Genomic DNA, 56,769 nt, shown 5'->3' with positions numbered 1-56,769 from the left:
CGAAAGCGGCCCCTGCGGACCCCGCCGGGCTTCCGGAGCAGGTACGGGCCCCGGTGTGCAGGGCGAGAGCCGTCCCCGCGGCGACCGTGGCGGTGAACTGCCCGCCCGAGCCGACCGTGACGGTCCGCCCGCTCTGCACGTCGCAGTAGTCGCCGCCGGGGAGGGAGGTCTGGAAGGTCCGGGTGAGGGCGGAACCCTCGTGGTTGATCGCGACGTACGCCTTGGTGCCGCGGCCGAAGGCGATCTGGTCGCCGCCGTTGTCCCACCAGTTCGTGACACCCTGACCGCGGGCCGCGTTCCGGAAGGCGACCATGGAGGAGATCTCCCGCCAGGCGTGCTGGCACTTCCAGCCGTCCGCGTAACAGGCGCTCACAGAGCCACCGTTGGGCGGTCCGGCGTCCTTGTCGGTCCACTCGTAGCCGGAGTGCACATCGGGCGACCCGTAGGGCCAGGCCAGCGCGAACACGTTGGCCAGCGTGTAGGCGGAACCGTCCTTGTAGCTGAGGGTGTCGCCGCCGCGCTCGGTGTCGTGGTTGTCGACGAAGACCCCGGCCTGCCCGCTCGCCATGTACCCCCAGGCCTCACCGAAGTTCTTCAGGTGGGCGAGGTTCTCGTTCTGGAAGACGCGCTTGAGGTCCCGGGCGTACCGGAACTCCTGCACGTCCCCGTTCCCGAGGTACTCGCCGGGCGAGACGGCCTCGCCGGCCCCGTATATCGCCTCCTGCTTCCAGTAGACGCCCGGGTTGGTCAGCCGGGACTTGATGTCGGCGAGGTCGGCGGAGGGCATGTGCTTGGCGGCGTCGATCCGGAATCCGTCCACGCCGAGCGACAGCAGGTCGTTCAGGTACCCGGCGATGCGCCCGCGCACGTAGTCCTCACCGGTGTCCAGGTCGGCGAGCTGCACGAGCTCGCAGTTCTGGATGTTGCCCCGGTCCTGGTAGTTGGAGATCGTCGCGCGGCAGTCGTCCATGTCGGCGCCCGAGTAGAGCCCGGGGTAGCCGTATTTCGTGTACGAAGACCCCCCGGTCCCGGTGAGGGTGGCGCCCGGGTCCGCGGGGCCGGCCATGTGGTTGATGACGGAGTCGACGACGACCTTCACACCGGCGGCGTGGCAGGTGTCGACCATGGCCTTGAAGGCGGCCCGGTCGCCGAGCCGACCGGCGATCCGGTAGCTGACGGGCTGGTACGAGGTCCACCACTGCCCGCCCTGGACGTGCTCCTGGGGAGGCGAGACCTGCACGTACCCGTACCCCGCGGGCCCCAGGGAATCGGTGCAGGCCTTGGCGACGGAATCGAAGCGCCACTCGAACAGGACGGCGGTGACGTCCTTCTCGCCGGGCGGCGCGGCGGCGGCCTGCGGCCCGACGGCGGTGAGCGCGGCGGCGGCGAGTGCGGTGGTGGCGCAAAAGGTTGCAGCTCTGACGGCTCTGGCAGGCATGCGGGGGGCCTCCTGGCGGAAGAGGTGGGGATTGGAGCGACCGTAGGGGCCAGGTAGGAGCCCTGCAAGAGTTTGCGCAAGAGATTGCAGAATTGTTTCCGAGGCGTGTCCTGCTGGACGGCGGACTCCCTCGACTCCGGCCCCGGCGCGCCGAGTTCACCTGCTCAGGACGCCGCCACGGCACCCTCGCCGGGCCGGGCACGGACCGCCCACCGGACGGACGGAGCCCGCGGCCGGCCTCACCCGCGGCCCGCGTCGCACCGGGCGGAGTGCGCCGGGGAAGGAAAGCATTCCGTCGCACCGCAGGAGATATTTTTGGACCGGCGACAATAACTCGATCTCAATTCCTGCCCGATTACGGCCGGGATCGGCTCAACGAGCCTTTCTCGAAAGGGATCGGCCGCTGCGACAACGCCCCGGAATCAGCGCGGTATGCCTTCAATGACACGCGCCGTCGACGGAAGGCTGGAGACGAATGGTCGGGCGAAGGAATTTCCTCATGGCCGGTGCCGCCGGGGGTGCGGCGATGCTCTCGGGCAACGGTGCCGGAGCACAGGCGCACGCGGATCCCGGTCCCGGCCGTCATCACGGCCACACGCCGGGGCCCGACGACGCCCCGGTGCCGAAGACGCCGAGTCCTACACGACCCTGGACCCGGACCGCGTCAAGCGCAACGAGGCCATCTGCGCGTACACCAACCACGAACGCGCGTCCATGCTCTGGTACCACGACCACGGCATGGGGATGACCAGCGTCAACGTCTACGCGGGTCTGGCCGGCCTGTACCTCATCCGCGACCCCGCCGACGAGCGGCTCGGGCTGCCGCAGGGCGAGTTCGAGGTCCCGCTCATCCTGCAGGACCGGACCTTCCACCCGGACGGCAGACTCGCCTACACCATGACCCAGCAGGAGGGCGAGGACACCCCGGTCGTCAACGGCAAGGCGTACCCCTTCCTGGCCGTGGAGCCGCGGCGCTACCGGCTGCGCATCCTCAACGCCTCGAACGAGCGTTTCTGGCGGCTGAGGTTCGACCCGCCCCGGGACGTGGTGCTCCAGCCCAATCTTCCGTTCTGGCTGATCGGCACCGACGGCGGATTCCGCGCTCCGCTGCAAATGCTGAATTTCCTGATCGGGCCGGCCGAACGGTACGACCTGATCGTCGACTTCAGTCGGCTGCCGATGGGATCGAAGGTGACGCTGACGAACTACCACGCGCCGGTGCATTACCCGGGCGTGCCCGGTCAGGGACCGGAAATCTCGGAAGTCATGCAGTTCCAGGTCACCAAACCGCTGTCCGGTGCGGACCGGACGACGCCGCCGCCGAAGCTGAAGCTGCCGGCGGTCGTGCCCAACGAACCGGAACCGCAGATCCACCGGCGGGAATGGGTCGTCTACCAGCACAAGCTCTTCAGCACCATGTCGTTCAACGCGGTGCCCTTCATGGAGCCGTCCCAGGACTTCATCAAGGCGGGCGCGAAGGAGATCTGGGAGTACGTCAACCCCAACCACGACGCCCACCCGATGCACGTCCACCTCGTCAACTTCCAGGTGCTGAACAGGCAGCCGATCGACGCGGCCGCCTACCAGGCGGATTACGAGAAGTGGATCGACGGCGGCCGCAAGGCGGCGGACAAGCCGGTGCTGGCGAACTACTTCACCGGTCCTCCGATCCCGCCGGACCCGGACGAGGCCCTGTCCTACAAGGACACGTTCAAGTCCTATCCGGAGACGGTGACCAGAATCATCACCGATCCGTGGAGCCCGCCGATGGAGCCGATCGCGTCGATCCCGAACAGCGGAACCGAGCTCCCGGCGACGTACGTCCACCACTGCCACCTGCTGGAACACGAGGACGACGACCTGATGCGCCCGTTCACCATCGTCGACCCCGACGCCCCCCTCCCCGCACCGGGCGACGACGGCGGCCACGGGGGCCACGGGGGCCACGGGGGCCACGGGGGCCACGGCCACTGAGGCATCGATCTGCCGCGGACACTCGGGTAGCCTGCACCCTCGGCAATTGAACTCGTTCAAACCAAGGGGTCACATGGGTGGGACACAACGCCGGCCGGACATCGCGCTGTGTTGGGCGCTCGGCATCGAGGCGGTGGGGCTGCTGGTGGGATTCGGGCTCGCCGAACCCACCAGCCTTCGACCCGACCACTCCAGCGGCCTGCTCGCCATGTGCGTACTGCTCATCGCCGGGTGCGGGTCGTTCATAGCCCTCGTGCTCGCACTGGCGCACCGGCGATCCGGTCCGGCCTGGTGGGCGGCCGCTTCCACGATTGCCCTGCTGGCGGTCCTGATGATGCTGATGGAGTCGGGGATGGGGGACTGGTTCACCGGGTGCGCCGTAGCACTGCTCGCGATTCCCGCAGGCGCCGTCGTGAGCCTCCGACGTGCGTCCCGGCACGCGCCGGAAGGTGGCGCCGGAGCAGGCGCCACGCCCGGCGGTGACATCGGGAAGGCCGCGACGGCCCTGGCCGCTGTCGCACTGGTGGCCTCGCTGTCCATGGGCGGGGGGATGGAGGACGTGGACTTCGCCGGAACCTGGACCGCCGATCGGCACGACCTCACCCTCACCCTGACCGACAGCCGGCTTGGAGACGGGCAGTACACCCTGCAGCGGGAAGGGTGCTCGGAGGAGGGCTCCTGGACTCTGGACAACCCGGCGGTGACGACCTCGGTCAAAGCCCGGCTGCACCAGGACACGGCGACCACCGCGTGCCTCCCCGGCACCAACAGCGTCATGCTCTACATAGCGGGCGGCACAGTGGCCGCCCCGATCCTCGACCTCAGGGGCCCGGACGGCACGAGGTGGACCCTCACGCGGGATTAGCGGAGGCCGGGGCGGCTGCGGCGGGCAGGAGCCGGGCGGGCCGGGCCGGGCAACGCCCGCTCGCGAGCGGGGTGCCGAGGGACCGGTCATCCCGCCCGCCGAAGCCTACGGCGCCTCCGCCGTCGAGCCGCGGACCACCAGTTCCGGCTGGAAGACGTACTCCGTGCGCTGGACCGGGGTGCCCGACACCGCCTCCAGGAGGGCACCCACCGCCGCCGTCGCCATCGCGCGTACCGGCTGGCGGACCGTCGTCAGCGGCGGGTCCGTGAACGCGATCAGCGGGGAGTCGTCGAAACCGACCACCGATACGTCCTGCGGCACCCGCAGCCCGCGCTCGCGCACCGCGCGGATGACACCGAGCGCCATCGGGTCGCTGCCGCACACGATGCCCGTGCAGCCGCGGTCCAGCAGGGCCATGCCGGCCGCGTGCCCGCCCTCCACCGTGAAGAGCGTGCGCTGGATCAGCCCGTCCTCCTCGGCCGCCGGCAGGGCGGTGAGGAAGCCCTGCTCCTTGCGGGCCGACGGCACGTACCGCGTCGGCCCGATCGCGAGTCCGATGCGGCGGTGCCCCAGGTCCTGCAGGTGCCGTACGGCCATGTCGGCCGCCGCCCGGTCGTCCGGGGAGATGAACGGGGCATTCACCTGCTCGTTGAAGCCGTTGATCAGAACGAACGGCACCCCGCGCGCCGCCAGTCTCTGGTAGCGCGCGGGGTCCGCGTGGGCGTCGGCGTGCAGGCCCGACAGGAAGACGATCCCGGTGACCCCGCGCTCCTCCAGCTGTTCCACCAGTTCGTCCTCGGTGGCCCCGCCCGGCGTCTGCGTGCACAGCACCGGCGTGTACCCGTGCCCGGCCAGCGCCTGCTCTATGACCTGCGCGAACGCCGGGAAGATCGGGTTGGTGAGCTCCGGGATGAGCAGCCCGACGAGCCCGTTGCTGCGGCGTTTGAGCCGTACGGGCCGCTCGTATCCGAGCAGGTCGAGCGCGGCCAGCACCTTGTGCCGGGTGCCGGCCGCCACGCCCGGTTTGCCGTTGAGCACACGGCTGACGGTCGCCTCGCTGACCTCGGCCTGCGCGGCGATGTCCGTCAGCCTGAGAGGGGAAGTCACCCCTGCCACCACACCGTGCAGTCCGCCGGAAGGACGTCGGGCTCGCCGAGTTCACCGCTGGCGAGCAGGACCGTGCCCGGTGCGGGCAGCCGTACCGGCTCGTCGGTGGTGTTCACGGTGCAGACGAAGTCGCCGCGCCGGAAGGCCAGTACGCCGGCCGGGGCGGGCAGCCACTCGACGGCGTCGCCCGGGCCCAGCGCCGGGTGCGCGCGCCGCACCCGCAGCGCGGAGCGGTAGAGCTCCAGCGTGGAGTCGGGGTCGCCGGTCTGCGCCTCCACGCTCAGCCCGGCCCATTCCGCGGGCTGCGGCAGCCAGCTGCCGCCCGTCCCGAAGCCGTACGGGGCCCGGTCGCCGCTCCACGGGATCGGTACGCGACAGCCGTCGCGGAGCCCGTCCTGGCCGTTCGCCTTGAAGAAGGAGGGGTCCTGGCGCACCTCGTCCGGGAGGTCCACCACCTCCGGGAGGCCGAGCTCCTCGCCCTGGTAGACGTACGCCGACCCGGGCAGGGCCAACATCAGCAGCGCGGCGGCGCGGGCCTTCTCCAGGCTGCCGAAGCGGGTGCGGTGGCGGACCACGTCGTGGTTGGAGAGCACCCACGTCGTCGGGGCGCCGACGGGCCGCATCGAGTCGAGCGACTCGTCGATGGTGGCGCGCAGCGCTTCGGCGTCCCAGCCGGTGTTCAGGTAGTGGAAGTTGAAGGCCTGGTGCAGCTCGTCGGGGCGCAGGTACAGGGCGGTGCGGTCGGCGCTGGGGGTCCAGGCCTCGGCGACGCCGATGCGGTCGCCCGCGTACTCGTCGAGGACCAGGCGCCAGGAGCGGTAGATCTCGTGGACGCCGTCCTGGTCGAAGAAGGGCAGCACCTGGTTGCCGAGCAGCTTGAGCTGCTCGTCGCGGCCGAGGTCGGGCAGGCCGGGGGCCTTGACCAGGCCGTGCGCGACGTCGATGCGGAAGCCGTCGGCGCCGAGGTCGAGCCAGAACCGCAGGATGGATCGGAACTCGTCCTGTACGGCGGGGTGTTCCCAGTTGAAGTCGGGCTGCTCGGGGGCGAAGAGGTGCAGGTACCACTCGCCGTCCGCGACCCGGGTCCAGGCCGGACCGCCGAAGATCGACTCCCAGTCGTTGGGCGGCAGCTCTCCGGAGGCCCCCTGCCCGGGGCGGAAGTGGAAGCGCTCGCGCAGCGGGGTGCCGGGGCCTTCGCGCAGTGCCTGCTTGAACCATTCGTGCTGGTCGGAGCAGTGGTTCGGGACGAGGTCCACGATGATGCGCAGGCCCAGTTCGTGGGCTTCGCGGATCACGGCGTCGGCGTCGTGCAGGGTGCCGAACATCGGGTCGATGGCCCGGTAGTCGGCGACGTCGTAGCCGGCGTCGGCCTGCGGGGAGGCGTAGAAGGGGCTGAGCCAGACGGCGTCGACGCCCAGCTCCTTGAGGTAGGGCAGGCGGCTGCGGATGCCTTCGAGGTCCCCCATGCCGTCCCCGTTGGAGTCGGCGAAGCTGCGCGGATAGACCTGGTAGATCACCGCTTCTCTCCACCAGCCGGGCTGCGTGCCGGTGGAGGTGGGGAGTGCGTCGGCGAGGTGCTGGGTCATGGTGTCCTTGGAGAGATCGGGCCGGGGGTGAGAAGGGGCAGGCTCGGGTGGTCAGCCCTTGGTGGCGCCTGCCGTCATCCCGGCGACGAGGTGACGCTGGGCGAAGACGAAGAAGATCGCCGCGGGGATCGCGATGAGGACCGAAGCGGCGCTCATGGCTCCCCAGTTGGAGGTGTACTGCGTGACGAAGGTCTGCAGGCCGCCGGCCAGGGTGAGGTTCTCCTCGCCGACCATGAAGGCGGAGGCGTACGCGACCTCGCCCCAGGCGGTGATGAAGGCGTAGAAGCCGGTGACGGCCAGGCCGGGCTTGGCGAGCGGCAGGATGAGGCGCCAGAAGGTGCCGAAGGGGTTGAGCCCGTCGACGCGGCCGGATTCGTCGATCTCCACCGGGATGGTGTCGAAGAAGCCCTTCATCATCCAGGCGCAGAACGGCACGGCGATGGTGAGGTAGGTGATGATCAGGCCGAGCGGCTGGTTGAGCAGGCCGAGGTCGCCCATCAGGTTGTACAGCGGCACGATGAGGATCGCCATCGGGAACATCTGCGTGATGAGCAGGGTCCACATCAGCGGCCGCATGCCGGGGAACTTGAAGCGGCTGACCGCGTATCCGGTGGTGGCGGCGATGAAGACACCGAGGACGGTGGTGACGCCGGCGACCAGGACGGAGTTGGCGAACCAGCTGAGGAAGTGGCTCTGCTCCAGCAGGTTCGTGTAGTTGCTGAAGCTCGGTTCCTTGACGAAGTCGGTGGTGACCGCGTGCTTGGCCGGCTTGAGCGAGGTCAGCACGATCCACAGCACCGGGAAGACGGCGATCACGGACGCCACGACGAGGGTGGCGTGCAGGCCGACGGAGGCGAGCGGGGAACGGCTGCCCCGGCCGCGGGCGGTGGTCGTACGGGCGTCGGTCGCGGTGGACATGGTCACCACACCTCTCCCTGCTTGCGCAGCGAGCGCCGGTAGACCAGCGCGAAGATCATGAGCAGGGCGAGGATCAGGACGCCCCACGTGGCCGAGCCGGCGAAGTCGCGCGGGCTCGACACGAACGCCTCGCGGAAGGCCTGGGTCACCAGGATCTCGGTGGAGTCGCCGGGTCCGCCCCGGGTGAGCAGGAAGATCACCGGGAACATGTTGAAGGTCCAGATGGTGGAGAGCAGGATCACCGTCATGCTCACCGCGCGCAGTCCGGGCAGGGTGATGTGCCGGAAGCGCTGCCAAGCGCTGGCGCCGTCCATCTCGGCCGCCTCGTAGAGCTCGCCGGGGATCGACTGCAGGCCGCCGAGCAGGGCGACCATCATGAAGGGGACGCCGAGCCAGACGTTGACGGCGACGACCGAGAACTTGGCCCAGGTGGGGTCGTCGAGCCACGGGATCGCGGCGATGCCGCCACCGTCGAGGATCTTGTTGAGGATGCCGTTGTCGCGGTTGAAGAGGAACCGCCAGGCGAAGACGGAGACGAAGCCGGGGACGGCCCAGGGCAGGATGAGCGCCATCCGGTAGGCGGCGCGGCCCCGGAAGTCCCGGTTGAGCATGTTGGCCAGGATCAGACCGAGCGTGAAGGTGATGGACACGCACGCGACGGTCCACATCACCGTCCACACCAGCCGCTGCAGGAACACCGGGTCGCCGAGCACGGCCACGTAGTTGTCGAGTCCGACGAACTCGTACGTGGCCTCGATGTGCCGGGCGCCGATGGTGCGCGAGACGTTGCGCTCGGTGGCGTCGGTCAGAGACAGGTAGACGCCCCGGACCAGCGGCCAGCCGATGATCACGCCGAGGACGAGCACCACCGGGGCGACCATGGCCCAGGCGTACCAGTGCGTGCCGACGGCGCGCCGGAGGCCGGACGCGCCTTTCCCACCGCGGGCACCGCCGCGGTTACCGCTGTCGCTGTCAGTCCTGCGGCTCCGGCCGCGGGCGGCGACGTCGTTCTCGACGTCGTCGCCCGCGGCCTTCGCCACCGACTGGCTGGTGTGAGCAGCCATGGTTTCGTTACTTCCAGCCCTTGAGGATCTTGCGGAACTCGACGCCGGCCGCCTTGGCCGCGTCCTCCGGGCTCGACGCCCCGGTGATCGCCTTGGTGTATTCGACCTTCAGCGGCTCGAAGAGGGAGCCGTTCTCCGGGATCCAGGCGCGCTCGACGGCCTTGTCCACGGCCGGCTTGAAGAACTGGACCATCTCGTTGCCCTTGACGTCCGGCTGCTCGTAGGCGGCGGTCCGGGTCGGGAGCAGGCTGAGCTCCTTGGTCGACTGCACCTGGACCTCCTGCGAGGTCATGTACTCGACGAAGGCGTGCGCGGCGGCGGTGTTCTTGGAGCCGGCGTAGACGCCGAGGTCGTGGCCGCCCTGCGGGGCACCGGCCTTGGCCGAGCCGGCCGGGACGGCGGCGATGCCGAGGTTGGCCTTGTCCTTGAACTGGTCGCCGGCGTAGGTGTCGGCGACGGCCCACGGGCCGTTGATCATCATGGCGGCCTCGCCGGTCTTGAAGGCCGTCTGCATGTTGGTGTAGCCGTCGGTTGCGTTGGTGATCGCCGCACCGGAGCTGACCAGGTCGCGGGCGGTCTTGAAGGCCTTGACGCCCGCCTCGTTGTCGACGGTGACCGTCTTGTTCTTCGCGTCGACGAGGTCGCCGCCCTCGCCGTAGATCAGCGGGAGGAACCAGTAGGAGTCGTCGCCGCGCAGGTAGAGAGCGGCCTTGCCGGTCTTCGCCTTGATGGCCTCGGCGGCGGTCTTCAGCTCCGCCAGCGTCTTGGGGGGCTGGACGCCGGCGTCGGCGAGCATCTTCTTGTTGTAGAAGAGGCCGAGGCTGTCGATGACCTGCGGGACGGCGTAGGTCTTGCCCTCGAACTTGCCGCTGGCCGCGGCCTGCGGGAGGAACTCGGCGTCGACCTTCTTCGCCGTCTCGGCCGGGACCTCGTCGAGGTAGCCCAGCGAGGCGAAGTCCGCGACCCAGCCGACGTCGGCGCGGATGACGTCAGGCGCGTCGGAGCCGCTGCTGAAGGCGTTCTTGACCTTGTTCTGCGCGTCGCCGTACGGGACGTTGACGTACTTGACGGTCACCTTCGGGTGCTTCGCCGTGAACCCCTCGGCGATCTTCTGGAAGCTGGCCTTCTCGGCGTCGTTCGAGGTGTCCCACCACGTGACCGTGCCGGAAAGCTCGCCGCCTGCCTTGGTGCCGTCGGCCGCGTCCTTGTCGTCCCCACCGCAAGCCGTTGCCGCGAGCGCCAGGGTCGCGACCAGCGCGGTGGCCGCTATGCCACGCCGCATATGAACTCCTTCGATGATCCCGGCCGCGCCTCGCGGTCCCGAGTTGCCAGGAACGTAACAAGACTGAAAGAGGACCGAAAGAGCTTGCGCAAACTTTCTGCAAGCGGAGGCGATCGTTACATCCGTGTGTCCGTACGGTTGCCGCAGCTTGCTGTTAGTTCGAGTCACCTTCGACTGCCCGGGCCCGCAACCAGGGGGCATGTACCCGCGTTGACCCCGATATGACCCACGACTCGACGGCCGTCCAGCTTGCAAGCTCTTCCAGCAACGCGACCGCGAGCGGTGGCGGCTGGTGGCGCGATGCCGTCATCTACCAGGTGTACGTACGATCCTTCGCCGACAGCGACGGAGACGGCATCGGCGACCTCCGCGGGGTCCGCTCCCGCCTCCCCCACCTCGCCCGGCTCGGGGTCGACGCCGTGTGGCTCACCCCCTTCTACGTCTCCCCGCAGGCGGACGGCGGCTACGACGTCGCCGACTACCGGGCCGTCGACCCCCTCTTCGGGGACCTCTCCGACGCCGACGAGCTGGTCCGCGCCGCGCACGCGCTCGGGCTGCGGGTCATCGTCGACGTGGTGCCGAACCACACCTCCGAGCAGCACCCGTGGTTCCGCGCCGCCCTCGCCGGGGAGCCGGGGGCCCGCGGGCGCTACCACTTCCGCCCGGGGCGGGGGGCTTCCGGGGAGCTGCCGCCCAACGACTGGGAGTCGATCTTCGGCGGCCCGGCCTGGACCCGGGTGCCGGACGGCGACTGGTACCTGCACCTCTTCGCCCCCGAGCAGCCGGACCTCGACTGGGACCACCCCGAGGTCGCCGCCGAATTCGCCTCCGTCCTGCGCTTCTGGCTCGACCTCGGCATCGACGGCTTCCGCATCGACGTCGCCCACGGCATGGTCAAGGCCCCGGGCCTGCCGGACATCGGCCGCGGCGCCCAGGCCACCCTGATCGGCACCGAGCCGCTCCCCTTCTTCGACCAGGACGGGGTCCACGAGATCCACCGCTCCTGGCGCCGCCTCCTGGACTCCTACGGGGACGGGCGGATCGGGGTGGCCGAGGCCTGGGCGCCGACCTCCGAACGGCTCGCCCTGTACGTGCGCCCCGACGAACTGCACCACGCCTTCAACTTCCGCTTCCTCAACTGCCCGTGGGACCCCACCGCGATGCGCACCGTCATCGACGAGTCGCTGGCCGCCACCACCGCCGTCGGCGCCCCGACCACCTGGGTGCTGTCCAACCACGACGTCGTGCGCCATGTGACCCGGTACGGCGGCGGGGCCCGCGGCCTGGCCCGGGCCCGGGCGGCCGCGCTGCTGATGCTGGCCCTGCCCGGGTCGGCGTACGTCTACCAGGGCGAGGAGCTCGGCCTGCCGGAGGTGGCGGACCTCCCGGACCGGCTCCGCCGGGACCCGGCCTTCCGCCGCGGGCGCCGTCAGCAGTGGGCCACGGCCGACCCGGCGGGGCCGGAGCGGGAGGCCGACGGGGCCGGCTCCCCTGCCCCCGACGCCTCCGGACCCCGGGCCACCACCCCCACCGGGCCGGGGTCCGGGGTCGCGTCCGGGCCCGCGGCCGGGCCCTCGGCCGCGTCCGGGCCCGCGGCCGCATCCGGGAGCGGGCGCGGGTCCGACCCCGATGGCACGACCCCGCCGGAGGCTCCCGGACAGGACGGGCTCCGCGACGGCTGCCGGGTGCCGCTGCCCTGGTCCGGCGACCGGGCCCCGTACGGCTTCGGGCCGGCCGGCAGCTGGCTCCCGCAGCCCGCCGGCTGGGGCGACCTCAGCGTCGCCGCCCAGACCGGCGACCCGCACTCCACGCTGGAGCTGTACCGGGCCGCGCTGGAGCTGCGCCGGGCGATGCCGGGGCTGGGCGCGCCCGAGGCGGGGACGGGGAGCGGGGAGGGGGCCGGGCCGGAGGGCGGGCCGGAGGCGGGGGCCGGCCCCGACGGGTCGGCCGAAGGCCCGTACCCGTGCGGGATGCGCTGGCAGTCCGCCCCCGAGGGGGTGCTCCTCTTCACCCGCCCCGGCTTCGCCTGCACCCTCAACAGCCGCCCCGACCCGGTGGAACTTCCCGCGCCCGGACGTCCCGTACTCTCCAGCGCCCCGGTGGAGACCGACGGGCGGACCGTCCGGCTTCCGCCGGAATCGTGCACCTGGTGGTCATGGTGAACGTCCGACCGGTACAGTCCAATCCCGTGACCGCACGGCTAGCCGACATCGCAGCCCAGGCGGGGGTCAGCGAAGCCACAGTCAGCCGCGTGCTCAACGGCAAGCCCGGTGTGGCCGCAGGCACCCGTGAATCCGTGCTGGCCGCCCTCGACGTACTCGGCTACGAGCGGCCCGTGAAGCTGCGCCAGCGCAGTGCGGGGCTCGTCGGTCTGATAACTCCGGAACTGGACAACCCGATCTTCCCGGCGCTCGCCCAGGTCATCGGCCAGGCCCTGACCCGGCAGGGGTACACGCCGGTGCTGGCCACGCAGACGCCCGGCGGGTCCACCGAGGACGAGCTGACCGAGATGCTGGTCGACCGCGGGGTCTCCGGGATCATCTTCGTCTCCGGCCTGCACGCCGACACCACGGCCGACATGGGCCGCTACGACCAACTCCGCGGACAGGGCGTCCCGTACGTCCTGATCAACGGGTTCTCCGACAAGGTGCAGGCCCCCTTCGTCTCCCCCGACGACCGGGCCGCGATGGTCCTCGCCGTCACCCACCTGACCGCGCTCGGGCACACCCGGATCGGGCTCGCGGTCGGGCCGAAGCGGTTCGTGCCGGTCCTCCGCAAGATCGAGGGCTTCCGGCTCGGCATGAAGGAGCGGCTCGGGCTCGGCGAGGCCGAGGTCGAGGAGCTGATCCAGCACTCCCTCTACTCGCTGGAGGGCGGCCAGGCCGCGGCGGCCGCGCTGATCTCGCGGGGCTGCACGGCGGTGGTGTGCGCGAGCGACATGATGGCGCTCGGTGCGATCCGTGCGGCCCGGCAGCAGGGGCTGCGGGTGCCGCAGGACGTGTCGGTGGTCGGCTTCGACGACTCCCCGCTCATAGCGTTCACCGACCCGCCGCTGACCACCATCCGCCAGCCCGTGCAGGCGATGGGGCAGGCGGCCGTCCGCACCCTGCTGGAGGAGATCGGCGGCACGCCGGCCCCGCACAGCGAGTTCGTCTTCCTACCCGAACTGGTGGTGCGCGGCTCCACGGCCTCGGGCCCGGGCCAGCGCCGCCGGGACTAGTACGTCTCTCCCGGTACGCCACCGGCGCGATGATCATCGCGCCGTTCTCCACGCCGATCATGGGCATCGCCCCCGGTGCTGTGCAGCGCCGCCGCTCCACGGCCGTCGCCTTCGTGGCGCTCGGCGGCCTCCTGGTGCTCCTGATCGGCGCGGCCGTCACCGGCGTCGGCGCGCAGTCCAGGACCTTCTACGTCCACGTGCGCAGCCCCGGTGGCCTCCCGCCGATCGAGGACCTCCTCGCGGACCTCGAGGGGCAGGTCCCCGACGGCCTGCCCATCGTCGTCGACGCCACCCGGGGGCAGCAGATCATCGCCGGGAAGGTGGGAGAGCAGCCGGGACCCGGGTTGTCTCCGGTCCCGTGTCGTACCCAAGGCGGACCAGAGGCGCCGAAGACCGTCCCGAGGGATGATCGGAGGCGAGAACGCATCTGGCAGACTCTCTCCCCATGGGTGAATCGAGCGTGAAGACACTGGAAACCCGGACGGATGTCTCACCACCCACCGTGGCCGAGACCGAGACCCGTCCGGGGTCCGAGCGCACCCTGTTCTCCCGGTTGCGTGCTCCTCGACGGCCGCGTATCTGGTTCGAGGTCCTGCTCATCGCGATCAGCTACTGGACGTACTCGCTGATCCGCAACGCGGTGCCCGAGCAGAAGGCGGCCGCCCTCGCCAACGCCGACTGGATCTGGGACGCGGAGCGGACGCTCGGCATCGCCGTCGAGCAGTCGGTCAACCACGCGGTGAACTCCGTGACGTGGCTGATCGTGGGCATGAACTACTACTACGCCACGCTCCACTTCGTCGTGACGATCGGCGTGCTGGTCTGGATCTACCGTTTCCATCCGGGGCGGTACGCCGCCACCCGCATGGTCCTCTTCGCCACCACGGGCGTGGCCCTCGTGGGCTACTACTGCTACCCGCTCGCACCGCCCCGGCTGATGAACGGGCAGAACTTCATCGACACCGTGCTGGTTCACCACACCTGGGGCTCGATGGCCTCCGGCAACCTCAAGCAGATGTCGAACCAGTACGCTGCGATGCCGTCCATGCACATAGGGTGGTCGCTCTGGTGCGGCCTGACGATCTTCGCGGTCGCCTCGGCCCCCTGGGCCCGGATCCTGGGCCTGCTCTACCCGACGGCGACCCTCGTCGTCATCGTGGCCACGGCCAACCACTTCTGGCTCGACGCCGTGGGCGGCATGATCTGCCTGGCCTTCGGGTACGCGGTCTCGCGTTCCTGGTACGGCTCCTTCGCCCACCGCCTGCCCCGCCACCCCGAACACACGGGTCCGCACCCGGCCGCGGATCTGCTGAACCGGGTCCGGGTCCGCACCCGCGCCTGAGGCTCCTGGGGCTACTGCTCCCCGAGGGCCATCCACTTCTCCGGCGTGGCCAGGGGCTCGAAGCCGGACCGGGCGTAGACGGCGTGCGCGTCGGCGGTGGCGAGCATGACCCGGCGCAGCCCGTACGGCTCCAGGTGCGCGCACACCGCATCGACGAGGGCCCCGCCGAGCCCCTTGCCGCGGGCGCCCGGATCGACGTAGACATCGCACAGCCAGGCGAAGGTGGCCCGGTCGGTGACGACCCGGGCGTACGCGAGCTGGGCCCCGGAGGCCTGGTCGTAGAGGCCGAAGTTCAGGGAGTGCGCGATGGCGTCCTCCTGCTTCTGCCGGCTGCGCCCGAGGGCCCAGTACGCGTCCTCGGACAGCCACCGGTGGACGAGCCCGACGTCCAGCCGGGCGGCGTCGGTGGAGATCTCGTAACCGTCGGGAAGGTGATCGCTCATCCCGACATCCAAGCAGCGCCCGCGCGCCCGGAGAAGTCCGGGGGCGCGGGCGCTGCCGGGTCAGCGGGTCAGGAGGACTGGTTCGTCAGGATCGCCGGGTCCGACAGGCCGGCCGCGCCGGTCTCGACCTTGCCGGCGAAGCGGCGGCGGAAGTCCGCGAACTCGGACGCGGTGACCGTCACGTCGTACCAGCGTCGGGTGTTCTTCAGGGAGACGCTGTGGGTGACGGTGGCGCCCTTGGCGACCGTGAGGCGCTTGGGGCCGCCGCCGTAGGCGTTGGTGACGGTGAGCGTCGCGGTCGACGCCCCGGCGTTGGTGAGGGTGAGGTCCAGGTTGCCCGTGGTGGCGTTGTGGCGGGCGGTGACCTCGGGGCCGGGGGTGGTGCCCGGGTTGCGGAAGCCGCGCAGGAAGCCGTTGGGGCCGTGGACGGTCAGGTCGGTGACGCCGGCGGAGTAGCGGGTGTTCCACGTGTCCGAGATCGACTTGCCGGCCTCGGTGGTGTAGGTCCAGGGTGCGTCGGTCCGGTTGCCCGCGGTGACGTAGAACTGGGCGCCCAGGTCCGGACCGCCGCTGAAGGTCAGCTTGAACCTGCCCTCGGCGGTGAGCGCGGCGCCGTCCACGTACGGGGCGTACTTCAGCGGACGGGTGTGGCACAGGCCCTTCTCCTGGCGCGGCATGCTCCCCACGGCCGGCGGGGTGGCCCGGAAATCGGGGTGGCGCTCGCGGTCCTGCGGCTCCCACGAACCGGTGTCGGGCAGCGACACCGTGGCCGTGTCCCGGCGGGCGAAGTCGAAGGCCGAGGTCAGGTCACCGCAGACGGCGCGGCGCCAGGGGGAGATGTTGGGCTCGTGCACACCGAAGCGCTTCTCCATGAAGCGGATCACGGAGGTGTGGTCGAAGGTCTCGGAGCAGGAGTAGCCGCCGGTGCTCCACGGCGAGACGACGAGCATCGGAACGCGCGGGCCCAGCCCGTACGGTCCGGCGACGTAGCCGGCCTTGCCGGGGAAGACGTCCAGGGCGGTCGGCGTGGTCGACAGGCCCTGGTCGGCATCGGCCGGGGCGTACGGCGGGACGACGTGGTCGAAGAAGCCGTCGTTCTCGTCGTAGGTGATGAACAGCGCGGTACGGGCCCACACGTCGGGGTTGGAGGTCAGCGCGTCCAGCACCTGCGCGATGTACCACGCACCGTAGTTGGAGGGCCAGTTGGAGTGTTCGCTGAACGCCTCGGGGGCCGCGATCCAGGAGACCTGGGGCAGGGTGCCGGCGGCGACGTCGGCGCGCAGCCGGTCGAAGTAGCCCTCGCCGGTCCTGGCGTCGGTGCCGGTGCGGGCCTTGTCGTGGAGCGGGTTGCCGGGCTGGGCGTTGCGGTAGTTGTTGAAGTAGAGGAGCGAGTTGTCGCCGTAGTTGCCGCGGTAGGCGTCGTCGATCCAGCCCCAGGACCCGGCGGCGTCGAGGCCGTTGCCGATGTCCTGGTAGACCTTCCAGGAGATGCCGGCCTGCTCCAGGCGCTCGGGGTAGGTGGTCCAGCCGTAGCCGGCCTCGGCGTTGTTGAGGACCGGGCCGCCGCCGGTGCCGTCGTTGCCGGTGTGGCCCGACCAGAGGTAGTAGCGGTTGGGGTCGGTCGAGCCGATGAAGGAGCAGTGGTAGGCGTCGCAGATGGTGAACGTGTCCGCGAGGGCGTAGTGGAACGGGATGTCGTCGCGCGTCAGGTACGCCATGGTGGCCGGCGTCTTGGCGGGCACCCAGTTGTCGTACTTGCCCTTGTTGAAGGCGCTCTGGCCGCCCGCCCAGTCGTGGTTGAGGCCCTGGAGGAACTCCATGCCGAGGTCGTCGGACGGCGGGCGGAAGGGCAGCGTCTCCTTGCCCGCGTTGTCGGCCTGGTGCCAGACGGACTTGCCGCCGGGCAGGGTCACCGGGCGCGGGTCGCCGAAGCCGCGGACACCGCGCAGCGCACCGTAGTAGTGGTCGAAGGAACGGTTCTCCTGCATCAGGACCACGATGTGCTCGACATCGGCGATGGTTCCGGTCGTCCCCTGCGCGGGGATGGCGGCGGCGCGCGCGATGCTCTCGTTGAGCAGGCTCAGGGCGGCGGCGCCACCGGTGAGCTGGAGGAAACGGCGGCGGTTGAGTTCTGCCATGGCGAGAGACCTCTGCTTTGTTCGAGGGTGCTTGAGCGCTCTCAAGAACAGCGTGCCCGGAGTACCGGAGAGGGAGCCCGGTATGACGGCGGCGGGTACGTCAGGCGAACGGCAGTCGGATTCTGCCGGAGTTCCGTGGCGTTCGGCAGAGTTCTGCGCAGTCGGCGGAGTTCGGAGGAGTTCGGCGCAGTGTCAGCAGCCGCGCTCGTACTCGACCTGGGTGAGCGGCTTCCCGTCGCCGAAGTCGTAGGGGCGTGCGGAGCCGGTCTCGGTGAAGCCGCACTTGGTGTAGAAGCGCCGGGACTGCGGGGTGTCGCGCAGGGTCCACAGGTGCGCCCGGGCGAATCCGGCGTCGCGCAGGTGGTGCAGCGTCTCGGTCATCAGCGCCGCGGCGACGCCGCTGCCCCAGCTGTCGGGGTGACTGTAGAAGGAGAGGATCTCGGCAAGGCCCGGCCGGGTCGGGGACGGGCCGAAGGCGGACAGTGCCAGAGCGCGACCGTCGCGTTCGGCCAGCAGCATCGTGGCGGACGTGGCGGCTCCCGGCGCGACCCTTGCGTGCCATCGCGTCAGTCTGCTCCGGACCCCGTCCGCGGCGAACTCCGGATCGAAGAAGGGGGCGTAGGCCGCCTCCCAGGCTGCGGCGTGGATCTCGCCGAGGCTGTCCCCGTCGTACCGGCCCGCGCGGCGAAAGGTGAACATCCGGTCAGCCTATCCGCGCCACGTCCCGGGACGCCGGAACGGTGTCGGCCGCTTCGGGAGCGATCCGTTCCAGCGCATCGGTGAGCGTGCGGACGTAGGCCTCGGTCTGCAGCAACCCGTGCAGATTGTGGTTCCCGTAGGCACCCAACTCAACCGCGTCGGATTCAAGCTTGGCCAGATCCCGAACCTTCTTCGGGTACCGCGCCCGCTCGATATCCACCTTCATCGCGGCGATTTTCCCGCCCGCCCCCAGAACCTCGTCCGCCTTGTCCAGGAACTCCGGACGCGGAATGCGGGCGCCGCGCTCGATCTTGTAGATCAGATTGGCGCCGTAGCCCATCCGTTCACCGAACTTGGAACGGTCAAGTCCACTCGCCTCTCGCCACATTTTCAACTGGCGTCCCACCGCGGCAATGACCGCCCCGGATTCGCCCTCCGGGTCGAGTTCCCAGCTCGACTCGTCGGCGCCGTCGGTGTTCATGCCACCTCCGTTGGACCGGGAGGACACCACGGGACCACCTTGGACAGCCGTCGTACACAGCGCCCTCAACTCTGTTCAGGTTACGCACGGATGGCCACGCTGAGTCACGTGAATCAGGAAACCTGCCTCGTCGCCACGCTCCCGTCCACCCCGCGCGGAGCACGCGCCGCCCGCGCCCTCACCGTCGCCCAACTCGCGGAGCAACGGCTTCCGTTCGAGGACGCCGCGCAGGTCGTCGCCGAACTCGCCGCGAACGCCGTGACCCACGGGCGGGTGCCGGGACGGAACTTCCGGCTCGCGTTGCGGATCACGGCCGGGCCTACGCTCCGTATCGAGGTGTCCGACACCAGGGGTGAGTTCACGCCGTCCGCAGTACCGGCGGCGGCACCAGGGGCCGAATCGGGGCGGGGGCTCGTACTGGTCACCGCGCTCGCCGCGCGCTGGGGGACCGATCACGGGCCCGCGCCGCTGAAAACCGTATGGGCGGAAATGGATTTGGGGAGTCCGATTTCACCGGATCGAGGTTTCCACGATCCGGTGGATCGACTACCGGTCGCGCACGACGCCTAAGGATTGGATAACCGGGGGGAAAGACCTCTCCATACCTCCCCCTCCCCTCTCACTCGGTCGGGTGAATCACCCCAACCGGGCTGGCGCATATGACAATTCGCCGGGCACTCTGGCTCCCGACAACCCCATAAAACGCGTACGGCCCTCGTACGGGACTGGCATCCCGAGCGAGGGCCTGACCACAGCGGAAGAGAGTCGCTTCCCCCATGGCTGACCAGCAGCTTAGCGCGCCTGCGCGCGCCTCGTCGGGCATCCGGCACATCAACCACGACCACCGTCGCGGATACGTCAAGATCGGCAACCATCTCGCCCAGCACCGCGAGCTGAGCATGACGGCGATCGGGCTGGCCACGCACATCCAGTCCCTTCCCACCGGCTGCAAGGTGACCATCAAGGCCCTGGCCGAACGCTTCCCGGAGGGCGAGGTGCGGATCGCCGCCGCCCTGCGCGAGCTGGAGGTGCACGGCTACCTCGCCCGCTTCCAGGAACGGCTCCCGTCCGGGCGTGTCGTGACCTGCACGGTCTCGTACAACAACCCGCCCGCCAGGTCGGCGGAGGCGGCCCGCGAGCCGCAGTCGTCCCCCGATCCGGAGCCCGACCCGGACCCGGGGCCGGACCCGGAAACCGACAACGCCCCCGAACCGGCACAGGCCCCGGCGGACGTTCCGGCGGACGTTCCCGAGGTCGAGCTCCAGGCACGGCAGTTGCTGGCCCGGCTGCGGCTGCGCGATCCCCGGCTGGTGCTCTCCGAGCGCGACACCGTGCGGCTCGCGCCCGCGGCGGCCGTCTGGCTGGAGCGCGGGCTCGTCCCGGGCGCCGTCACCGCCGCCCTGACGCGCGCGCTGCCGTCGGCCGCCATCCACTCCCCGGCGGCGCTGCTCGCCCACCGACTGCGGGCACAGCTGCCGCCCCGGATCCCGGACCCCCGGGCGGCGGCGCACCCCGTGCCCCCGGACCGCGAGGTCCATCCGCTCCGCTCGTGCGAAGAGTGCGACCGGGCCTTCCGCTCCCCCACCCCGGGCCGCTGCCGCAGCTGCAGCTGCAGCCCACCACCGGCCGCGGCGGCGACAGCCGCTTAGCACCGGCCACCCGACCACCCCGCACACCTTCGCCGATGGCGCACGCCGAGGCGCCCGGTCGTGGTGAGGTGCCACCGGTCGTACGGTGGAAGGAGGCGCGCGCCCCCGCAGCAGCCTGCGGTGGTGCCCGTCCTTCCACAGGCCGCGCAGCACCCCGTGGCCGCCCCAGGGCGGCCGCCCCCGACAGCCGGGGGTGCTGTGGGCGGCTCCCCACGACCCCCGACGAGGGGAAGACTCTGATGCGTACCAAGAACAGCCGGATCCGTCGCGTCTGCGCCGCCGCCTGTACCGTCCCGCTGCTCGTGCTCGGCGGCGCGGTCACCGCGATCGCCGCCCCGGCGGCAGCCACAGCGACGTCGGCCTCCATCACCCGCAGCGTGCAGCAGTCCTCCCCGGGCGAGATCCTCACGCTGGTCAACAACGAACGCAAAACCGCAGGTTGCGATCCCCTGACGGTGGACCCGCGGCTCGCGGCGGCCGCCCAGGCCCACGCCGACGACATGGCGGCGAACAACCTGACCGGGCACGACGGCTCGGACGGTTCCACTTACCTGTCCCGTATGGAGAAGGCCGGCTACTCGCCCGCAGGCCAGTCCTCGGAGAACGTCTCGGGGCCGGGCTACGACTCCTCCAAGGCGCACGTGGACGGCTGGATGGCCAGCGACAAGGGCCACCGGGCCGCCATTTTGAACTGCACGTACAAGCAGACCGGAATCGGCACGAGCGGCCAGTACGCCGTCCAGCTCTTCGCCGTCCAGGCGAGGTAGCCGCACAGCTCATCCAGCACCGAACGGGGGGGAAGCCCTGCCGAGCGGTCCGGTACGGGGGAGGACCGGACCCGGCGGCGACGAATTCGGAGAGCAGGTACGTCCCCATGCACATGTCGACCCGTATCGCCGGTGTCCTCACCGGCCTGGCCCTCGCCCTCGGCGGCGCCGCCTTCGCGGCCCCCGCCGCCCACGCGGACGTCACGGCCTGCATCAACCAGGTCGAGCGCGAGCTGCAGGGCGGTGAGGCCCCGGACTCCGTCCGTATGGCGTGCTACGTCGGCCTGACCGGCGACCACGCGCAGTGCGTGTCCGGCCTGACCGCGGCAGCCGTCACCAACGGGACCGCGGAGAGCGCCTGCAAGGTGGCCCCGCAGTAGGAGTTCCGCGCGCGACGATTCCGAGAGCAGGTGTGTGCCCCATGCGCACGTCGAGCCGTACCGCCGGTGTCCTCGCCGGTCTGTTCCTCTCCCTCGCCGGCACGGCCCTCGCCGTCCCCGCCGCCCACGCGGACATCCCCGCGTGCATCAACATGGCCTCGCAGGCGGGCGCCGAGGTCACGGACGCCGTCACGGCGGCCTGTACGCGTGGCGTGAGCGGCGATCTCCAGGGCTGTGTGAGCGGCCTGACCGCGGCCGGAGTGCCGGGTGGCGCCGCGAACGGTGCCTGCCGGGCCGCGGCCTACGAACCTCGGTAGGTCTGCGGCAGCGCCCGCAGCGCCCGTTTCCCTCCGTACGTCGTCGATGCAGAGCCAGGCGACCCGAGGGGAAACGGGCGCTTCGTGCTGTCCCGGCCTCCCGATCTCCCGGCCTCCCGACCGGGAAACAGTGACATGCGTCACGGTGCACACGTCGGCGCCGGGCTTTCTTGATGGAGCGCTAACCCGCCGACATTTCGATATTTGTCCCTTTTGGAATTGACATTCCCCTCTCCGCCGGAAAACGGAATCCGCGGTACCGGCGGACCCGCCACCGACCTGCCAGGTCACAGCCGTTTCTGATCGCCCATCAGACGGTTGCAGGAGTGACCAAATCGTGATGATGCACGATCACGGTCCCGTTTCAAGCCGCATGCCGACCGCCCCAGGCTCGTGATCAGCGGAAACTTGCCAGGCCATTCAGAGGCTTTTAAGAATGGCGGCCTCTTCGGCGCCCTGCGATTCCGGCGCCGGAAGCTTCGCGATCACTGAATGAGGTCAGGCATGCAGAAGCATCGGAAGAAGTCGTCCTACAAGAAAATAGCCATCGGCGTCGGCACGCTCGCCATCGTGGGTGTTCCCACCGCCGCCATGGCCTGCTTCGACACGCAGGACGACGGCAACAGCCGGACGCGGACCGCGAGCCACCAGCAGCAGCGCCCGTGGCAGTACGCTCCCTCGGCCACTCCGAGCACCCTCGCGCCCGTGGATGCCCCGCTCCCGGTCACGTCGCCGAGCAGCAGCCCCGCCGAGGCCTCCCCGAGCAGCCCCGCCGCGCCCTCGCAGCCCGTCGTGGAGACCACGCCGCCCGCGCAGCAGCCGAAGCCGGTGAAGCCGCCGGTCGTCACCCCGAAGCCGCAGGCGCCCCAGCCGTCGAAGCCGGCCGCCCCGCCGGCCTCCGGCGACGTCGCCGCGGTCCTCGCGCTCGTCAACCAGGAGCGCGCCGCCGCCGGATGCTCGGCCGTCTCGCTCAACGCGAAGCTCACGAAGGCCGCGCAGGACCACAGCGCCGACATGGCCTCCCACAGCAACATGTCCCACACCGGCTCCGACGGCTCGGACCCGGGCGCGCGCATCACCCGCGCCGGATACACGTGGCGCACGTACGGCGAGAACGTCGCCTACGGCTACAGCTCCCCCGAGAAGGTCATGGAGGGCTGGATGAACAGCCAGGGCCACCGGGAGAACATCCTGAACTGCGCCTTCAAGGAGATCGGTATCGGCCTGGCGCAGCCCGGCAACTACTGGACGCAGGACTTCGGCACGGCGCGCTGACCCCGCCGGACCCGGCCCCGGGCGGCATCCGGCCGTGCGCCGGGAGCGGTCAGGCGCCGTAGAAGAGTTCCTCCACCACCGCCCGGGCACGGCGGGTGATGCGACGGTAGTCGTCCAGCATCTCCCCGACCGTGCCCTCGGCGTATCCGAGGTAGCGCCCCACGGCCGCCAGTTCCCGGGCCTCGGTCGGGAAGGTGTCCCCGGCGCGGCCACGCACCAGCATCACCGCGTTGCGGACCCGGGTCGCCAGTACCCAGGCCTCGTCCAGGATCTGCGCCTCCTCGGTCGGGATCAGCCCGGCCGAGTGGGCGGCCGCGAGGGCCTCGCGGGTACGCGTGGTGCGCAGGCCCGGTTCGGCCCAGGCGTGCCGCATCTGGATCAGCTGGACGGTCCACTCGACGTCGCTGAGGCCCCCGCGGCCGAGCTTGGTGTGCAGGGTCGGGTCGGCCCCGCGCGGCATCCGCTCCGACTCCATGCGGGCCTTGAGCCGGCGGATCTCCCGTGCGGCGTCCTCGCCGAGCCCCTCCATCGGGTAGCGCAGCGGATCGATCAGCTCGATGAACCGCGCTCCGAGCTCGGCATCGCCCGCCACCGGCTCGGCACGCAGCAGGGCCTGGCTCTCCCAGGTCAGCGACCAGCGCCGGTAGTAGGCGGCGTAGGAGGCCAGCGTGCGCACCAGCGGGCCGGAGCGGCCCTCCGGGCGCAGGTCGGCGTCGATGAGCAGCGGCGGGTCGGTGGTGGGCAGCTGGAGCAGCCTGCGCATTTCGGCGATGACGGTCTGGGCGGCCTTCGCGGCCTCCTGCTCGTCGACACCCTCGCGGGGCTCGTGGACGAACAGCACGTCGGCGTCGGAGCCGTAGCCGAGTTCGTGTCCGCCGAAGCGGCCGACGCCGATGACGGCGAAGCGGGTGGGCAGCGTATCGCCGTAGTGGCTGTGGACGGCGGCGCGCAGGGCCCCGGCGAGGGTGGCGGCGGTCAGGTCGGAGACGGCCCCGCCGACCCGGTCGACGAGGGCTCCGTGGTCCTCCTCGGCCGGATTGTCCTCCGTGCCGTACGAGCCGATGATGTCGCCCGCGGTGGTCCGGAACAGCTCGCGGCGGCGCACGCCGCGGGCGACGGCGACGGCGGCCTCGGGGTTCTCGGCGCGCCCGACGGCGGCGAGGACCTCCTGCTGGAGGGCCTCGTGCGTACGGGGCTGCAGGCCCTCGGGGTCGCCCAGCAGGGCCACGGCCTCGGGGGCGCGCATCAGCAGGTCGGGAGCGAGGCGCCCGGCGGACAGGACGCGGGCGAGGTTCTCGGCGGCGGCGCCCTCGTCGCGCAGCAGGCGCAGGTACCAGGGGGTCTTGCCGAGCGCGTCGGAGACCTTGCGGAAGTTCAGCAGGCCGGCGTCCGGGTCTGCGGAGTCGGCGAACCAGCCGAGCATCACCGGCAGGAGGGTGCGCTGGATGGCGGCCTTGCGGGTGACGCCGGAGGCGAGGGCCTCGAGGTGGCGCAGGGCCGAGGCCGGGTCGGCGTAGCCGAGGGCTTCGAGGCGCTGGCCGGCGGCGCGCGGCGAGAGCCGGGTCTCGCCCGGGGTGAGCTGGGCGACGGCGTCGAGCAGCGGCCGGTAGAAGAGCTTCTCGTGCAGCCGCCGGACCACGGAGGCGTGCCGGCGCCAGGCCTTGTTGAGCTCGGCGACCGGTTCGGTGCGCAGGCCCATGGAGCGGCCGAGGCGCCGCAGGTCGCTCTCGTCCTCGGGGACGAGGTGGGTGCGGCGCAGCCGGTAGAGCTGGATGCGGTGCTCCATGGCGCGCAGGAAGCGGTACGCGTCGTGCAGTTGGGCGGCGTCGGCGCGGCCGACGTAGCCGCCGGCGGCGAGGGCGTGCAGGGCGTCGAGGGTGGTGCCGGAGTGCAGGGTGGCGTCGCTGCGGCCGTGCACGAGCTGGAGCAGCTGGACGGCGAACTCGACGTCGCGCAGGCCGCCCGGACCCAGTTTCAGCTCGCGGTCGACCTGGGCGGCGGGGATGTTGTCGACGACGCGGCGGCGCATCTTCTGGACGTCGGGAACGAAGTTCTCGCGTTCGGCGGCCTGCCAGACCAGCGGGCTTATGGCGGCGATGTACTCGGCGCCCAGGGCCTCGTCGCCGGCCACGGCGCGGGCCTTGAGGAGGGCCTGGAACTCCCAGGTCTTGGCCCAGCGCTGGTAGTAGGCCAGGTGGGAGGCGAGGGTGCGGACGAGGGGCCCGTTGCGGCCCTCGGGGCGGAGGTTGGCGTCGACGGGCCAGATCGTGCCCTCGACGGTGGTCTCCGAGCAGATCCGCATGAGGTGGGAGGCGAGGCGGGTGGCGGCCTGGAGGGCCTTGCCCTCGTCGGCGCCGGGGGCCGAATCGCCGACGAAGATGACGTCGACGTCGGAGACGTAGTTCAGCTCGTTGCCGCCGCACTTGCCCATCGCGATGACGGCGAGGCGGCAGAGGGCCGCGTCGTCGGGGGCGGCGGCGGAGGCGATCCGCAGGGCGGCGCGGAGGGTGGCGGTGGCCAGATCGGCGAGCTCGGCGGCGGTCTGGGCGACGTCGATGGTGCCGCAGACGTCGCGGGCGGCGATGGAGAGCAGGCAGCGGCGGTAGGCGACGCGCAGGCCGACGGGCTCGTGCGCGTCGGCGAGCCCGCGCTCGAACTCGGCGAGTCCGGGGTGCAGGTCGGCGGCCTCGTAGGTGACGAGGCCGAGCCAGTCGCGGGGGTGGCGGGCGAGGTGGTCGCCGAGGGCCTCGGAGGCGCCGAGGACGCCGAGCAGCCGGTCCCGCAGCGGCTTGGCGCTGACGAGGGTGTCGAGGAACCCGGGCAGCTCGCCGTCCGGCTGGGCCTCGGCGAGCCGGACGAGTCCGAGGAGGGCGAGGTCGGGGTCGGCGGTCGCGCCGAGGGCGTCGAGCAGTACGGGATCGGTGCGTACGGCCGCCAGCGCGTCGCAGTCCAGCAGCCGTGCGGCCGCGGAGGGGTCGGTGAAGCCGCTGCGGAGCAGCCGGATGAAAGTGCTGCTCCTGCGTCCCGGGACCGTCATCCCGCCGCCTCCCGCGGTTGTCGCTGCCACTGCCCTGGCGTGCTCTCCTCCTGAGCCTAGGCCCTGGAACCTGTCGGCGGAGTCCCGGCCCGGCTGCGGCACTGCTCAGGGCGTGTCCTGAGCAGGTGTTCGACTCAAGGCACGTACGATGCCGAGAGTTATCGGATTATCAGAATATTTATCGTGTGATGGGGGCAGCTCCTCGCCGATCGGCCCGGGGGGAGCCACATGTCCGACTCCTGGCAGAGCCCTGGGGCCGGTGCGGATGCGGGTGCGGGAGCCGGTGCGGGTGCGGGTGCGGGTGCGGGTGCCTGGGACCAGCAGGGTCCGCCGGCGGAGGCCGCGTGGGGGCAGACGCATCCCGGGCACCACGGGCACCCGGGGTACGAGGAGAACCAGGTCTACCGGGCGTACGAGGGACACCCGGCGCAACAGGCGTCCCAGGACTACCCGCAGCAGCACGCGTATCCGTACCGGCAGGTCGACCAGGCCCAGCAACCTCAGCAGACCTACCCGCCCCGCGAGGCCCATCACCTTCAGCAGCCCTACCAGGCGCAGCAGGCGCAACCGGCCCGCCAGGCGCCGCAGTACCACCAGGCACAGCAGGCGCAACCTCCTCACCCGGGCCGGCAGACCTACCCGGCGGAACTGCCTCAGCAGGCGACCGCGCCCCGCGGGGCCCATCGCCCTCAACAGGCCCACCAGGCCCAACTGGCGTACCAGAGCCGGCAGTCCTACCAGGCGGAGCAGGCCCGCAGGGCGCAGCAGACCCAGCTGGCGCCGCCGCAGGCCGACCCGCAGCCGCAGCCGCCGCAGGCCGACCCGGCCGGACTCGCCGACCGCGCCGCGCAGGCCGACCGCGCCGCGCGCGAGGCGGGCGTACCCGACGAGGCCGGTGAGGCCGGTGAGACCGACGAGGCCCGCGAGGCCCGAGCCGCCGAGAGCCGGCGCGGGCGCCGCCGCGCCTCCGCACCCGAGCCGGAGGCCCCGGCCGAGGGTGGGCGGGGGGCCGCGCGGCGGACCCTCCGTACCGTGACGCGCCGCGAGGCACACCGGCACCGCCGGGCCGGCTTCGTCAAGGTCGTCGCCTTCTGCGCGGCCACCGCCGCCGGAAGCATGCTCCTGCTCCGGGGCAACGAGGCCCTCCACCGCCTCGGCTCCCCCACCGTCCCCGACAGCGCGGCCGGCGCCCCCGCCGCCGTCGTCGACGCGCCCGACCCCGGCCGGGTGCTCCAGTTCGTCGCCCACCCCGATGACGACCTCTACTTCATGAACCCGGACCTGCGGTATTCCATATCCGCCGGCCACCCCGTCACCTCCGTCTACCTGACCGCGGGCGAGGCCGACGGCATCAACGCCGGCGCCGGCAAGGCGGCCACCACCCGCCCGAACAAGCCCGCCTACGCCGAGGCCCGCCAGAACGGCATCCGCGCCGCCTACGCCCTGATGGCCACCGGCGACCGCAGCAGCCCCTGGCAACGCACCGTCGTCCCGACCAAGGGCGGCGGCCACGCCGAGGTCGACGTCCTCGTCGCCAAACCCCTGGTCAATCTCGTCTGGCTGCAACTGCGCGAGGCCGGCACCGTCTACGACGACGCCCCGGACAGCCTGCACGGCCTGTGGGACGGCAGGGTTCCCCGCCTGGAGTCGATGCTCGCCTCCGGTACCCCGGTCAAGCAGCGCTTCTCGTACACGAAGGACCAGGTCGTCCAGACCCTCGTCGGCATCCTGGAGCAGTACCGGCCGACGACCGTCCGCTCGCAGGACCCGACCCCGGGCCGGTTCCCCGACACCAAGCGGTACACCGACCACCAGGACCACTTCTACGGCGCCCGGTTCGTGCAACTGGCCACCGCCGCCTACGCCAAGGACGTCAAGGACCGCCCGCACTTCGCGGTGCAGAACTACGTCGGCTACGTCAACGGCTCCCTCCCCAGCGCGCTGGACCCGGCCGAGGCCAAGGAGAAGCTGGACATCCTGGGCACCTACGCCTGGCTCGACAAGCAGAACCACTGCAAGAGCGACGCCGGCTGCGGCGACCTCAAGGTCTCCGACCAGCCCGGCGGCAACCGCTGGTCGGACTCCATCAACTACGCCCGCGGCACCGGCACCACCTGGCTGACCTCCGACAAGGACCACGGGCTGTGGGCCTTCAAGGTGCTCGACGGGCAGGTGGCGCTCTGGCACCGGCCCGGTCTCGTCGGCCGCTGGAAGGGCCCGGACCTGCTCCCCGGCACGGGGATGGACCCAGGCGTGAGCACCGTGACCCTGCCGGACGGCCGCACGGCCGCCTTCGGCACCCGCACCTCCATCGGCACCAGGCCCGCCGACTACCGGCGCGAGGTCGTCTACGTGGTCCAGAAGCGCCCGGGGGCCGAGGAGTTCACGGAGTGGCAGTCGCTCGGCACCCCCGAGACGGCGGACGAGAGCTGGACCTCCGACATCAGCGCGCCGGCCGTCTCGGTCGACGGCACCGGGCAGTTGGCGGCGTACGTCCGCGACGGTGCGGGCACCCTGCGCGGCCGGGTGCAGCACGCGGACGGCACCTGGGGCCCGTGGGAGAAGTACGGCGGCTCCGACCTGCACGGCAGCCCGGTCACGGCGACCGACGGCACCGGGCGGCGCATGGTGTTCGCCGCCACCTCCAAGTCGGTGGTGGGCTGGGGTCAGCCGAAGCCGGGCGCCCCGCTGGGCCCGGTCACGCCCACCGGGCTGCCGGACACCACGCTCCCGCTGACCGCGCAGGGCCGCGAGGGCGGGGTGCGGCTGTGGTTCCGCAAACCCGGCTCGGGCAATGTCCGTACCGCCCTGGTCACGGGCGAGGGCGGGCTGAAGGTGAGCCAGATGACCGACCTCGGGGGCCTCCAGGGCTTCGGCGCGGTCACGGCGAGCGGGCACGTACTGGCGGGCCGCACGGCGGGCGGGCAGCTGGGCTCGGAGGCCGGGTCGGGGCGGCCGTGGGAGCGGTCCCCGCTGATGTTCGTCGGGGCGCCCTCCTCTACCATGACCGGCCGGAGCATGGTCAGCCTGGCGGTGGTGGGGCTGGACGCGCGGCTGTACGTCACCTCGTCGCCGGACGCGCCGGACGCGCACCTGGCGCCGTGGCAGCCGGTGGGGCCGCGCAACACGGCTCCGTAGGGCGGCCGGTGGATCCGCCGGTGGCAGGCGGCGACGGTCGGACGACCCACCTCCGTTTGTCTTCCTTCGCCAAAAAGCGGAGTTGTCGGCGGAACGGGTGAACCAAGTACGCCGATTTTGCCTCTCTCTGACTGCTCAGCGCTTTTCTCCCGCCCGGAACGAACCAAGGCGTGACCCGATGCCGTTGCCCGTGACCCGTCGCCGCTTCGCGGCTCTGCTCACCGTGCTGACAGCCGGCGCCACCGGTGTGCTCTCCGTGGCCACCGGCCAGCAGACCGCCGCCGAAGGCACTCAGGAGAAGAACCCGGCCGCGGTCCTCCCCGCGAGCGTCACCGCCGGGTCGGTCGTCCAGATCGTCGCCCACCCCGACGACGACCTGTTCTTCATGAACCCGGACCTCAGCCGTTCCCTGCTGTCCGGCACCCAGGTCACCACCGCGTACCTCACCTCCGGCGAGTCCGACGGCCGCAACGAGGCCCACGGGGCCGGCGCCAACGACCCCGAGCAGCCCGCCGACCACGCCCACTACGCGGAGGCGCGGCAGAACGGCATCCGGTCCGCGTACGCCCAGATGGCCACCGGGGACCGCACCAGCCCGTGGAAGCGTACGGTCATCGCCACCGCCGTGGGCGGCCGGGCCGAGCTCGACGTCCTCATAGCGAAGCCGCAGGTCAACCTGGTGTGGTTGATGCTGCGGGAGGCCCGCAGCACCGGCGGGGACACCCCCGAGAGCCTGCGCGGCCTGTGGAACGGCCGGATACCCGCGCTGGAGGCCCAGCTCACCTCCGGCACACCGGTCAAGCAGCCGTTCACGTACACGAAGGACCAGCTCGTCCAGGCGATAGCCGGGGTCCTGGAGCGCTACCGGCCGACGACGATACGGATGCAGGACCCGACGCCGAACCGGTACGGCGAGAACGGCACCGGCCGTTACACCGACCACCAGGACCACATGTACGGCGCCCGCTTCGTGCAGGCCGCCACCGCCGCCTACGCCGACCGGGTCCGCAACCGCCCGCACTTCTCGGTCCAGAGCTACCTCGGCTACCACAACAGCACCCTCCCGCACTCGCTGGACCCGCAGACCGCCGAGACGAAGACCGGCTTCCTGCGGACCTACGCCTGGCAGGACCGCCAGGACTACTGCGGCAGCCCGTCGGGATGCGGCGACCGCAAGGTCGCGGGGAACCCGACCGGGCGCAACTGGGCCCAGTCGCTGCGCTACTCCCGCGCCGACAACACCTCCTGGATGACCGAGGGAACGCCCGGCCGCCTGTGGGCCTTCGCCACGCTGGACGGCCGGAGCGCGTACTGGACGCGCAGCCCCGGCGGCGACTGGGAGGGCCCGGCCCTCCTCCCGGGCACGGGCATCGACCCGGGGGCCACGGCGGCCCGCTTCCCCGACGGCCGCGTCGGTGTCCTCGCCACCCGCACCACCCTCGGCTCCGCGCCCGCGGAGTACCGGCGCGAGGTCGTGTACGCCGTCCAGTCCGCGCCCGACGGCCCGTTCGGCCCGTGGCAGTCGCTCGGCACCCCGGAGCGCAGCGACGACGAGGGCACCTCGGCGATCAGCGCCCCCGCGGCGGCCGTGGACGCGGCGGGCCGCCTCACCGTCTACCTCCGCGACTCGCGCCGGACCCTGCGCGCGAGCACCCAGCGGCCGGACGGCAGCTTCTCCGTGTGGGACCGCCTCGGCGGCGAGGACCTGCAGAGCGATCCGGTGACGGCGGTCGACGCGGCCGGCCGGCGCCACGTGTACGCCACGACGACCGGGTCCGTCCTGGCGTGGACCCAGCGCACCCCGGACGCCCCGCTGCTCGGCCCGGCCCCGACGGGCCTGCCCGCCACCACGGTCCCCCTGTCGGCCTCCCCGGACGGCGCGGGCGTCCGCCTCTTCTTCCGCCGCCCCGACTCCGGGGTCGTTCGCACGGCCCTGGTCACGGCGGCCCCGACGGCCCGGCCCCAGGTCTCCAGCGTCACGGAGGCGGGCGGCCGCGCGGGCTACGGCGCGGTCGGCGCGGCGGGCCGCCTGATGGTGGGCCGCGCGGACAGCGGCACGATCAGCACCACGGGCCTCGGCGGCCCCCCGGCCTGGGCGGAATCCCGCATGCACTTCGCGGGCGCCCCGTCGGCCGTCCTCGAACCCTCGGGCACCACGACGACGGCCGTCCTGGGCCTGGACGCCGAACTCCACACCACAACCACCCCCAAACCCCCCACCCACCCCACCTGGCACCGCGCGGTCCACTGACGGTGCAGGGGTACCAGGACGGGCCGGCTGCGGAATCCGTGGGGAGTATCAGCGCCGGGCGGTCTCGCTCTGTACCCAGGCCTTGCCGCGGAGCGTCAGACGTACTCGGGGACGGTCCCGGACGGAACGGGGATGGCCTCGGGCTCCGGTTCAGCCACCGTCCAGGTCCTGAGCGAGTCCAGCACCTCGTCCGACGGCGGGTTCCACCCGAACGCCGCGGAGAGAACGTGGATGGCCAAGCGGGGAGGCACGGCATTACCGATCTGCTGCCCGACATCGCGCCCCGACCACGGGTAATCCGTCGGGAAGGTCTGCAGGCGGCCGGCCTCGGAGAAAGAGAAGCGATCCAGCTCTTCGCCGTCCAGCCCCACGACACGGTTGCGTGAAATCTTGCCCGTGACAGTGGCAGAGGGCTCCCAGGAGCCTCGACGGCCTCGAGCCTTGGGATCGCCACCTGTTCCGTAATTGGAGATCACGAGAAACGGCGATTCACGGTCGAGCACCTCGCCCATGGTGGACCACGGCTTCAGACTGCCGTCCCCGGAATCTCGTGCAACACCCTTACGGTATGTGCGGTGAGTGGGGGAAGGAAGCTGGACGGCCTCACCCCCCATGCGAGCGATCAGCACAGCCCTCTTACGTGTCTGCGGGACACCGAACGCCTCTGTACGCAAAAGCCCACAATCAACGGCGTAGCCCTCGGATTGCAAGGCTTTGGCATACGCCTCCCATACCGGCAGCACCGCAGGGACCTGCTCCAGGACAATCGCCCGATAGGGCTTGTCACGCTCATCAATCGCTTCGAGCGCCCAGCGGAGGGGCTCCAGCACCAAGCCGGTCCGTTCGTCCTCCAGCTTGGAGAGATCCTTCGAGATCTCTTCCCGGTCTTCCCTGGCAACCATTCGATCGACGAACGCCAACACGTCGTCCAGCGCCCGTCGCCCGGCTCCGGTCCCGGCGACGGTGAACGTCTGACAGGGGGGGCCGCCCGCAAGGACATCCGCGTCCGGGAAGTCGGACGGCCCGAAGCGACGCACGTCACCTTCCCAGGTCGCGAGGCCGGCAGCGCGACGCGTGGTGCACGCAGCCGAATCCCACTCCACACCCGCCGTGGCAATGCCAAGCTTCTCAGCGGCTACGTCCAGCCCGCCGGGGCCGGCAAACAGGTCCACGATCTGGACGGGGTGCACTCGATCTCCAGGGGTCGTTGCAGGGACTGGGGGCTTCTCCGCGTCTATCGGCCAAGCCCAACAGCGCCCCCAAGGGTATCGCGGCCCACTGACACCCTCACCGGGCGGCGCTCAGGAGGACTCTGCCCGCTTGGTCGGGATGTCGGGCGCCTGCACACAGACGTCGCCCTCACGCCAAAGCCCGTAGCGATGACCGCCGATGACCACCGCTGCGCGGACATCGGCATCATCGACGGGTGCCAGCCTGGCCGACACCCAAGATCCCTTGTCCGGCACGGGCAAGCCCAGATCAGCGGCAATCCGGGGATGCGGCTGCAAGTGCCCCAACACCACGAAACCCTTGGGCCTGAGGTGCTTACGTGCGTCCCGGGCCCGCTTGGGACCGTCGTCCTGCCGAGCCACAGTCACCACCGTCGTGCGGTCCACGAGCTCTCCGGGAACACTCTCAAAGAGAGAGTTGACTCGACGCTGGCCACCGTTTCCGGATCCCCGATGCCCAACGGAAACACCGAAGATCTCTGCAAGCATCTCGGGAGCCCGCTTCTCCAGATCGAGCAGAAAATTCCGGGGAAGAGTCCCGTTCTGCACGATCCAGCGGATTCTCTTCTTCTGCGGAGCCGCTACAGTTCTTTTGCCATCCCCATTCTTGCCCAGATTGAGGAGCTCCTGCGTAATGCGAACCAGACCCACTTCGAAACGCCTCGTACGGTCGTCCGCATGCATCACGAGGCAGAGGTGCCCCATGGCCTCTTTCGGGATTGTCCAAGTATCCCGCATGGTCCATTTGGCATCCACATCGATTCCGGATATGGAATAGTCCATCGACTTTCCATACCCGAGATCGAACTCTTCTCTGGCGACGATCTCCACTTTGGTTCCGAGGTACGTCTTCTCGGTCTTCTCAACCCGCCCCTTGCCCGCCTTGTAGAGGTCGTACCGACCCGTCCGCTGGCCGTCCAGGACTTCGTCGATGGACTTCCGGAAGATCGCCCCGAATCGCTGTTCGTAGTCCTTCTGACCGATGAACCACGCGTGGACCCGGTCAAGCTCCACGTCTCGCTGTTCGTACACCTCGACCTGACGTTGAGTCGGCAGATCCAACATCAGCGGCTCCTGGGTCACGGCCCACCCCTCCGTTCCACCGAACCTCCCCGGCCAGGGACTCAGCCTCGGCCAAGAAGATCATCCTGGCCGAAGCCTAGACCGACATGGCCGCTCGGAGCCAGGACCTCACGACTCCCCCAAGGAGTGCAATCGGCCCGCAGTCGGGGTCCGCTGTAGCTGGCCGCGGGCCCGACCAGGCTGCCCGCACGATCATGAGGCACCAGGGGGTGGGAACGGTGGCAGCAAAGGCGGACAAGGATCCCGGAGCGGCTCTGTCCAGTGTGAAGGTAGCCGCTGGACAGTACTTGGACGCGATCAAGGAGTCTCCCGGGGAGTCACTCGACAAGATTCATGGCTGGAGTCCGCGGCCAGGATCGGCCTTCTGTCGGCTGAGCTGAGAGAGGCCCTCTCCCAAGTGAACAAGGCCTTCGGCATCACGTCCGGTCAGAAAGCCATGTTGCTGTACTTGCGGAACCACGTGGGCAAGCCCGTACCCGCCGGCGCCCTTGCCGGCGTGGCAGGTATAGAAGACTGGCAGAGGCGACTCCGAGAGCTTCGGGTCGACTTCGGCTGGCCGATCGAGTCGGGAGCGAACCGGGACGGTATGCCTCACGACCACTACAGGCTCGTCGCGGAAGAGCCCGACACCGACCTGGCAGAACGTTGGCGAGCAGCCAAGGCCGCGAAGAAGCTGGTGAAGTCGGGGAGTAAGGCCGCATCGGGGAAGGCTCGACTCCTCCACTACCTCACGGAGATCTCCCCGCGTGCCGCGGACAAGGAGCAATTGGCTCACACAGCGGGGATACAGGACTGGCCGCGACGGATGCGCGAACTTGAAGAGGAGGGATGGGAGATCGTCTCGAACGTCGACGACCGCGCCCTGCCGCCGGGCTCGTACCGGCTTGCCGGCCTGGAGAAGCGACCGCCCCGCGTCCGGCGGGCCATCAAGCTCCGGTACGAGATTCTGGACCGGGACAAGAAGACGTGCCAGGACTGCCGGCGCACCGGCCAAGGCGTCGAGCTTCAGGTTCACCACATCCTGCCTGTGCACCGGGGTGGCGACAACGACCGGGACAACCTCGTAACGCTCTGCTCGGCATGTCACAGCGGGCGCCACGCGACGATGGGAGGCCCGACGCATGACGAGCTTCTCAATCCGGGCCCGGAGCCGGATCTCCTGGAGCAGTAGGAATCAGTGGCCGAGGGGGCACCAGCACAGGCCTCGGCACCCCAGGCCCGGGGGGGCAGCGGCGGACGGCCCAGGGCGAATGAGACGGCATCGGGCCGGTGGTCGTCGACCACCGGCCCGGGGTGTCAGAAGATTCCGACAGTGGTGCTGACCTGCGGTTACAGGACCGGGAGGTTCTTGCGGAGTTCGAAGGCCGTGACCTCCGAGCGGTATTCCTCCCACTCCTGCTTCTTGTTGCGCAGGAAGAAGTCGAAGACGTGTTCGCCGAGGGTTTCGGCGACCAGTTCGCTGCGTTCCATCAGGGCGATGGCCTCGCCGAGGTTCTGCGGGAGGGGTTCGATGCCCATCGCGCGGCGTTCGGCGTCGGAGAGGGCCCAGACGTCGTCGTCGGCGCCCGCCGGGAGTTCGTAGCCCTCCTCGATGCCCTTGAGGCCGGCCGCCAGGAGGACCGCGTACGTGAGGTACGGGTTGGCGCCCGAGTCGATCGAGCGGACCTCGACGCGGGAGGAGCCCGTCTTGCCCGGCTTGTACATCGGGACGCGGATCAGGGCCGAGCGGTTGTTGTGGCCCCAGCAGATGTACGACGGGGCCTCGCCGCCCGCGCCGGCGCTGCGGGAGGAGCCGCCCCAGATGCGCTTGTAGGAGTTGACCCACTGGTTGGTGACCGCCGCCGTTTCGGCGGCGTGCTTCAGCAGACCCGCGATGAAGGAGCGGCCGACCTTGGAGAGCTGGTACTCGGCGCCCGACTCGTAGAAGGCGTTGCGGTCGCCCTCGAAGAGGGAGAGGTGGGTGTGCATGCCCGAGCCCGGGTACTCCGAGAACGGCTTCGGCATGAAGGTGGCCTGCACGCCCTGTTCGAGGGCCACCTGCTTCATCACCAGACGGAACGTCATGATGTTGTCCGCGGTGGAGAGCGCGTCGGCGTAGCGGAGGTCGATCTCCTGCTGGCCGGGGGCGCCCTCGTGGTGGCTGAACTCCACCGAGATGCCCATCGATTCGAGCATGGTGATCGCCTGACGGCGGAAGTCCATGCCCACGTTCTGCGGCGTGTGGTCGAAGTAGCCGGAGTTGTCGGCCGGAACCGGGCGGGTGCCGTCCAGCGGCTTGTCCTTCAGCAGGAAGAACTCGATCTCCGGGTGGGTGTAGAAGGTGAAGCCCAGGTCGGAGGTCTTGGCCAGGATGCGCTTGAGGACGTAGCGCGGGTCCGCGAAGGACGGCGAGCCGTCCGGCATCAGGATGTCGCAGAACATCCGGGCGGTCCCGGGGGCCTCCGCGCGCCACGGCAGTATCTGGAACGTGCTCGGGTCCGGCTTGGCGATCATGTCGGACTCGTAGACCCGCGCGAAGCCCTCGATCGCGGAGCCGTCGAAACCGATGCCCTCGTCGAAGGCCTGCTCCAGCTCCGCGGGGGCGACCGCGACGGACTTCAGGAAGCCCAGTACGTCGGTGAACCACAGGCGCACGAAGCGGATGTCGCGCTCCTCAAGCGTCCGGAGGACGAATTCCTGCTGCTTGTCCATGCCTTCATCCTCGCAGTTCAGACGGCCTGTGCACCACCGCCTCGACAGTCGGGGCACAGTCGGGCGCGCCCAGTATCGCCAGCCGTGGTTTCCGCCACATTACGCACCCTGTAAAGCTCGCGGCACCCCCGCACTGACCTGGGGCCGGTCATGAGCATTACCATCTGCGCCCATGGGGGGCCGGCAGCACACGCGGTCGGGGCGTCGCGGACGTCCCGGACTTCGGCGTGCCGTCCTGCTGACGGTCTTCGGGGTGCTGGCCGGCGCGCTGCTGCTGTGCGCGCGTTCGGGCGAGTCGCACGCACCGCCGCCACCGGCCGGTAACCGGGTGGTGGCGCAGGGACACGGTTCGGCGGCGCAGGTCGTCTGCGTGTCTCCGTACGACCTGCCCGGGTGTTCGCCCCTCGCGCGCGTCACCCCGGGCGTGCTGCCCGTTCCGCCGCCCGCCGTGACCGTCGCGGGCGGTGGGCTGCCGTCCACCGCGCCCCTGGCCCCGCCGGGGCGGATCCGGACGGCAGGCCCGCCGGCTCGCGCCCCCGACCTGCATGCCCTCCAGGTGCTGCGGACCTGACAGGTCCGGTTTGGTTTCGCTTTCATCCACCCCCCTCAGCAGAAGGAACCAGGGCACATGGCCAGCAAGTCCGGCAGGACCAACCAGTACACCGACCCGAACTCCCGGCAGGCGCGCATAGCCGAGATGCGCCGCGCCGAAAAGATCCGGGAGCGGCGCAACAAGGCCATCGCGATCACGGCCGCGTCGGCCATCGTCGTCGGCCTGGTCGGCTTCGGCACCTGGGTGCTGATCGACCAGAAGCAGGCCGAGGAGCGCAAGCAGGCCGCCGCGGAGAAGATCCGCAAGGAGGCCGAGGAGATCCGTAAGAAGCCGGTCGAGGGCGAGCAGCTCTGGGACGTGAAGAAGCTCGGCCGCAACCACGTCGAGACCCCGGTGAAGTACGAGATGAACCCGCCGATCGGCGGTGACCACCACCCCCGCTGGATGAACTGCAACGGTGACGTCTACAAGAGCCCGGTGCCGGAGGTGAACGCCGTGCACTCGCTGGAGCACGGCGCGGTCTGGGTGACGTACAACGAGAAGGCCCCCAAGGGCGACGTGGACAAGCTCGCCGCGACCGTCGGCAAGACCCCCTACACGCTGATGAGCCCGGTCAAGGAGCAGACGGGTTCGATCATGCTCAGCGCGTGGGGCAAGCAGCTGACCGTGGACAGCGCGGACGACCCCCGGGTGACGCAGTTCTTCACCAAGTACGTGCAGGGCGAGCAGACCCCGGAGCCGGGCGCGGCCTGCACGAGCGGGCTGGCCGGCAAGTGAGCCGCCCGGCCCGCCCCGTCCCCCGTACGTACTGGGTCGCGGGCACGGCCGTCCTGCTGGCCCTGCTGTTCGCGGCGGCGGCCACGGTCGCCGCCGCGAACGGCGGCGGCGGATCCGCCGGATCCGGTACGCCCGCCCGTACGGAGCCCCGTACGCCGGGGCTCCGGTCGCCGGACGCCGGCTTCGCCCGGGACATGGCGGTGCATCACCAGCAGGCGGTGGAGATGTCCTTCATCGTGCGCGACCGCACCCAGGACGAGGCGGTGCGCACCCTGGCCTACGACATCGCCAACACCCAGGCCAACCAGCGGGGCATGATGCTCGGCTGGCTGGACCTGTGGGGGCTGCCGAAGGTGGTGGCCGACGAGCCGCCGATGTCCTGGATGGGAGCCTCGGGCGGCCACGGCGGCCACGGGGCCCACGAGGCGGGCGCCGGGTCCGGCGCGCTGATGCCGGGCATGGCCACCAGGGAGGAGCTCGACCGGTTGGGCGCCGCCTCGGGCCGGGACGCGGAGGTGCTCTTCCTCCAGCTGATGACCGACCACCACAAGGGCGGCGTCACGATGGCCGAGGGCTGTGCGCAGCAGTGCGAGACCCCGGTCGAGAAGGCGCTGGCGCAGGGCATGGTCGACGCCCAGCGCTCGGAGCTCACCCTGATGGCGGACATGCTGAAGCAGCGCGGAGCCGCGCCGCGCGGGTGACGGGACACGCCCGTACGGTGGTGGGAGGCGCCCTCTCACCCGTACGGGCGTACTCGGCCGTGCGGGGACCCGCCTCGGAAACGGGCCCGCGTGGGGACGCCACGCCGGACGCGTCCGCGTCCGGTGTCCCAAGGCGTGCTCAGGAGGTTCAGCGATGACCACCGCCGCAGACATCATGCACCCCGGGGCCCAGTGGATTCCCGCCACCGAGACCCTCGACCGGGCCGCCCAGCTGATGGCCCGGCTCGATGTGGGCGCCCTGCCCATCAGTGACGCCGAGGAGCGGCTGTGCGGCATCATCACCGACCGCGACATCGTCGTGAACTGTGTGGCCAAGGGCCACGACCCGGCCAAGGTCACCTGCGGTGACATGGCCCAGGGCACCCCGCGCTGGATCGACGCGGGGGCGGACGTCGGCGATGTGCTGGACGAGATGCAGAGCCACCAGATCCGCCGGCTGCCCGTGATCCGGAACAAGAAGCTGGTGGGCATGATCAGCGAGGCCGACCTCGCCCAGCACCTCTCCGACGACCAGATGGCGACCTTCGTCGAGAAGGTCTACGCGCGGGCCTGACCCCGCTCCGCCGTTTCCAGGACCGCCCGGACCACCTCGTCCGGGCGGTCCAGCATGACCAGGTGTCCGGCGGGCTCGGCGACCTCGAAGCGGGCGCCGAGCAGGTCGGCGAGGTCCGCCTGGCGGGACAGCCAGTGCAGGGCCCCGCGGCCGGCCGAGCCGTCGTGACCGGCGAGGACGGTGGTGGGGGCGGCCAGCGGGTGCGCGGCGCGCAGGGCCTGCAGTTCGGCGGCCATGTCCGGGTAGCGGGAGTTCTCCAGCAGGGCGCCGCGCCAGACGCGGCCGGTGCGGTAGCAGCGGCGTACGAGTTCCCGTGCGGCCGGGTCGGAGCCGCCGGTGCGGGAGGCCCGTACGGTGGCGCGCCGGGCCAGTGGCCCCAGCGCGGCCGGCAGTCCGACGGCGCTCACGGCCCGGCCGAGGGCCCGGGCGGCGGCGATGCGCAGCGCGACGGGCACGGCCGTACGGGGGGCCTCCTCGACGCTCCCGTCGACCAGGACCAGCGCGGCGGTGCGCTCGGGGTACAGGCGGGCGAAGGCCTCGGCGTGGAACCCGGCGATGGAGTGCCCGACCACGGTGACCCGTGGGACGTCGGGCCCGGCCGGCCCCGGCAGCCCCGCCTGCCCTCGCTCCCCCGGCTGCACCTGCTCCGGCCCCGGCCCCATCCCCAGCGCGTCCAGCAGGCCGGCGATCCGGTGGGCCTCGCCGGCCGTGGTGGGCGGCTCGGCGGCGGGGCCGCTGAGGCCGTGACCGGGGCGGTCGAAGCGGACGACGGTGCGGCCCGCGGCGACGAGCGGTGCGACGACCGGGTCCCAGTCGAACCAGGCCATGGCGAGCCCGGCGCTGAGCACGCACACGGGCCCCCGGCCCTCGACGAGGACGTGCAGCGGGACCCCGCCCACGCGGACGAACCGGCCGGTGCCGCCCGCGTACGCACCCGCAGCCGTACCCGCACCCGTACCCGCACCCGTGTCCGCGTCCGGGCTCACGTACGGCCTTCCTTGTGGACGGAGTGGGCGAGCAGGCCCAGCCAGATCGCCACCAGCAGCACCTGGAGCCGCTGGCCGGCGCCGAGGGCCCAGGTCCCGCGCCCGGCGGTGAACAGGGCGATCGCGGTCAGGGTCCAGACGGTGGCGAGCAGTTCGAGGGCGACGATCGCGGGCCCGTAGCGGGCGAGCGGGGCGAACCAGCCGTAACGTCGGGCGGCCACCGTGAGGGCGACGAGGCCGACGAGGGCCCCGATCATCGCGAGGCCGCTACTGACGGCGTGGGCCTGATGGGTGGCGGGGACCAGCCCGGCGGTCTCCCGGGCGGCGCACACGGGGTCCACGGTGGGGGTGCAGCTCAGCGGCAGCCAGGCGTCGGCGGCGGTGGCCGCGCCGAACAGCGTGACCCCGGCCCAGCCGATGACGGCCCAGGGGCGACGGGATTCGGCGCACTTCAGCAGCCGGAAGAGCGCCAGCAGTCCACCGGCGAAGGCCAGCAGCCCGGCGGTGAAGTCGGTGGCCCGGAACAGGCCGCCGAGCGGCTGGTCCTGGGCGGCGAGCTCGCTGACGTACGTCTCGATGGGGTTGAGGCCCGTGGAGAGGACGACTTCGAGCACCCACGCGGTGTAGGCGGCCGCGGCGAGGCCGATCAGGGCGGCGACCGGCCGGGCGGTCCGCGGGGAAAGTCCATATCGGGACATAGTGTGACTAATCCTAAGCAAACCCGGGGTCGGTCCTCCGAACGGATACCCACCCCGGGTAGGGTTCCCTCCATGACGCGCAGTGCTCGGCGAGCCGCCCCGGGAGTCCGGTTGCTGCTGCTCGCCGCGCTGTTGCTGGGCATCGTCACCATGCACACCCTGGGCCATCCGACTGAGTCCCACGCCATGGAGGACGTGTCCACGGCCCACTCCGTTGCCTCGGCGGGGCCGGCTGCCCCGGCCGGGCACGGTGGCACTCGCCACACCGCGGCCCCGGCCGCCGACGCGCCCGCCCCCACGGTCTCCTCGTGGGGGCACACGATGCCCGCGACCGAGATGGACCCCATGTCGGTCTGCCTCGCCGTGCTCACGGGGCTCGTGGTGCTGCTCATCGGCACCGGCCGGTCCGGATCCCGCGCAGCCGCGCCGCTCGGGGGCGCGGCCCGCATTCCGGGCCGGTCCGGTGGTGGCCCGGACCCGCCCACCCCGCGCGAGCTCCTCACCCGGCTGGCGGTCCTGCGGATCTAGGCCCGGCCCCGGCGTCCGCCCCCGTATGCCCGTGCATGCCCGTGCGTGCCCGGGGGCGGCGCCGAACCGTGCCCATGCGTCCGTAACACCACACCCATGAGGTGCTTCCATGCGCTCTCTTCCCACACGTCGCGCCGTGCTCGGCGCCTCCGCTGCCGCCGTCCTCGGCCCCGGGCTGCTCGCCGCCTGCTCCGGCTCTTCCGGCAACTCCGGCGGGACCGGCTCCGGCACCGGCCACGGCTCGATGCACGGCGGTTCCGCCGCCGACGTGCCTGCGGGGTACGTCGACCCGGCCGGGCCCGAGGTGCGGGCCGCCGAAGCCGCCCGCAAGGCCACCGGACCCGTCACCGAGGTCAAGGTGACCGCCACCGCCACCCCGCTGGACCTCGGCGCCGGGGTCACCGTCCGCTCCTGGGCGTACGGGGACAGGCTCCCGGGCCAGGAGGTCCGGGCCACCGCGGGCGGCACGCTCGCCCTCACCCTGGCCAACAACCTCCCCGAGGCCACCTCCCTGCACTGGCACGGCCTCGCGCTGCGCAACGACATGGACGGGGTCCCGGGGCTGACCCAGCGGGACGTCGCCCCCGGCGGGTCCTTCCCGTACAGGTTCGCCGTCCCCGACCCGGGGACCTACTGGTTCCACCCGCACACCGGAGTCCAGCAGGACCGCGGTCTGTACGCCCCGCTCATCATCGAGGACCCGAAGGAGCCCCTCTCCTACGACAAGGAGTGGGTGGTGGTCCTGGACGACTGGATCGACGGAGTGGACGGCGCCACCCCGGACGCCGTCCTCGCCGAGCTCCGCAAGGGCATGAACGGCAGCGACGGAGCCCACGCGGCCCACGGGCAGACCCCCTCGGCCGCAGCGCCCTCCCCCGGCGGCAGCAAGAAGCGCTCCTACGTCGCCATGGGCGGCCACAGCGACTACCTCGGCGGGGACGCGGGCGACGTGGCCTACGCGCACTACCTGATCAACGGACGGGTGCCGGACGACCCGTCGGTCCTCACCGCCCGCCCCGGCGACCGGATCCGGCTGCGCATCATCAACGCCGGCGGGGACACCGCGTTCCGCATCGCCCTCGGCGGACACGAACTGACGGTCACCCACACCGACGGCTACCCGGTCGAGCAGACCACGACCACCTCGTTGCTGCTGGGCATGGGCGAGCGCTACGACGTCCTGGTCACCGCCAAGGACGGGGTGTTCCCGCTCACCGCGCTGGCCGAGGGCAAGGAGGGTTCGGCGCTCGCGGTGCTGCGCACCGGGTCGGGGACGGCGCCCACGGCCGCGACCCGGCCGGCGGAGCTGGACGCGCCCGCGCTGATGGCGGACGCGCTCAGGGCCGCCGGGTCGGCCGCACTCGCCCCGCGCGATCCGGACCGTACGGTGCAGATCCGGCTGACCGGCTCCATGCAGAACTACAACTGGGCCTTCGACGGCAAGCCGTACACCCCTGATCAGCGGCATCCGGTGAAGGCGGGCGAGCGGGTCCGGCTCGTCTTCGCCAACGCGACACCCATGTGGCACCCGGTGCACCTGCACGGGCACACCTTCGCGCTGGGCGAGCAGCCGGGCGGGGCGCGCAAGGACACCGCGATCGTCCTGCCGGGCCGCAGGCTGACGGTGGACTTCGACGCCGACAACCCCGGTCTGTGGATGGCGCACTGTCACAACGTCTACCACTCGGAGTCCGGGATGATGACGGTGCTCGGCTACCAGCTGTAGGGGCCGTCTCCCGTGCTGCCCCCGGCGCCGGGGGCAGCACGGGAATTCGGATGGGGCCCGGTCATGGGCATGGCACCCTTGCCGTGATCACGACTGTCGCGAAAGAAGGACGGCCCCGCCGGTATGAGCACCCCGCCGAACCCGCCCAGCACCCCTGCCGGTCCGCCGACCGAGCCGGAGGGCACACCGATACCCGAGTCGGACTCCATACCGGCGCCCGCGCAGCCGCTCTCGCTGAAGAAGACCCCGGTCGCCCCGGTCGTCCCGGAGCAGACCCCCGAAACCCCCGAGACCTCCGAGCCCTCCGAGCCCTCCGAGCCCTCCGACAGCGCCGCGGCTCCCGAGACCTCCGAGGCCGCAGCGGCCCCCGAGGCACCCGCGGCCCCCGCCGCGGCCACCCCGGAGCAGGCCCCGGCCCCGTCGCCCTTCGCCCCGCCCTCGCCCACCCCCGCCCCCGCCCCCGGTGCCGCGGCCCCGGGCTTCGGCACCCCCGGCGCCCCCGCCGACGTGTGGAGCGCGCCCGCCCCCGGCTACGCCGGAGGAGGAGCCCCGTACGGCGCCTACCCGCAGGCCGCCCCGCCCGGCAACGGCCTCGCCGTCGCCGCCCTCGTCGTCAGCGGCTTCGGCCTCCTCCTCGCCGTCATCCCGTTCCTCTTCTGGGCCGGCGCCGTGGTCGCGATCGTCGGTGTGGGCCTCGGCACCGGCGGTATCGTCCGCGCCAACAAGGGCGCCCCGAACAAGCCGATGGCCGTCGTCGGCACCGTTCTCGGCCTGGCCGGCATGCTCGCCTCGGTCGGCGGCTTCTTCCTCACCGCCATGGTCGTCGAACGGGCCTCCGACCGCCTGGACCGGCAGATCGAGGACGAGGACTGGGGACACGACCTGGAGGGGCTCGAACCCAGCGGTGAGCCCTGGCCGTCCAAGTCCGCCTCGCCCTCCCAGGTCCCCGGCCTGACCAGCGCGCTGCCGTTCGGCGAGACCTTCACCTACCCGAACGGCGTGAAGGTGAGCCTCTCCGCGCCGAAGAAGTACGAGCCGAAGGGCATCGTCGCCCGCGAGCGGGTCGAGAACGCCATCCAGATCACCGTCACCATCACCAACGGCTCGACCGCCCCGCACGAGGTGATCTACGCCATGCCCAACGTCCGCGACGACAAGGGCATGACCGCGGACACCGTCTACGACGGCTCGGGCAACGTGCCGAAGCTGATCCGCGGTTCCATCCTGCCGGGCGAATCCGCCAGCGGGGTCGTGGCCTTCGAGGTCCCCGAGGGCACCAAGAGCGTCACCGCGGACATCTCCGCCGGGACGATGCTCGACGACGTCAAGTACGCCGGACCCATCGGCTGACGGAGCGTCACCACCGCCGGAAACACCCGGAAACCACCCGGAAAACAGCCGGGAACAAGCGGGGCCCAGGACATCGCGTCAGAAAGACGATTACACTGGGCCCCGTGCCTCAACTTCGACTCGCTCTGAATCAGATCGACTCGCACGTCGGCGACATCGCCGCCAACGCCGACTCGGTCGTCCACTGGACCCGGCACTCCGCCGAGCAGGGCGCCCATCTGGTGGCGTTCCCGGAGATGATGCTGACCGGGTACCCCGTCGAGGACCTCGCCCTGCGCGGCTCCTTCGTGGAGGCCTCCCGCACCGCGCTGCGCGAGCTCGCCGAGCGGCTGGCCGCCGAGGGCCTCGGCGAACTGCCCGTCGTCGTCGGCTACCTCGACCGCACCGAGCGGGCCACGCCCCGGCTGGGCCGCCCGGCCGGCTCCCCCGAGAACGCGGCCGCCGTGCTGCACCGCGGGCGGGTCGTCCTGCGCTTCGCCAAGCACCACCTCCCCAACTACGGCGTGTTCGACGAGTTCCGGTACTTCGTGCCGGGCGACACCCAGCCGGTGATCCGGGTGGGCGGCATCGACGTGGCCCTGGCCATCTGCGAGGACCTCTGGCAGGAGGGCGGCCGGGTCCCGGCCACCCGCTCCGCCGGGGCCGGGCTGCTGATCTCCGTGAACGCCTCCCCGTACGAGCGCAACAAGGACGACCAGCGTCTCGAACTGGTCCGCAAGCGGGCCCAGGAGGCCGGCTGCACCCTCGCCTACCTGGCGATGATCGGCGGCCAGGACGAGCTGGTCTTCGACGGCGACTCGATCGTCGTCGGCGCCGACGGGGAGGTCATCGCCCGCGCCCCGCAGTTCTCCGAAGGCTGCGTCCTGGTCGACCTCGACCTGCCCGCGGCCCGCGCCGACGCGCCCGAGGGCGTGGTGGACGACGGACTGCGCATCGAGCGCGTGATCCTCTCCGAGGCGCCCGTGGAGCCGTACGACCCGGTCGTCACCGGCGGATACGCCGACCGGCTCGACGACGACGAGGAGGTCTACGACGCGCTGGTCGTGGGCCTGCGCGCGTACGTCAGGAAGAACGGGTTCCGCTCCGTCCTGATCGGACTCTCCGGCGGCATCGACTCCGCGCTCGTCGCCGCCGTCGCCTGCGACGCGATCGGCGCGCAGAACGTGTACGGCGTCTCGATGCCCTCGAAGTACTCCTCGGACCACTCCCGCAGCGACGCCGCCGACCTGGCCGAACGCACCGGTCTGAACTTCCGGACCGTCTCCGTCGAGCCGATGTTCGACGCCTACATGGGCGCGCTGGGGCTGACCGGCCTGGCCGAGGAGAACCTGCAGTCCCGGCTGCGCGGCACCCTGCTGATGGCCCTGTCCAACCAGGAGGGCCACATCGTGCTGGCCCCGGGCAACAAGTCGGAGCTGGCCGTCGGCTACTCCACCCTGTACGGCGACTCGGTGGGTGCGTACGGGCCGATCAAGGACGTGTACAAGTCGGACGTCTTCCGCCTGGCGGAGTACCGCAACCGGGCGGCCGCCGAGCGCGGCGAGATCCCGCCGATCCCGGAGAACTCGATCGTGAAGCCGCCGAGCGCCGAGCTGCGCCCGGGCCAGGTGGACACGGACTCGCTGCCGGACTACCCGGTGCTGGACGCGATCCTGGCCATGTACGTGGACCGCGACCAGGGCATGGACGCGATCGTGGCGGCCGGCTTCGACCCGGAGCTGGTGGCCGGGACGCTGCGGATGGTGGACACGGCGGAGTACAAGCGGCGCCAGTACCCGCCGGGTACGAAGATCTCCGCGAAGGGCTTCGGCAAGGACCGCCGGCTGCCCATCACGAACGGCTGGCGCGAGCGGGCGTAGCCCGCTCCGGCCGTCAGGACCTGACGGTGACCCGGGCAGCGACGGGCAGGTGGTCGCTGCCGGTCCGGGGCAGGGTCCAGGAGGCCTCCGGCTTGATCCCGCGGACCATGATCTGGTCGATGCGGGCCATCGGGAACTGCGCAGGCCAGCTGAAGCCGAAGCCGTCGCCCGCCGCGCCCTGGGTGGAGCGCATCTGCGAGGTCACCTCGGACAGGGCGCGGTCGTTCATGGTGCCGTTGAGGTCGCCGAGCAGGATGACCTTCTTCAACGGTTCGGCGGCGAGCGCGGCGCCCAGCGCGTCGGCGCTGTCGTCGCGCTGGTTGGCGGTGAAGCCGGCGTTCATCTTGACCCGGACCGAGGGCAGGTGCGCGACGAAGGCGGCGACCTCGCCGTGCGGGGTGGTGACGGTGGCGCGCATGGCCCGGGTCCAGCCCATCCGGATGTCGACGGGCGCGCCGGCGTGCAGCGGGTACTTGCTCCACAGGCCGACCGTGCCCTCGACCGAGTGGTACTTGTACGTGGCCGCGAGGGCCTTCTCGTAGACGGGGACGGCGCTGCCCTTGAGCTCGGTCAGGGCCAGGACGTCGGCGCCGGAGCGGGCGACGGACTCGGCGGTGCCGCGCGGGTCGGGGTTGTCGGCGTCGACATTGTGGGTGGCCACCATCAGGTTGCCGCCGGAGCCGGACTTGTCGGTGACCAGGCCGCCGAAGAGGTTCGCCCAGACCGCGGCCGTCAGCAGCGTCGCGACGATCGCGGTGGCCGACCTGCGGTAGACGGCCCCGGCCAGCAGCAGCGGGACGGCCAGACCCAGCCAGGGCAGGAAGGTCTCGGTGAGGCTGCCGAGGTTGCCCACGTCGTTGGGCAGGTCCGCGTGGAAGATCATGACGAGCGCGATCAGGGCGGCGATCCCGGCGAGGACCAGTCCGCGCCGCCAGATCCCCGGATCCTTGCGCAGTGCGGTCAGCCGGCGCCGGAGGCGGGTTCCGGAGGGCTCGGGCTCCGAGCCGCCGTTCCCCGACTCCGTCATGTACGCCTGTGCCATACCACTGCCCTCACTGCCGTGCTCGCGCTCCGTCCCCGCCCCTTGACCCTAGGCGATGAACCGGAGCCTTCCGTGCCGTACGTCACGACCGCCGGTCACGGTCGTACGTCCGGGAGGACGAACGGCCGTACGCAGGGGGTTCCGCTTGTCACGAAACGCGCACATTGGAGCCCGTGGCCGGGCTCGCACCGCGGACCACTTCCGCCTGCGGCCACCCGGATGTCACCATGGGGGGTGAGTCCGGGGACGCCGTAAGGGCGCCTCGAGATGACACAAGGAGCAGTTGCAATGACGCCTGCCGTTTCGCCTGCCCGCGAACCCGCACCCGCGGCCTCCCCCACCCTGTACGGAGGCACGGGCACCCGGCGCATCACCGTCCGCGACCTGACCCTCGCCAAGGAACGCGGCGAGAAGTGGCCCATGCTCACCGCATACGACGCGATGACCGCGTCCGTCTTCGACGAGGCCGGTATCCCGGTCATCCTCGTCGGGGACTCCATGGGCAACTGTCACCTCGGCTACGACTCCACCGTCCCGGTGACGATGGACCAGATGACCATGCTCTCGGCGGCCGTCGTACGCGGCACGAGCCGTGCGCTGGTCATCGGCGACATGCCGTTCGGCTCGTACCAGGAAGGCGCCGTGCAGGCCCTGCGCAGCGCCACCCGCCTCGTCAAGGAGGCCGGGGTCGGCGCGGTGAAGCTGGAGGGCGGCGAGCGCTCGCTGGCCCAGACCGAGCTGATCGTGCAGTCCGGCATCCCCGTCATGTCCCACCTGGGCCTGACCCCGCAGTCCGTCAACGCCATGGGCTACCGGGTCCAGGGCCGCGGCGACGAGGCCGCGCACCAGCTGCTGCGCGACGCGAAGGCGGCGCAGGACGCGGGCGCGTTCGCGGTGGTGCTGGAGCTCGTTCCGGCCGAGCTGGCCGCCGAGGTCACCCGGTCCCTGCACATCCCGACCGTCGGCATCGGCGCGGGCGCGGAGTGCGACGCGCAGGTGCTGGTGTGGACCGACATGATGGGCCTGACCGGCGGGAAGATGCCGAAGTTCGTCAAGCAGTACGCGCAGCTCCGCGAGACCATGACCGGCGCGGCGAGGGCCTTCGCCGAGGACGTGGTCGGCGGCACGTTCCCGCAGGCGGAGCACGCCTTCCACTGATCGCGCGCATGATCGCTCCGACAGCCCGCCGACCGTGTGTCGGCGGGCTGTCGTATGTCTGTCGTACGTTTGTCGGTCGGCTGTCGGTGCTTTGTCAGTGGCGGCTGCTCCTATGGGGCCATGACGCGAAACAACAACAAGCCCAACGCCGTGGAGGTACGGGGCCTGGTCAAGCACTACGGCGAGACCAAGGCCCTCGACGGTGTCGACCTGGATGTCCGGGAGGGCACGGTCCTCGGGGTCCTCGGCCCCAACGGCGCCGGCAAGACGACGCTGGTCCGCTGCCTCTCCACCCTGATCGTCCCGGACTCCGGCACCGCGACCGTCGCGGGCTACGACGTGGTCCGCCAGCCGCGGCAGCTGCGCCGCACCATCGGCCTCACCGGCCAGTACGCCTCGGTGGACGAGAAGCTCTCCGGCTGGGAGAACCTCTACATGATCGGGCGGCTGCTCGATCTCTCCCGCAAGGACGCCCGCCGCCGCGCGGACGAGATGCTGGAGCGGTTCTCCCTGACCGAGGCGGCCAAGAAGGCCGTCATGAACTACTCCGGCGGTATGCGCCGCCGGCTCGACCTCGCCGCCTCCCTGATCGGCAACCCGGCCGTGCTCTACCTGGACGAGCCGACCACCGGTCTCGACCCCCGCACCCGCAACGAGGTGTGGGACGAGGTCCAGCGCCTGGTCGCCGAGGGCGCCACCGTGCTGCTCACCACGCAGTACATGGAGGAGGCCGAGCAGCTCGCCAGCGAGCTGACGGTCATCGACCGCGGCAAGGTCATCGCCAACGGCAAGGTCGACGAGCTGAAGGCGCGCGTCGGCGGCCGCACCCTGAAGATCCGCCCGGCGACCGCCTCCGACCTGCCGGGCATGGCCCGCTCGCTGGCCGAGGCCGGACTGGACGGCGTCGCCGGCAGCCAGGCCGTACCGGACGAGGGCGTGCTGCTCGTCCCGATCCTGAGCGACGAGCAGCTGACGGCCGTCGTCGGCCTGCTGGCCGCCCGCGGGTACGCGATCGCCGACCTCGGCACCTACCTGCCCAGCCTCGACGAGGTGTTCCTGGCCATCACCGGCCAGAAGCCCACCCCGGTCGAGGACTCCGTTCCCACCGAGAAGACCGAGGAGGTCGCGGCATGAGCACCGTAACCACGACGAAGCCCGCTCCCACCGCGCCCGGTCCGGCCTCGGTGGCCGCCGCGCACGGAGAGGGACGGATCGGCCTGCGGGGCAACCTGCGGCACATCGGCGCCCTGGTGCGCCGCAACGCCCTGCAGATCAAGCAGGATCCCGAGTCGATGTTCGACGTCGTGTTCATGCCGATCATCTTCACGCTGCTGTTCGTGTTCGTCTTCGGCGGCGCGATCTCCGGCAAGGGGAACCAGGCGGAGTACGTCAACTACGTGGTCCCGGGCCTCATGGCCATGATGGGCATGAACATCGCCATGGGCGTCGGCACCGGGGTCAACGACGACTTCAAGAAGGGCGTCATGGACCGGTTCCGGTCCATGCCCATCGCCCGGTCGTCGGTACTCATCGCCAAGATCGCCGTTGAGCTCGGCCGGATGATGGTCGCCATCGCCATCCTGCTCGCCGTGGGCTTCCTGCTCGGCCTGTCGATCAAGGGTCCGGTGGTGGGCCTGTTCCTCGCCATCGGGCTGTCGGCCGTCTTCGGCGCTTCGCTGATGTGGATCTTCGTCCTGCTCGGTCTCACCCTGAAGACCCCGCAGGCGGTCCAGGGCATGGCGATGATGGTCCTGATGCCGCTGCAGTTCGGCAGCTCGATCTTCGCCCCGCCGACCACGATGCCGGGCTGGCTGCAGTCCTTCACGGACTACAACCCGCTGTCCAACCTGGCCGACGCGGCCCGCGCCCTGATCAACGGGATGCCGGTCGGCGACTCGGTGTGGATGACCCTGGGCTGGTCGCTGGCCATCACGGCGGTCACCATGCCGCTCGCGGTGCGCAAGTTCCGCCAGAAGACCTGACCCGCGGACCGATCCGTTCCGGATCGCGTCCCGGACGGACACCGGCCGGGGGCCGGGTCAGATGAGGGCGGTGGCCTCCTCCAGGGAGAGGCCACCGCCTTCGGCGTACGCCTTCTCGTAGGCGGCGTCGCCCAGCGCGGCCCGGGTCAGCTCCTGCGCGAGGGCGAAGTCCTCCCGTTCCGTCGTCACGGGGAAGTGCGCGGGCGGCAGCTGCGCGTGGTAGGCGCCCAGCAGCCGGGCGGCGTCGTACTCCCGGCGCGGACCGCCGAGCGAGACCAGGGAGAGGGCCCCGGTCATCAGGTAGACCGCCGGCATCTGCGGGGCCACCATCCGCGCCATCGGGTCCGTGGCGGTCTCCAGTGCCTGGCGCACCCGGACGAGGGCCTCCTCGTGACGCCCCTGCCGGTTGTCCAGCCAGGCCATCGTGCCGAGCAGGAAGCCGTCGAAGATGGCGAACGCGCCGAAGGCGAACTCGTCCCGCAGGAGTTGCAGCTGCTCGCGGGCCTCGGCGATCCGTCCCGTGCGGCCGAAGATGCCCGCGAGGAACATCCGGGCGGCGGGCATGGCCTCGTTGCCGTACCGCTGCACCCTGGCGGTGATCTCGGTGAGGATCTCCTCGGCCTCCTCGATCCGGCCGGCCTCGGTCAGCGTCCCGGCCATCCGTACCCGCAGCACGGTCACCTGCGCCATGGCCCCGAGACGTTCGGCGTACGCGATCGCCTCGCGGTAGTCGCGGGCGGCGAGCGCGTACTCTCCGCGCTTCTCCCGGGCCTCGGCGCGGGCGGACAGCGCCTCGGCGCAGCCCCAGGCATCGCCCAGCTCGCGGAACAGCACCAGACTCTCGTCGGCGTCGCGCGAGGCGTCCCCGGCCCAGTCGGCCCGGTTGGCGAGGATGTTGGCGCGCAACTGGAGGCCGGAGGCCAGCTCCCAGCGGTAGCCGAGCTCGCGGGCGGTCGCGACGGTCGCGTTGACGACCTCCTGGAGCAGTCCGGGGTCGCCGGCGATCATGACGGCGTAGATCCACAGGGAGGCGGGGGTCCGGCAGGTCTGCGGGAGTCCGGGCCGGTAGGTGGCGAGGACCCCGTCGATCAGGGCGCGGACCGAGGGGGTGTTCCAGGTCTCGTTGGTCTGGTCGCGGGAGGCCAGCAGGACCAGGTTGAGCGCGCGCCAGCCCTCGATGCGCATTTCCTCGGAGTAGGGCGGGGGCGTGTCGACGAGCCGTTCGTAGACGGGCTCGGCGGGGGCGCAGGGCGCCTCGAAGGGGTTCGGGCCGAGCGCGGCGGCGGCCTCGGACCAGTGCCGGGACTCGGAGCGCAGGTCGTGCATGTGCCAGTACCAGCCCAGCGAGTGGACCAGGCACAGCACTTCGTCGGTGTCGCGGACGGCAATGGCCCGGCGCAGCGCGGTACGCAGGTTCTCGTACTCGGTGGCGAGCCGGTCGGTGGCCGCCCGCTGGCCGTGGCCGCGCAGCACCGGCTCGGTGGCGCGGGCCAGTTCGCGGTAGTGGACGAGGTGGCGGTGCTCGGTGGTCTCGCGGTCGCCGGCGGCCTCGGCGAGGCGTTCGGCGGCGTACTCGGCGACGGTTTCCAGCAGGCGGTAGCGCATGCCGCGGCCGTCGGGGCCGGGGGTGGCCACGACGAGGGACTTGTCGACGAGGGAGCCGAGGATGTCGGCGGCGTCGTACGGGGCCGGGTCGCGGGGGTCGGCGCAGACGGCCTCGGCTGCGGCCAGGTCGCAGCCGCCGGCGAAGACGGACAGCCGGCGCAGGACCGTCCGTTCGGGCTCGTCGAGCAGGTCCCAGGACCAGTCGACGACGGCGCGCAGGGTCTGCTGGCGCGGCAGGACCGTACGGCTGCCACTGGTCAGCAGCCGGAACCGGTCGTCCAGGCGGTCCGCGATCTGCCGCGGGGTGAGCAGCCTCAGCCGGGCCGCGGCCAGCTCGATCGCGAGCGGCAGCCCGTCGAGACGGCGGCAGATCTCGGCGGCCGCGGCCGGGTCCTCGTCGACGCTGAAGCCGGCCCGGGCCGCGGCCCCGCGGTCGCCGAGCAGCCGCAGCGCGATGGGGTCGGGCAGTGGTTCCACCGGGCGCAGGGACTCCCCCGGGACGCCGAGGGGTTCGCGGCTGGTGGCCAGGATCCGTACGCCGGGGCAGTGCGTGAGCAGGCGCTCGGCGAGGGCGGCGGCAGCGCCGATGACGTGCTCGCAGTTGTCGAGCAGCAGCAGGAGCCGGCGCCGGGCGCAGTGCTCGGCGAGCCGGTCGAGGGGGTCGTCCCCGGCGCGCTCGGTGAAGGCCCGCAGTTCCTCGGCGGCGGCGCCGCGCAGCTTGGTCTCGCGGGCGCCGAGGGCGGCGAGGGTGGCTTCGGCGACGTCCTCGGGGTCGCCGGGCCCGTCGATGGGAGCGAGTTCGACGAGCCACACCCCGTCGGGCCAGGCGCTCTCGTGCTGGGCCTCGGCGGCCTCCTGGGACAGCCGCGTCTTGCCTGCGCCGCCGGGCCCGAGCAGCGTGACGAGGCGGGCCCGCGCGAGATCGTCGCCGATGGTGCGGATGTCGTCCTCGCGCCCGACGAAGGTGGTCAGGCGGGCGCGCAGGTTGCCCGCGGACACGGGTGCGGGGGCGGGCGCCGGAGCGTGAGAGGGCGCCGGAGCGGGCGCGGGTGCGGCGGCCGTGCGGGGCGGCTCGGGGTCCGAGGCCAGTAGTTCGCTGTGCAGGGCGCGCAGCTCCGGGCCCGGGTCCGTGCCCAGCCGGTCGGCCAGCTCCCGGCGGACGCCGTCGTAGGCGGCCAGCGCCTCCGCCGGGCGGCCCGCGTCGCGCAGGGCCCGGATGCGCAGGGTGTGCAGCGGCTCGTCCAGCGGGTGCTGAGCGCACAGCGCGGTCAGCTCCGGCAGGGACCGCTCCGCCTCGCCCAGCGCCAGGGCCGCGGCGAGCCGGCCCCGGCGCGCGTCCGACCGTACGGCCTCCCAGCGCGCGGCCTCCGCGCCCGGGTCCGGCAGGTCGGCGAGGGCGGGGCCGCGCCACAGGGCGAGGGCCTCGTCGTACCGGGCCGCCGCCTCGGCCGGGTCGGGGGCCGCGCCCCCGGCCCGGACCAGCCGCTCGAAGCGGTACAGGTCGATGTCCTCCCGCGCGGCGGCCAGCTCGTAGCCGCCCTCCGCGGACCGCACGGCCGCGTGCCCGAGCGCCCGCCGCAGCCGGGCGACCAGCGCCTGCAGGGCCGCCACCGCGTCGGCCGGCGGGTCGGTGTCCCACACCTCGGCGACGAGCATCCGGGCCGGCACCACCCGCCCCGGCCGCAGCGCGAGCGCCGTCAGGAGCGCCCGAAGGCGCGCTCCGCCGACGGCCACGGGGGTCCCGTCGTCGTGAATGGCCTGGGCGGTTCCGAGGATCGCGTAACGCACCGGCCCATTGTCCCCGCAGCGGGACCCGGACCCACACCGTTTTACGCCGGGGCCGCGGGATAGGTTGCCCGCATGGGTCATCAGGGCGGCCGCGGCGAGCGGCGGATAAGTTCGGTATTCCTCGGCATCGTCGCGATCATGGCCGTCACGGGATGGGCGGTGTGGACGGGGTACTCGGCGAGCGCCGGCCTGGCCGTGTTCCTCTTCGTGACCTCGGCGTGGATCGTCTCCCTGTGCCTGCACGAGTACGCGCACGCCCGCACCGCCCTGCACGGCGGCGACCTCACGGTGGGCGCCAAGGGCTACCTGACGCTGAATCCGCTCAAGTACACGCACGCGCTGCTCAGCATCGTGCTGCCGGTGATCTTCGTGATCCTGGGCGGCATCGGCCTGCCCGGCGGCGCGGTCTTCATCGAGCGCAACCGGATCCAGGGCCGCTGGAAGCACAGCCTCATCTCGGCGGCGGGCCCGCTGACCAACGTGGCCTTCGCCGTCGTGTGCACGGCCCCGTTCTGGCTGGGCGCCCTCGACGGGGTGCCGCTGGCCTTCCGCTACGCGCTCGCCTTCCTCGCCATGCTCCAGGTCACGGCGGCGATCCTGAACTTCCTGCCGGTACCGGGCCTCGACGGCTACGGGGTCATCGAGCCCTGGCTGTCGTACCGGATCCGCCGCGAGGTGGAGCCGCTGGCGCCGTTCGGCCTGCTCGCCGTCTTCGCGCTGCTGTGGATCCCGGGGGTCAACGCGTTCTTCTTCGGCGCGGTGGACGGCCTGATGTCCGCACTCGGCGTGTCGGACCTGGAGACGTACTGCGGCCGCGACCTCTACAGCTTCTGGCGGGACACGGACGGCTTCTGCGCCGTCCCGCAGGACTAGACGGCGTTGCGCGCGGCGGCGGCCTTCTCGGCCTTCGCCTTGCGCAGGTAGTACCAGGCCATGTTGGACGTGAGGCCGGCGAGCAGCACCCACACGATCCCGAGGAAGCTGCCCTCCACGAAGGCGACGACGGCCGCGGCCACCGCACAGACGCAGACGACAACGGCGAAGACGGCAAGGCGGGGCATGGGAAGAGCTCCTCGGAAACACTGAACGGGGTCGAGCTCCACCAGTGTCCCCCATGCCCCGCAGTGCTGTCGTAAGCACGCCCGCGACCCGCGGGGGGTCAGACGTCCGTGATGCGCAGGCCTGCGTGGGCCTTGTAGCGGCGGTTCGTGGAGATCAGGTTGGCCACCAGGGACTCGACCTGGTGGGCGTTGCGCAGGCGGCCGGCGAAGACGCCGCGCATGCCCGGGATGCGGGCGGCGAGGGCCTGGACGAGGTCCGTGTCGGCGCGGGCCTCGCCGAGGACCATCACGTCGGTGTCGATCTCGTCGATCGACTCGTCCTGGAGCAGAACGGCCGAGAGGTGGTGGAAGGCCGCCGTGACGCGGGAGTCCGGGAGCAGGGCGGCGGCCTGCTGGGCGGCGCTGCCCTCCTCGACCTGGAGTGCGTACGCGCCCTGCTTGTCAAAGCCCAGCGGGTTGACGCAGTCCACCACGAGCTTGCCCGCGAGGTCCTCGCGGAGCGCTTCCAGGGTCTTGGCGTGGCCCTCCCACGGCACCGCGATGATGACGATGTCGCTGCGGCGCGCGCACTCGGCGTTGTCCGCGCCCTCCACGCCGAGGCCGAGCTCTTCGGCCGCGGTCCGCGCGCGGTCGGCGGCACGGGAGCCGATGATCACCTTCTGGCCGGCCCTGGCGAGCCGGTAGGCCAGGCCCCGGCCCTGGTCTCCGGTGCCGCCGAGGACGCCGACGACGAGGCCGGACACGTCCGGCAGCTCCCACGGGTCCTTGACCGGCGGCTTCTGCGTGTTGTCTGAGGAAGTCATGGGGGCGAGGGTACTGCCGGGTAGCCCACAGTCGAAGGGTGTCGAAGGGGAAGGAACCGCTCCCCGTGTCCCTTGCATGGTGCAGGATGCCGATATGGACGCCGTGAGGGTCGCGTTGCTGCGCGAGGTGCTCGCCGGTACGCAGTGGCCGGGCTCCGCCCGCCGCTTCGCCGGGTCGCTGCGCCGGTCGGTCGTGCCGGCCGGCGGGCAGCTGCTGCTGGTGGGGACCGAGGGCTACGAGCCCTGGCACCTGGCGGCGCACCTGGTGGACGAGGCCGCCTGGTCGGGCCTGCCGGAGCTGGCGCCCACGCTCGTACGCCACCACGTGCGGCCCGGTGAGCCGCCGCACCTGTCGGTGGGGCTGGGCAGGCTGGCGGCGGCCCGGCGCGGGCACACCCTGCTGGTGGTGGCGCCCGGGGCGCCGGGCGAGGGGCTGCTGGAGCGCGTCCACGACGCCCGGCGCGCGGGGGCGACCGTACTGTCCCTGGACGGCGGGGACCCGGACCTGGGCACGCTCGCGCACGATGCGCTGTCGGTGCCGGAACCCGACGGGGAGATGGATCTCGACACCGTGCAGCACCTGGTCAGCGCGGCGGCCGGGGAGAACGGCCTGCCGGTGCAGCGCGGCGGCCGGCACCGGTTCCGGGACCGGCTGGCGCGGCTGGCCGACCGGCTGACCGCGCCGCCGCCCAGCCGCTGGTAGGGCCTACGCCCCGCCCGTGCCGGTGGTGCCCTCTTCGTTCTCGCGGGTCCTGTCGTTCCACTTGGGGTCGTTCTGCCATTCGAGGTTGCGTTCCTGCGCCGTCTCCATGGCGTGGTTCGCCTCCTCCGGGGTCGCGTAGGGCCCGAACCGGTCCTTGGCCGGGCACTCGGGGCCCTCCTCGACCTTCTTGTGGACCAGGCAGTAGTACCACTCGCCGGGTTTGCCCACCTGACGCTTCTTGAACAGGGCCATCGTCGTCGGGCTCCTCTCGTACCTCTCTATGCCGCCATGCTGCCCCATCCCCGCTGGATACACTCGCTCGCATGTCTGGCCAGTCGCTGCTCGTACCAGGCGAGCTCTCTCCCGTCCGTTCCGTTCCCGGAAACATCCGCCGGCCCGAGTACGTGGGCAAGCCCGCGCCCACTCCGTACACCGGACCGGAGGTGCAGACGGCCGAGACCATCGAGGCCATGCGCATCGCCGGCCGGATCGCCGCCCAGG

The 56,769-nt window shown here is 71.6% G+C and carries 49 protein-coding genes and 1 pseudogene (2 of these 50 only partly in view); 29 read left to right on the top strand and 21 right to left on the bottom strand.

Annotated features, from left to right (window positions below):
* Window positions 1-1,438: the 5' portion of a carbohydrate-binding module family 20 domain-containing protein gene (locus OG373_RS27410; protein ID WP_405440950.1), read on the bottom strand. It extends 275 nt beyond the left edge of the window; only the first 1,438 of its 1,713 coding nucleotides appear in the window; its start codon is at window positions 1,436-1,438; its stop codon lies beyond the left edge, outside the window.
* 714 nt (window positions 1,439-2,152) lie between these two features.
* Here OG373_RS27410 and OG373_RS27405 point away from each other — a divergent pair.
* Both OG373_RS27405 and OG373_RS27400 read left to right on the top strand, forming a co-directional pair.
* Entirely contained in the window at window positions 2,153-3,412 is a 1,260-nt protein-coding gene (locus OG373_RS27405; protein ID WP_405440948.1) for a multicopper oxidase family protein, read from the top strand.
* 73 nt (window positions 3,413-3,485) lie between these two features.
* Window positions 3,486-4,277 (top strand): hypothetical protein, encoded by a 792-nt coding sequence (locus tag OG373_RS27400; RefSeq protein WP_405440946.1) that lies wholly within the window; start codon window positions 3,486-3,488, stop codon window positions 4,275-4,277.
* 105 nt (window positions 4,278-4,382) lie between these two features.
* Here the strand turns inward: OG373_RS27400 and OG373_RS27395 are convergent, their stop codons facing one another.
* Genes OG373_RS27395 through OG373_RS27375 form a run of 5 tightly spaced genes read right to left on the bottom strand, consistent with a single transcriptional unit; the run spans window position 4,383 to window position 10,234 of the window.
* Window positions 4,383-5,393: a LacI family DNA-binding transcriptional regulator gene (locus OG373_RS27395; RefSeq protein WP_405440945.1), complete on the bottom strand. Its 1,011-nt coding sequence runs from the start codon at window positions 5,391-5,393 to the stop codon at window positions 4,383-4,385.
* A complete protein-coding gene (locus tag OG373_RS27390) occupies window positions 5,381-6,970 on the bottom strand; it encodes a glycoside hydrolase family 13 protein (protein ID WP_405440943.1) in 1,590 nt (529 codons plus the stop codon). The genes OG373_RS27395 and OG373_RS27390 overlap by 13 nt, the downstream gene beginning before the upstream one ends.
* A 51-nt stretch (window positions 6,971-7,021) precedes the next feature.
* Window positions 7,022-7,888: a sugar ABC transporter permease gene (locus tag OG373_RS27385; protein ID WP_397728369.1), complete on the bottom strand. Its 867-nt coding sequence runs from the start codon at window positions 7,886-7,888 to the stop codon at window positions 7,022-7,024.
* A gap of 2 nt (window positions 7,889-7,890) precedes the next feature.
* Window positions 7,891-8,952, bottom strand: a complete 1,062-nt coding sequence (locus tag OG373_RS27380) for a carbohydrate ABC transporter permease (protein ID WP_397728372.1) — start codon at window positions 8,950-8,952, stop codon at window positions 7,891-7,893.
* A gap of 7 nt (window positions 8,953-8,959) precedes the next feature.
* On the bottom strand, window positions 8,960-10,234 hold the full coding sequence (locus OG373_RS27375) for an extracellular solute-binding protein (protein WP_382536117.1): 1,275 nt from the start codon (window positions 10,232-10,234) through the stop codon (window positions 8,960-8,962).
* Between the two features lie 221 nt (window positions 10,235-10,455).
* Between OG373_RS27375 and OG373_RS27370 the strand changes: the two genes are divergently transcribed.
* Genes OG373_RS27370 through OG373_RS27355 form a run of 4 tightly spaced genes read left to right on the top strand, consistent with a single transcriptional unit; the run spans window position 10,456 to window position 14,796 of the window.
* Entirely contained in the window at window positions 10,456-12,396 is a 1,941-nt protein-coding gene (locus OG373_RS27370) for an alpha-amylase family glycosyl hydrolase (RefSeq protein ID WP_405440941.1), read from the top strand.
* 26 nt (window positions 12,397-12,422) lie between these two features.
* Complete coding sequence (locus OG373_RS27365; RefSeq protein WP_397728376.1) at window positions 12,423-13,454, top strand: LacI family DNA-binding transcriptional regulator; 1,032 nt, start codon at window positions 12,423-12,425, stop codon at window positions 13,452-13,454.
* 29 nt (window positions 13,455-13,483) lie between these two features.
* Window positions 13,484-13,918: a hypothetical protein gene (locus tag OG373_RS27360; protein ID WP_405440940.1), complete on the top strand. Its 435-nt coding sequence runs from the start codon at window positions 13,484-13,486 to the stop codon at window positions 13,916-13,918.
* Entirely contained in the window at window positions 13,900-14,796 is an 897-nt protein-coding gene (locus OG373_RS27355; protein WP_405440939.1) for a phosphatase PAP2 family protein, read from the top strand. Before OG373_RS27360 ends, OG373_RS27355 begins: the two co-directional genes overlap by 19 nt.
* Before the next feature lie 11 nt (window positions 14,797-14,807).
* Here OG373_RS27355 and OG373_RS27350 read toward each other — a convergent pair whose 3' ends face one another.
* The 4 genes and pseudogenes from OG373_RS27350 to OG373_RS27335 all read right to left on the bottom strand — a co-directional run.
* The gene (locus tag OG373_RS27350) at window positions 14,808-15,239 is read right to left on the bottom strand and encodes a GNAT family N-acetyltransferase (RefSeq protein ID WP_397728383.1); all 432 of its coding nucleotides are present in this window, start codon (window positions 15,237-15,239) and stop codon (window positions 14,808-14,810) included.
* Between the two features lie 68 nt (window positions 15,240-15,307).
* Window positions 15,308-17,377 (bottom strand): phosphocholine-specific phospholipase C, encoded by a 2,070-nt coding sequence (locus OG373_RS27345; protein ID WP_405440938.1) that lies wholly within the window; start codon window positions 17,375-17,377, stop codon window positions 15,308-15,310.
* 192 nt (window positions 17,378-17,569) lie between these two features.
* A complete protein-coding gene (locus OG373_RS27340; RefSeq protein WP_405440937.1) occupies window positions 17,570-18,076 on the bottom strand; it encodes a GNAT family N-acetyltransferase in 507 nt (168 codons plus the stop codon).
* A gap of 10 nt (window positions 18,077-18,086) precedes the next feature.
* A pseudogene (locus OG373_RS27335) lies at window positions 18,087-18,557 on the bottom strand (Scr1 family TA system antitoxin-like transcriptional regulator); the annotation flags it as partial.
* A gap of 90 nt (window positions 18,558-18,647) precedes the next feature.
* Between OG373_RS27335 and OG373_RS27330 the strand changes: the two are divergent.
* The 6 genes from OG373_RS27330 (at window position 18,648) to OG373_RS27305 (ending at window position 22,945) form a co-directional block, all read left to right on the top strand.
* Window positions 18,648-19,127, top strand: a complete 480-nt coding sequence (locus OG373_RS27330) for an ATP-binding protein (RefSeq protein ID WP_405440936.1) — start codon at window positions 18,648-18,650, stop codon at window positions 19,125-19,127.
* A gap of 206 nt (window positions 19,128-19,333) precedes the next feature.
* The gene (locus OG373_RS27325) at window positions 19,334-20,206 is read left to right on the top strand and encodes a helix-turn-helix domain-containing protein (protein ID WP_405440935.1); all 873 of its coding nucleotides are present in this window, start codon (window positions 19,334-19,336) and stop codon (window positions 20,204-20,206) included.
* A gap of 239 nt (window positions 20,207-20,445) precedes the next feature.
* Window positions 20,446-20,973, top strand: coding sequence for a CAP domain-containing protein (locus tag OG373_RS27320; RefSeq protein WP_405440933.1), 528 nt, complete (start codon window positions 20,446-20,448; stop codon window positions 20,971-20,973).
* A gap of 107 nt (window positions 20,974-21,080) precedes the next feature.
* Window positions 21,081-21,353 carry a hypothetical protein gene (locus tag OG373_RS27315; RefSeq protein ID WP_397728403.1) on the top strand — a complete coding sequence of 91 codons (273 nt, stop codon included), beginning with the start codon at window positions 21,081-21,083 and terminating at the stop codon, window positions 21,351-21,353.
* Window positions 21,354-21,394: 41 nt separating this feature from the next.
* Entirely contained in the window at window positions 21,395-21,670 is a 276-nt protein-coding gene (locus OG373_RS27310) for a hypothetical protein (RefSeq protein WP_397728405.1), read from the top strand.
* 504 nt (window positions 21,671-22,174) lie between these two features.
* On the top strand, window positions 22,175-22,945 hold the full coding sequence (locus OG373_RS27305; protein WP_405440932.1) for a CAP domain-containing protein: 771 nt from the start codon (window positions 22,175-22,177) through the stop codon (window positions 22,943-22,945).
* Window positions 22,946-22,994: 49 nt separating this feature from the next.
* On the opposite strand, the gene OG373_RS27300 is transcribed toward OG373_RS27305, so the two are convergent.
* Window positions 22,995-25,982, bottom strand: coding sequence for a bifunctional [glutamine synthetase] adenylyltransferase/[glutamine synthetase]-adenylyl-L-tyrosine phosphorylase (locus OG373_RS27300; protein WP_405440931.1), 2,988 nt, complete (start codon window positions 25,980-25,982; stop codon window positions 22,995-22,997).
* Window positions 25,983-26,210: 228 nt separating this feature from the next.
* On the opposite strand from OG373_RS27300, the gene OG373_RS27295 reads away from it, so the two are divergent.
* Together OG373_RS27295 and OG373_RS27290 are read left to right on the top strand one after the other, a co-directional pair.
* Window positions 26,211-29,120: a PIG-L family deacetylase gene (locus OG373_RS27295; protein WP_405440930.1), complete on the top strand. Its 2,910-nt coding sequence runs from the start codon at window positions 26,211-26,213 to the stop codon at window positions 29,118-29,120.
* A 178-nt stretch (window positions 29,121-29,298) separates the two neighbouring features.
* Window positions 29,299-31,371: a PIG-L family deacetylase gene (locus OG373_RS27290; protein WP_405440929.1), complete on the top strand. Its 2,073-nt coding sequence runs from the start codon at window positions 29,299-29,301 to the stop codon at window positions 31,369-31,371.
* Window positions 31,372-31,466: 95 nt separating this feature from the next.
* Here the strand turns inward: OG373_RS27290 and OG373_RS27285 are convergent, their stop codons facing one another.
* Together OG373_RS27285 and OG373_RS27280 are read right to left on the bottom strand one after the other, a co-directional pair.
* The gene (locus tag OG373_RS27285) at window positions 31,467-32,561 is read right to left on the bottom strand and encodes a DNA cytosine methyltransferase (RefSeq protein ID WP_405440928.1); all 1,095 of its coding nucleotides are present in this window, start codon (window positions 32,559-32,561) and stop codon (window positions 31,467-31,469) included.
* Window positions 32,562-32,672: 111 nt separating this feature from the next.
* Window positions 32,673-33,683, bottom strand: coding sequence for a NaeI family type II restriction endonuclease (locus OG373_RS27280; RefSeq protein ID WP_405440926.1), 1,011 nt, complete (start codon window positions 33,681-33,683; stop codon window positions 32,673-32,675).
* A gap of 397 nt (window positions 33,684-34,080) precedes the next feature.
* Here OG373_RS27280 and OG373_RS27275 point away from each other — a divergent pair, with 397 nt between their 5' ends.
* Complete coding sequence (locus tag OG373_RS27275) at window positions 34,081-34,854, top strand: HNH endonuclease (RefSeq protein WP_405440925.1); 774 nt, start codon at window positions 34,081-34,083, stop codon at window positions 34,852-34,854.
* 158 nt (window positions 34,855-35,012) lie between these two features.
* Here the strand turns inward: OG373_RS27275 and OG373_RS27270 are convergent, their stop codons facing one another.
* Window positions 35,013-36,374 carry a glutamine synthetase family protein gene (locus tag OG373_RS27270; RefSeq protein WP_189963779.1) on the bottom strand — a complete coding sequence of 454 codons (1,362 nt, stop codon included), beginning with the start codon at window positions 36,372-36,374 and terminating at the stop codon, window positions 35,013-35,015.
* Window positions 36,375-36,546: 172 nt separating this feature from the next.
* On the opposite strand from OG373_RS27270, the gene OG373_RS27265 reads away from it, so the two are divergent.
* The 4 genes from OG373_RS27265 (at window position 36,547) to OG373_RS27250 (ending at window position 38,979) form a co-directional block, all read left to right on the top strand.
* A complete protein-coding gene (locus OG373_RS27265) occupies window positions 36,547-36,945 on the top strand; it encodes a hypothetical protein (RefSeq protein ID WP_405440923.1) in 399 nt (132 codons plus the stop codon).
* Between the two features lie 57 nt (window positions 36,946-37,002).
* Window positions 37,003-37,704 carry a DUF3105 domain-containing protein gene (locus OG373_RS27260; protein WP_405440922.1) on the top strand — a complete coding sequence of 234 codons (702 nt, stop codon included), beginning with the start codon at window positions 37,003-37,005 and terminating at the stop codon, window positions 37,702-37,704.
* Window positions 37,701-38,405 (top strand): DUF305 domain-containing protein, encoded by a 705-nt coding sequence (locus OG373_RS27255; RefSeq protein WP_405440921.1) that lies wholly within the window; start codon window positions 37,701-37,703, stop codon window positions 38,403-38,405. Before OG373_RS27260 ends, OG373_RS27255 begins: the two co-directional genes overlap by 4 nt.
* Window positions 38,406-38,559: 154 nt before the next feature.
* The gene (locus tag OG373_RS27250; RefSeq protein WP_405440919.1) at window positions 38,560-38,979 is read left to right on the top strand and encodes a CBS domain-containing protein; all 420 of its coding nucleotides are present in this window, start codon (window positions 38,560-38,562) and stop codon (window positions 38,977-38,979) included.
* Here the strand turns inward: OG373_RS27250 and OG373_RS27245 are convergent.
* Entirely contained in the window at window positions 38,964-39,878 is a 915-nt protein-coding gene (locus OG373_RS27245; protein ID WP_405444221.1) for an alpha/beta fold hydrolase, read from the bottom strand. The genes OG373_RS27250 and OG373_RS27245 overlap by 16 nt on opposite strands.
* 83 nt (window positions 39,879-39,961) lie before the next feature.
* Window positions 39,962-40,663 (bottom strand): DUF998 domain-containing protein, encoded by a 702-nt coding sequence (locus tag OG373_RS27240; protein WP_405440918.1) that lies wholly within the window; start codon window positions 40,661-40,663, stop codon window positions 39,962-39,964.
* A gap of 72 nt (window positions 40,664-40,735) precedes the next feature.
* On the opposite strand from OG373_RS27240, the gene OG373_RS27235 reads away from it, so the two are divergent.
* The 4 genes from OG373_RS27235 (at window position 40,736) to OG373_RS27220 (ending at window position 46,126) form a co-directional block, all read left to right on the top strand.
* Window positions 40,736-41,191, top strand: coding sequence for a hypothetical protein (locus OG373_RS27235; RefSeq protein WP_405440917.1), 456 nt, complete (start codon window positions 40,736-40,738; stop codon window positions 41,189-41,191).
* Window positions 41,192-41,300: 109 nt separating this feature from the next.
* Window positions 41,301-42,917 carry a multicopper oxidase family protein gene (locus OG373_RS27230; RefSeq protein ID WP_405440915.1) on the top strand — a complete coding sequence of 539 codons (1,617 nt, stop codon included), beginning with the start codon at window positions 41,301-41,303 and terminating at the stop codon, window positions 42,915-42,917.
* A 123-nt stretch (window positions 42,918-43,040) separates the two neighbouring features.
* Complete coding sequence (locus OG373_RS27225; RefSeq protein WP_405440914.1) at window positions 43,041-44,267, top strand: DUF4190 domain-containing protein; 1,227 nt, start codon at window positions 43,041-43,043, stop codon at window positions 44,265-44,267.
* 104 nt (window positions 44,268-44,371) lie between these two features.
* Window positions 44,372-46,126, top strand: coding sequence for an NAD+ synthase (locus OG373_RS27220; RefSeq protein WP_405440912.1), 1,755 nt, complete (start codon window positions 44,372-44,374; stop codon window positions 46,124-46,126).
* Between the two features lie 13 nt (window positions 46,127-46,139).
* Here OG373_RS27220 and OG373_RS27215 read toward each other — a convergent pair whose 3' ends face one another.
* A complete protein-coding gene (locus OG373_RS27215; RefSeq protein WP_405440910.1) occupies window positions 46,140-47,168 on the bottom strand; it encodes an endonuclease/exonuclease/phosphatase family protein in 1,029 nt (342 codons plus the stop codon).
* A gap of 288 nt (window positions 47,169-47,456) precedes the next feature.
* Between OG373_RS27215 and panB the strand changes: the two genes are divergently transcribed.
* The 3 genes from panB (at window position 47,457) to OG373_RS27200 (ending at window position 50,308) form a co-directional block, all read left to right on the top strand.
* Window positions 47,457-48,326, top strand: coding sequence for a 3-methyl-2-oxobutanoate hydroxymethyltransferase (gene panB / locus OG373_RS27210; RefSeq protein ID WP_397728433.1), 870 nt, complete (start codon window positions 47,457-47,459; stop codon window positions 48,324-48,326).
* A 120-nt stretch (window positions 48,327-48,446) separates the two neighbouring features.
* On the top strand, window positions 48,447-49,460 hold the full coding sequence (locus tag OG373_RS27205; protein ID WP_405440908.1) for an ATP-binding cassette domain-containing protein: 1,014 nt from the start codon (window positions 48,447-48,449) through the stop codon (window positions 49,458-49,460).
* Window positions 49,457-50,308 (top strand): ABC transporter permease, encoded by an 852-nt coding sequence (locus OG373_RS27200; RefSeq protein WP_398667160.1) that lies wholly within the window; start codon window positions 49,457-49,459, stop codon window positions 50,306-50,308. The genes OG373_RS27205 and OG373_RS27200 overlap by 4 nt, the downstream gene beginning before the upstream one ends.
* Before the next feature lie 57 nt (window positions 50,309-50,365).
* Here OG373_RS27200 and OG373_RS27195 read toward each other — a convergent pair whose 3' ends face one another.
* The gene (locus OG373_RS27195) at window positions 50,366-53,701 is read right to left on the bottom strand and encodes an AfsR/SARP family transcriptional regulator (RefSeq protein ID WP_405440906.1); all 3,336 of its coding nucleotides are present in this window, start codon (window positions 53,699-53,701) and stop codon (window positions 50,366-50,368) included.
* Window positions 53,702-53,773: 72 nt separating this feature from the next.
* Between OG373_RS27195 and OG373_RS27190 the strand changes: the two genes are divergently transcribed.
* Window positions 53,774-54,574 (top strand): site-2 protease family protein, encoded by an 801-nt coding sequence (locus OG373_RS27190; protein WP_405440904.1) that lies wholly within the window; start codon window positions 53,774-53,776, stop codon window positions 54,572-54,574.
* Here OG373_RS27190 and OG373_RS27185 read toward each other — a convergent pair.
* Both OG373_RS27185 and npdG read right to left on the bottom strand, forming a co-directional pair.
* On the bottom strand, window positions 54,571-54,762 hold the full coding sequence (locus OG373_RS27185) for a hypothetical protein (protein ID WP_189963809.1): 192 nt from the start codon (window positions 54,760-54,762) through the stop codon (window positions 54,571-54,573). The genes OG373_RS27190 and OG373_RS27185 overlap by 4 nt on opposite strands.
* A gap of 98 nt (window positions 54,763-54,860) precedes the next feature.
* Window positions 54,861-55,565, bottom strand: a complete 705-nt coding sequence (gene npdG, locus OG373_RS27180) for an NADPH-dependent F420 reductase (RefSeq protein ID WP_189963813.1) — start codon at window positions 55,563-55,565, stop codon at window positions 54,861-54,863.
* Between the two features lie 94 nt (window positions 55,566-55,659).
* On the opposite strand from npdG, the gene OG373_RS27175 reads away from it, so the two are divergent.
* Entirely contained in the window at window positions 55,660-56,268 is a 609-nt protein-coding gene (locus OG373_RS27175; protein ID WP_397728446.1) for a hypothetical protein, read from the top strand.
* Between the two features lie 3 nt (window positions 56,269-56,271).
* On the opposite strand, the gene OG373_RS27170 is transcribed toward OG373_RS27175, so the two are convergent.
* Window positions 56,272-56,520 (bottom strand): hypothetical protein, encoded by a 249-nt coding sequence (locus OG373_RS27170; protein WP_405440901.1) that lies wholly within the window; start codon window positions 56,518-56,520, stop codon window positions 56,272-56,274.
* A gap of 71 nt (window positions 56,521-56,591) precedes the next feature.
* On the opposite strand from OG373_RS27170, the gene map reads away from it, so the two are divergent.
* Window positions 56,592-56,769 carry the 5' end (the start) of a type I methionyl aminopeptidase gene (gene map / locus OG373_RS27165; RefSeq protein WP_405440899.1) on the top strand. The gene runs 680 nt beyond the window's last position, so 178 of the gene's 858 nt are visible here — the first part of the coding sequence; the start codon lies at window positions 56,592-56,594; its stop codon lies beyond the right edge, outside the window.

It is taken from the genome of Streptomyces avidinii (genome assembly GCF_045161815.1).
Taxonomy (GTDB): domain Bacteria; phylum Actinomycetota; class Actinomycetes; order Streptomycetales; family Streptomycetaceae; genus Streptomyces; species Streptomyces avidinii.
Note: the sequence above shows the minus strand (reverse complement) of the source record. Positions and strands in the feature narration are given on the sequence as shown.

Bases quoted from the DNA above. Each gene is read 5' to 3' on its own strand.
- OG373_RS27190 (WP_405440904.1), top strand. From the start codon at position 53,774: ATGGGTCATCAGGGCGGCCGCGGCGAGCGGCGGATAAGTTCGGTATTC.
- npdG (WP_189963813.1), bottom strand. From the start codon at position 55,565: ATGACTTCCTCAGACAACACGCAGAAGCCGCCGGTCAAGGACCCGTGG.
- OG373_RS27235 (WP_405440917.1), top strand. From the start codon at position 40,736: ATGACGCGCAGTGCTCGGCGAGCCGCCCCGGGAGTCCGGTTGCTGCTG.
- OG373_RS27310 (WP_397728405.1), top strand. From the start codon at position 21,395: ATGCGCACGTCGAGCCGTACCGCCGGTGTCCTCGCCGGTCTGTTCCTC.
- OG373_RS27265 (WP_405440923.1), top strand. From the start codon at position 36,547: ATGGGGGGCCGGCAGCACACGCGGTCGGGGCGTCGCGGACGTCCCGGA.
- OG373_RS27175 (WP_397728446.1), top strand. From the start codon at position 55,660: ATGGACGCCGTGAGGGTCGCGTTGCTGCGCGAGGTGCTCGCCGGTACG.
- OG373_RS27315 (WP_397728403.1), top strand. From the start codon at position 21,081: ATGCACATGTCGACCCGTATCGCCGGTGTCCTCACCGGCCTGGCCCTC.
- OG373_RS27360 (WP_405440940.1), top strand. From the start codon at position 13,484: ATGATCATCGCGCCGTTCTCCACGCCGATCATGGGCATCGCCCCCGGT.
- OG373_RS27405 (WP_405440948.1), top strand. From the start codon at position 2,153: ATGCTCTGGTACCACGACCACGGCATGGGGATGACCAGCGTCAACGTC.
- OG373_RS27170 (WP_405440901.1), bottom strand. From the start codon at position 56,520: ATGGCCCTGTTCAAGAAGCGTCAGGTGGGCAAACCCGGCGAGTGGTAC.
- OG373_RS27250 (WP_405440919.1), top strand. From the start codon at position 38,560: ATGACCACCGCCGCAGACATCATGCACCCCGGGGCCCAGTGGATTCCC.
- OG373_RS27390 (WP_405440943.1), bottom strand. From the start codon at position 6,970: ATGACCCAGCACCTCGCCGACGCACTCCCCACCTCCACCGGCACGCAG.
- OG373_RS27340 (WP_405440937.1), bottom strand. From the start codon at position 18,076: ATGTTCACCTTTCGCCGCGCGGGCCGGTACGACGGGGACAGCCTCGGC.
- OG373_RS27330 (WP_405440936.1), top strand. From the start codon at position 18,648: ATGGCCACGCTGAGTCACGTGAATCAGGAAACCTGCCTCGTCGCCACG.
- OG373_RS27325 (WP_405440935.1), top strand. From the start codon at position 19,334: ATGGCTGACCAGCAGCTTAGCGCGCCTGCGCGCGCCTCGTCGGGCATC.
- OG373_RS27260 (WP_405440922.1), top strand. From the start codon at position 37,003: ATGGCCAGCAAGTCCGGCAGGACCAACCAGTACACCGACCCGAACTCC.
- OG373_RS27345 (WP_405440938.1), bottom strand. From the start codon at position 17,377: ATGGCAGAACTCAACCGCCGCCGTTTCCTCCAGCTCACCGGTGGCGCC.
- OG373_RS27185 (WP_189963809.1), bottom strand. From the start codon at position 54,762: ATGCCCCGCCTTGCCGTCTTCGCCGTTGTCGTCTGCGTCTGTGCGGTG.
- panB (WP_397728433.1), top strand. From the start codon at position 47,457: ATGACGCCTGCCGTTTCGCCTGCCCGCGAACCCGCACCCGCGGCCTCC.
- OG373_RS27300 (WP_405440931.1), bottom strand. From the start codon at position 25,982: ATGACGGTCCCGGGACGCAGGAGCAGCACTTTCATCCGGCTGCTCCGC.
- OG373_RS27400 (WP_405440946.1), top strand. From the start codon at position 3,486: ATGGGTGGGACACAACGCCGGCCGGACATCGCGCTGTGTTGGGCGCTC.
- OG373_RS27200 (WP_398667160.1), top strand. From the start codon at position 49,457: ATGAGCACCGTAACCACGACGAAGCCCGCTCCCACCGCGCCCGGTCCG.
- OG373_RS27290 (WP_405440929.1), top strand. From the start codon at position 29,299: ATGCCGTTGCCCGTGACCCGTCGCCGCTTCGCGGCTCTGCTCACCGTG.
- OG373_RS27320 (WP_405440933.1), top strand. From the start codon at position 20,446: ATGCGTACCAAGAACAGCCGGATCCGTCGCGTCTGCGCCGCCGCCTGT.
- OG373_RS27305 (WP_405440932.1), top strand. From the start codon at position 22,175: ATGCAGAAGCATCGGAAGAAGTCGTCCTACAAGAAAATAGCCATCGGC.
- OG373_RS27205 (WP_405440908.1), top strand. From the start codon at position 48,447: ATGACGCGAAACAACAACAAGCCCAACGCCGTGGAGGTACGGGGCCTG.
- OG373_RS27230 (WP_405440915.1), top strand. From the start codon at position 41,301: ATGCGCTCTCTTCCCACACGTCGCGCCGTGCTCGGCGCCTCCGCTGCC.
- OG373_RS27355 (WP_405440939.1), top strand. From the start codon at position 13,900: ATGGGTGAATCGAGCGTGAAGACACTGGAAACCCGGACGGATGTCTCA.
- OG373_RS27350 (WP_397728383.1), bottom strand. From the start codon at position 15,239: ATGAGCGATCACCTTCCCGACGGTTACGAGATCTCCACCGACGCCGCC.
- OG373_RS27240 (WP_405440918.1), bottom strand. From the start codon at position 40,663: ATGTCCCGATATGGACTTTCCCCGCGGACCGCCCGGCCGGTCGCCGCC.
- OG373_RS27215 (WP_405440910.1), bottom strand. From the start codon at position 47,168: ATGGCACAGGCGTACATGACGGAGTCGGGGAACGGCGGCTCGGAGCCC.
- OG373_RS27370 (WP_405440941.1), top strand. From the start codon at position 10,456: ATGACCCACGACTCGACGGCCGTCCAGCTTGCAAGCTCTTCCAGCAAC.
- OG373_RS27225 (WP_405440914.1), top strand. From the start codon at position 43,041: ATGAGCACCCCGCCGAACCCGCCCAGCACCCCTGCCGGTCCGCCGACC.
- OG373_RS27375 (WP_382536117.1), bottom strand. From the start codon at position 10,234: ATGCGGCGTGGCATAGCGGCCACCGCGCTGGTCGCGACCCTGGCGCTC.
- OG373_RS27295 (WP_405440930.1), top strand. From the start codon at position 26,211: ATGTCCGACTCCTGGCAGAGCCCTGGGGCCGGTGCGGATGCGGGTGCG.
- OG373_RS27380 (WP_397728372.1), bottom strand. From the start codon at position 8,952: ATGGCTGCTCACACCAGCCAGTCGGTGGCGAAGGCCGCGGGCGACGAC.
- OG373_RS27385 (WP_397728369.1), bottom strand. From the start codon at position 7,888: ATGTCCACCGCGACCGACGCCCGTACGACCACCGCCCGCGGCCGGGGC.
- OG373_RS27270 (WP_189963779.1), bottom strand. From the start codon at position 36,374: ATGGACAAGCAGCAGGAATTCGTCCTCCGGACGCTTGAGGAGCGCGAC.